Genomic DNA, 40,909 nt, shown 5'->3' on the forward strand with positions numbered 1-40,909 from the left:
CCTATCTACTGCAGATGGCTCGGCCATAGAACAAGGGCGCGATTGTCGCGCTCTGCTCCGAGTGCGCGAAGCGCGGCAGCAGCGTTGGAATCGGTGATGTCCTCGCCATTCCAGCGTTCGATTTTGATTTTGCTTAGACCATGCTGCTTCAGAATGGTGCGGAAAATTTGCTTGAGCAGCAGGGGATTGAGCGCATCATCCAATGTTGATTCCCTGTTCTTGCCAGAAGCAGATAGGCGGTTGTCGCCGAAACCATTATCGTTTTCGTTACCGTCGCCGCTGCCATTGCCGTCAAGGACTTCGACGACCTTGCGGCCATTATTCTCAAGCCAGTAGCGCCATCGGCCTTGATGCAGGACGAGGAAATTGCCGCTCTTGCGGCTGAAGGAAGCGCCTCTTACAGGCGGCCAGTCAGCGGCAAGACCGAAAGGATTCGCCGGATCGATAGCGGCTATAACTGTAATAGCGTCGGAATCTTGTCCCGGGAATGGCTGTCTCACAGCGGCCAGCAGCTCGCGCTTGGCGAATTGCAGCGTATTCACGCCTTGAATGAGCAAGCCCCGTGTCAGGATGCCCCAGCGCTCATATTGCCGCAGTACGGGAAGCAGCTCATCCCAGCCGAAGGGTGATAGCTGGGCGACGAGATCCTTGGTCACGATGCCGCAGCTCTCCAATAGATGCTGCGTCCAGTGCAGGGCGGATTGATGGAGCCCCTCGGAAGGCGGTACGCCAGTCTCGCTGCTGTGGTCCGATTCGGCAAGGGAGCCAGTCCAATACCACCGTCCCAAGCCGGATCCGGTCTTGGCCAGCGCCTTGCCCTTCGTGAGCAGCTGCAGACGAAGCGGGGCGAACTGGTCGTTGGATACGCGGCCCTCCCATACGAGATCAATCAGGTCAGTCAGCAGCTCGGACGGTATTTTGCCGCAATCACGGCTTAGCTTGGTCAGGAAGCTTGCCCCGCCGTCTTTGAGCATGGCCAGCAGGCCTGGATGCTTCGTTGCTGCCTCTGATTTCGGCGGCTGCACGTAAGGGGAGTACAGAGCTTTGGACTCTGCAAGGAAGAAGGCGATCTTGCCCTCCTTCTCTTGCTCCTCCTTGCGTCCAATCCAGACAACCTCGCCGGAGGAACAGAGAAGATCGAGGTCCTCCTTGCGATAACCGAGCAATCTTGCCGGGAATAGGATGGATTCCCAGTGTGAAGCAGGAAGGAAGAAGCCCTGCAGCCTGGTGATGACCGTTCGCAGGCCATCAATGCCGCTCAGCTGCGAACCGGACAACGCATGCTGAAGCAGCGACATATGCGCACACCATCTTACCGGATCAACAGGCTCTGCTTGCTTTCGAGCCTGCTCCATTGTCAGCCGAATCAACCGTTTGGCGACCTTGCAGCTTGACCAGATGCGCTCCTGCTCATTCTCCGCGAACGGCGCTTGCTCGATGGCTTCCATTGCAAGCAGCACATCGACAATATGAGCGGCCTGCTCGGGGTCCAGCACAGGGTATCGCTCAAGAAGCTCAAGCTCGGTAAATGACAGCCGGTGCTCGGCATAACGTCCTGCGACGAAGGCAATCGCGCTGTCTGTGAGCGGGAACGCCGCATACATATCGCTCTCATCCGAGCATATCCAGCGGTCCTCTGAGCCAGCGGAAGCCAGCGGGACAACTCGCCCGGAGGCTTGCAGCTCAGCCAGCCACAAGCGCGCCTCCTCTCCGGCAATGGCGCTCAGCTCCGAGATGCTCTTGTCTCCTTGGAGCTTCAGCAGTCTGTACAGCTCATCCGCTGAAGTTGGCAGTATTGGTCCTGATTGGAGGCGTGCTGCTTCCTCGGCGGCGATTAGAGGATCGACCTGTTGGATCGCGTGCTCACCGAACAGCTCTCCGGCCATAGCTCTGCTTACGCTCATAAGCTGAAGCTGCGTTGTCTCGCTTAGGCCATCCCCTTCATAGATTTGATTGTTCACATAATCAGCGATAAATTGCACCGCAAAGGGGGAGGGCGCATTCGTCTCATGGACGGCAATTTCGATATGGCCATCCGCGATGTTCCCCAGCAGCCGCTTGAGGCTGCCGGTATCCAGGAAGAGATGCAGAGATTCCCTCATGGCCTCCTGCAAATAAGGAAACTGCTCCGCATAAGGAAGCGATTGCTTTAGCAGCTCCTCGCTGCGCAGCCGCTTCTGCCACATTGGTGTTCTCGTGAAGCTGCGAGAGAGCAGGAGCGAGGTTTCCGCTATTCGGCGAAAGGCGATAGCGAGCAGCGGAGAGCCTGCGATGGCTTCTGTGAGAAGCGGCTCAAGACTGTCGGGCGTTATATGCCAGAGTGTCTGCAGCCATGAGGCATCCCATTCCGGAAGCACAAGCTCAATCCCGTTATCCTTGGCATTGCCGTATAGCTTATAGGGAAGCAGCCGATCGAATTGGCGCTCAATGGCAAGCAGCCACGTCCGGTTGATTCGCTTGCCAAAGGAGTTGTGGATAATGACCCTGGTCTGATTCATGAGATCGCGATAATGCTCAATCACGATGCGCCGATCAGTCGGCAGCGCAAGCGCCCTGTGCTGCGATCGAATGAGCTCAATCAGCTGCTCCGAGGCGATTCTGTCAAAGCCGTAATCCATATCGAGCCAGGCAATGGCAGCCTCGTCACGTTCCCGGACTGCCGCAGTCTCGTCTGAAGCGGCGGCGGGGTGGTCGGTTTTGGGTGAAAAGGGTTTAGCTTCCGCCAGATGGAGCCTGTCCGACAATTCGCCTATGAAGGCGCCAAGTTGAATGCCCAGCTCGTAGCTACGCCCGCCGGGCTCGTTGCGCCAGAAGGGGATCTCGCTGAAGCGGTTCGGCGCCTCCTTCACATATACCCGGTCATTATCGATGCTGCTGATCATCCAGGAGGAAGTGCCAAGCTGGAACACATCGCCGACGCGGCTCTCTTGAATGTACTCCTCGTCAAGCTCGCCCAGATGAATGCGGCTCTCCGCATGATGAACGGGATAGGCCGAGCTCTGCGGAATCGTGCCCGCGCCCGTTATCGCAGCCATCGCGGTATTGGACCGCTTGCGCAGCAGATTGCGGCTGCTCTCTCCTTCAGAGCTGCCGGTGCCGTCATTCTGACCGTTGCCGACGCTGCTGCGATCCCAATCGATAAGCGGTCTGGCGAAGGGGTAGAAGCCTGCGAGCACCTTAAGCGCCGCCTCTAGTCTCGCCCTTGTTAAGAGGCGGTAGCATTCACTGCGCGTCAGCAGCGCATGAAGCGCATAAACCTCAATCTCCTCGCTTGCGATAATAGCTGTCGCTTGCTGGGACAATACGTCAAGCGGCTCCAGCGGCAGCTTGATGGCCTCAATATCCCGCAGCATAATATTGCGGCATAGAACAGCCGATTCCGGCAGCTCGCTTCGATTGCGTGCAAGAATAAAGCCGTTGCTGTCATCGCCTACCGCATGACCCGCACGGCCGATCCGCTGAATGCCTGATGCGGCCTCCTTGGGCGAGTCGATCTGTATGACAAGATCGATATGTCCGATATCGATGCCCAGCTCAAGAGAAGAGGTTGCGACGATGCAGCGCAGCTCGCCGGATTTAAGCAGCTGCTCTACTTCCAGGCGGCGTTCGCGGGACAAGCTGCCATGATGCGCGCGGGCCATCTCATACCCGACATGATCGTTCAGCCTAAGAACAAGCCGCTCGCACAGACGGCGGCTAACGACGAATATAATAACGGATCGGCTGTCGCTCATCAGCTGCATGATCCGGTCCAGGATAGGAATCCAGACCGCTTCGCGCGTTCCGGCAAGCTTGCTCATATCCGGCATTGTGACCCTTGCTGAAATGGTTTTCTCCATGTGGCTCTCCACAATGCTGACCGGTCGGGGGGAGAAGCCAAGCGGATGAATATCCGAATGCTGGCTGTCCACGGCAGCAATGCCGGCAGCTATCTGGGGCTCCCAGCCGCCGAGAAACCGGGCTACTAGCTGAAGCGGCTTCTGGGTCGCGGATACGCCGATTCGCTGAACGGGCTGCTGGCATAGTGCTGACAGACGCTCCAGTGTAATCGATAGATGGGCGCCGCGTTTGTCAGAGGCCAGACTATGAATCTCGTCTACGATGACCGCTTGGACGGTTCGCAGCATGCTTCGCCCTTTGTCTGAGGTGAGCAGCAAATAGAGCGACTCCGGCGTTGTGATCAATACGTCTGGCGGCCGCCGCAGCATTCTCGCACGTTCATTCGAAGGGGTATCCCCCGTGCGCACCGCCGTTCGGATGCCTGGCCATGCACAATCTGCAGCGGACTCGTCCGAGGGCTGCAAGCGTTCAACGTCTTCCATGAATGCGGTCAAATGATGCTGGATATCATTGTTGAGCGCCTTGAGCGGAGTGATGTACAGAATGCGTACGCCGGGCGTCCAGCCTGCTCCCGCCTGCAATTTGCTCGTGGCGACCTTATTCAGACAGGGGAGCAGGGCGGCGAGCGTTTTGCCCGACCCAGTCGGGGCTGCAATCAATGTATGCTGATTGGCCTGAATTGCGCGCCACGCTTGAAGCTGTACATCAGTAGGATCGCCGAAGGTGCGAGTGAACCACTCCGCTAATGTAGGGTGAAAATCCGATAGAGCCGATGAAGGTGTCGGCATATTGCAGCAGCTCCTTCCTGTTTGCAAAGCTGCAAAGCAGGGTATAAGTAAATAAACCGGTTATTATTCCCATTATTTGATTCTAAATCTGACTTTAGACAACGGCCTGGGCGCGAAGTTAAGTGTTGTCGATGCAACCGTCATTAGTGGTTACATTATACCTTTTTTTCAATCTGCGGTGAGGAGGATTCGTACTGTCCCGCAATCTCCGTAATATCGAGGCTCCTCGATCATGGTGCGGATTGTTTTGTTCGATGCGGTGATTGCGCTATTTTCATAAATAGCGATTGCTGCACTTATTGGTCAGATTACAGATCTCTCCACATATACATGGTAACAATATGGCCTGTATTGCGGGGAGGCAGAGGTATGGAGATGCTGGGATGGCGTGATGGTCTGGAAGGCAGATGGAGAGAGTGGAAGCAGCTTGAGGATGCTTTGGGGCGAACGCTGGCTGGAAGAACGGTGCTGCGAGTCGCGGGCAAGCGTCCGCCAAGAGGCATGACGACGGGTGCGGGCGCGCATTCCATGCGGCTGTCAGAAGGGCAGGAGGCAGCCGGAGCATATAATGCAGGCTTGGCTTGCTTCTGTCTGGGGGAGCTGGACACCGAGGGACGGGCAGCGTTTCTGGAGAATTGGCATAAGCGGCTTCAGTCTGGTGCTACTGCGATTGTTGCCGATAGGCGAGGGAAAGGCTGTGAGACAGCATTCGAGCTGCATGAGCTGTTCGCAGCAGGTGGGACAGGAATTGATGTGCAGGTTGGGCGGACGTACTGGTGGGTTAGATACGAGGTTCGATAAGCTTGGATAGCAGAAAGACCGCAGCACGCTTGTCGGCTAGGACAAACGAACTGCGGCCTTCATGCACATCGTTATGATGCAGAGCTTGATTTAATCGACGTCTCCGCCACCGTCTTGCTCTTCAGACGGCTCATCGGCATATTTCTCGAACGTTTCAGGGCTCATTACACGGCGTGCAGTCACATAGCGCTTCTGGTAGTAGGAATCACTGAGGCCGCTGATTGTAACGCCTTTGCTGGAGGAAGAGTGTGCGAACTTTCCATCTCCAACATAGATGCCAACGTGCGAAATGCCTTTACCGCTCGTATTGAAGAATACGAGATCGCCTGGGATCAAGTCAGCCTTTGCGACCTTCTTGCCCAGCTTGGCTTGCGCCGAGGATGAGTGCGGGATTTCGAGGTTGAGTTTCTTGAACACATACATCGTAAATCCGGAGCAATCGAATCCTTTAGTCGTAGTTCCACCGTAATGGTACGGTGTGCCGATTAGGTCTTTGATGTACCCGTCCATCTTGGAGTCAGCGAAAACGCTACCAACCTGGAATGCGAGCAATAAAGCAAGACCTAACAGCAAAGCAGAAACCTTTTTCAAAAGATAGAACCCCTTCCAATGCCTACGAGGTTAGCTGTGGGGTTCGGTTGAAGGCTCCCTATGATCGCCTCTGGCTTCCGATTCATGCAATGAGTTCGGACGTCGGCATCAATTCACCCAAGATGGTTCCCCCGTTTCCCTTGCGGGAATTCGGCAAATTTTTCATGCTGGAGTTAAGTATTCTGTTTTCCTGTCAGTTCTCCTTCTATGTTCACGATTTGTTCACAAATTAGAATTATTAGAGTGAAACCTTTTGACAAGTTATATCGTTATAGTTTAATGCGAGTTATGCTCGGCTCCCTAAAGCCAGGAATACCAAGGGTTTTCCATCTACAGCTGCTTTAACGCACACACAGCAAGACCTCCGAAGACCACGTGAAAAGTGGTTTTCGGAGGTCTTTACTCATTTTCGAGCGGCTATACGGCATAGGCTGGAAGTTGCATAGATAGATATGGGAAAAGAGGCTAACGATGCATTTTGGATGCTGTGAGAGAGGCCTGCCTGTGCTGTGCTGTGTCCCAGGAAAGCAATCAGCTGGGGCGGGGACGGCTAGGTTTGCTTTGACTGCCATACATCGTATTGAGACGCGACCGTCCAAACCTTCATTATGGTGCGAATGAGCTGATAGCTTTGGTGAAGGATTAGCGCGAGAAGCCCTGCCCAGAGCATGGAGGCCGAAGCGAAGCTGACGCTGACCAATATGCCGATTCCCCACATCAGGAGCGAGATGCCCGCCAGAGGAATCAAGTGGCGCAGGCCGCTCCACATCGAGCGCAGTGCGCCGTTGCCGGCTATGATGCCAAATTGTACGGCCAGGAAGAGCAGGTGGAGCAGCAGTGCCAGCACCACCCAGCCGCAAACCCAAGGTCCCAGCTGCTGGGCAAGCCCGTTTAAGCCGCTGCCGGTGAGCAGAAGATCAAGGGCACGCGGCAGCAGCCAGACGCCCGGAGCCAGCGCGAGTATTGTTTTGATGCAATAGAGCAGTGCGAAGGGCTTCCATGCGATGCGTATTCCTTGCAGGAATCGCGTTCCTCCATCATCTCTCGCATGGTGAAGAGAATGGAGCAATCCCGCATTGAGCAGAGGTGTCAGCAGCATGCGCGCGGCGAGAATACTGGCGAACAGCCATATATAAGGTTGTATGAGGTCTGTTTTCATGAGCTGGAATTGAGCCTCAGCCAGAAACAGCTGCACCGCATTCTCGGCGGGATTGCTGTCGGGATACCGCTTCAGGAGCGGGACAATAATGCCTTCGATGATCCGGTACAAGAAGAAGCCCCAGAGCAGCTCATAGAGAAATAAGAAGATTACAATGTAGAAATGCTTCATCGTTAGACGCCAGCCCTGCTTCAAATGGTTATTCAACCGCCGTTCCCCCTTTAACCCTGCAACCAGTGGCCGTACGATCCGCGTAACGGCTGGATTGGTTATTTTCAACATATACATGCTGCCTGATGCTCCCCTCTGACACTCACTACCAGGCCAGAGAAGAGAACAGGACTTCAATCAGCTTGGCGACACCGATATTCCAGCGGGTGCGTGTCTTCTCGGGAAGCTCGGCCTTCATAAAATTATTAATCCGCTTATTGTCGAGCACATTGTTCATCTGCGGGTCTATGGCTGCCCATATCAATGGGGAGGAGTGGACGATTTTATACTGGATGTGCGCCTCTTGGCCTTGCCATATCTTCGGCATTGTCGTACCGTCGGCGAATTGAAAGATGATCGGAACCGGTCCGAGACTGCCGCCCAGCTTGCGAATGAGGATGACGGATTCATATTGCGGCGCTCCATTCTCGGTAACAGGCTGAACGTGAATGGACTCCACTGCGTAATCGGCCATTTGCTCGCCATAGACATATTGGCTGAAATAATCCGTCCATTTGGACTTGGTCACTTGCTCCACGATGCGCTGGAAGTCAGCGGTGGAGGGGTGCTTGAACTTATACTTCTGGAAGTAGGTTCGCATGATTTTGCGCATCGTCTGGGCGCCTACCTGCTTCTCGATCCCGAACAGCACGAGCTTGGCGCGCATATAGACATTCTCTGCATAGTGATCGTGGCTGTTGTACGACCAGGACAGCTGCTTGAGCGGCGCAGGATCGGTCATATAGCTGGCTTCAATAGGCAGGTTGGGCTGTATGCCATATTCGCTTTCCATTACCTTGTCCTCGGCATAGGACGTAAACCCTTCATCAAGCCAAGCCTCTTCGAATTCATTGGAGGCGACCATTCCGTACCAATACTGATGGCCGATCTCATGCACGACAGTGCGCTCAAGCTCATAGCCGGGGTTGTCGTTCTCTGCTGCGAATGAAGTGATCAGCGTTGGATATTCCATTCCGCCTGCTCCGTTGCCGCCTTTGGGAGGCACGACGATGGAGAGAGTGGAATAGGGGTAGGAGCCGTACCATTGCGCATACTTGGCCAGTGCTGACTTGGCTGCGTGCATGTAGCGATCCTTGAATTTGGCGTGCAGAGGGTCCATATACAGCTTAATCCGCACGCCTGGGATGCCGTCTGATGAGAATGGCTCCTCTGCATACACAAAGTCCGGCGAAGCGGCAAAGCCAAAATCATGGACATCATCCGCATAGAATTGATAAATTTTGCGCCCTTCCTTGACGACCGTCTGCTTCGTCGGAAATCCGGTTGCTGCAACCTTGTATGCCTGCGGCACATTGATCTTCACGCTATAGATGCCAAAGTCGCTGTAAAATTCCGAGTTGCCGTGATATTGATGGACATTCCAGCCTTCCGCCGTTCTGCCGCGCGTTCCCGCCGTTTCATAGACGCATAGCTTAGGGAACCATTGTCCTGCCATGACGAAATTTCCCGAATAGCCCATGCGAGCAAACACCTCGGGCAGCTTGACCTCGAACTGCAGCTTCAGCGTTACGCTCTTCCCGGGAGCTACCGGGTCTGGCAAGCGCAGCTTGGCAAGTGTTGTATCCTTCGTGTTGCCGTCATCCGGCTGGACATAGTGCAGACGAGGGAGAAGGCTCTCGCCCTCTGTCGTTGTCAGCGACCGCAGATGCATGTAGCCATTGCTGGCAGTGGTTGCCTTATCGCTGCGAAGCTGGCCTTTGGATTCGCGCATGAATGTCGAGTCCTTCGATTGAAACGCATTCGGATACATGTGAAAATAAAGCTCGGACACCGGATTTTTACCGGGGTTAATCCATGTGACGGACTGCTCGCCGTGCAGCAGCTTGGTATCCTCATGCAGATGAACGTCGATATGGTACTCCACGACTCGTTTGCTGAGTGCCACCGGCTTCGGCTGCATGATGGAATCCGGCTCCTGAACAACCTGAGGCGGACTAGGCTTTGGAGCGGTATTCGGTTTATCGGGGGCGAAAGCGTATGTATATTGCGAAACCCAGGCATCCCCGAACCCTTGCTGGGCCGTCACTCCAAGCAGAGCGACGATAAGCGCAAAGAACAACAAACGTTTGGTGTGACGTGGCTTCATGGAACGATTCCCTCCCGTTGACAAGCATCTACAGCATGTATATGTTTGCTTTTCACGGATTATTAGCTAAAATGGAATTAATGTGTGGACATGCGGGAAATCCGCGCCAGATATGGGTTTGAGCCAGTTGGTGATCCTTCACTTGCGAAATCGTGGAAAGCATATAATAGATGGGAGCGAAGCTTGGATGACAGAGCAAGGACAAGGACAGGAGCAGCCTGCGGGCAGCGCGGCAGGGACACCGGAGAAGAAAGAGAAGCGGTCGCTTGCGCTCAATGTAGTGAGCAACAAGGAGCACAAGGGCTTTGGAGCAGGAACGATTGATCTGAGCAATGTAGCTTGTGTCATTATTGACAATGGCGAGGCTTACATTGATGTAGGCGCCATGCACGCCAAGAGCAAAGTGGAGAAGGGTATCAAATTCAGCACGAACAAAGAGGATGTGCCTAACGGACGGCTCTGCTGGATCGTATGGGTAGCAGTCGATCGGAATGAGGAAGGCTCGTATTATGCCGGGGCAACAGCATGTCCAATGCTGGTGGACACCGAGGCGCGGCGCGGATGGAAGATTCTTGCCCAGCATGTGAACAACCTGGATTATGCGATCAAGCGCAAATACGTGCTGAACGAGCTTGGCGAGGAAGAGAAGGCTGCGCTGCAGCGCCTGCTTATTGCGCACAATGAAGAATGGTGGAATCGTTCACCAGAGGAACTGAAGCAAGGACTTTCCGTTTAAATGCTTTTTAATGAAGGAAGATAGCGAGGGCTGTTCGGCAGCGGGTTAATAGGCCTGCTTGCCGGACAGCTCTATTTTGCATGTGTGATGTTAATTGTATGTCAGATAAATTTTGGTTAAGCGGTTAAAATAAGTTGAAACTGCTACATGAGCGGGATAAAATGTTAGATAAACTAACACGAAAAAAGGGAGAGAACAGCATGATCATCCTTGCACCATTCCTGTTTCTAATGAACCGTCTTGCCTATTGGAAGAAATTCGTACTCATCGGCTTGCTGTTCGTCATCCCGATCACGCTGCTCACAGTAGATGCCTTTCGTTCGATGCAGACCTCGATCGGGCTTACAATGAAGGAGCGCGAGGGGGTAGCCTATCTGAAGCCGCTCAAGGAAATGCTGATGGCGCTTCAGCGGCATCGCGGCGTAGCCAATGGCTTCCTTAATGGCGAGAGGGAATCAAAGACACAGCTGGACGAGATTGAGATTGATATTCAGAACGGGCTGGCCTTTGTGGATGCTGTTCATGCGTCTCATGAGGATACCTTCGGCGCTCCGAAGCGCTGGGATGAAATAAAAGCGGAGTGGACACTATTGGTTGACCAATACAGCGGAATGGCTGCGGCAGAGAGCTTCAAGCGCCATAGCGAGCTTATTGATGGTCTGCTTGACTACATGGTCGTGATCTCTGATGCGTCGAATTTGACATTGGACAATGAAATTGAAACTTATTATTTGATGGATATGGCTGTGAACCGGATTCCTCTATTGATGGAGAAGGTTGGCAAGTCGCGTGGTCAAGGAAGAGGGATACTGGCCGCAGGGACGATTAGTGCAGAGCAGAAAATAGAGATGATGCTGGATATGGACCGTGTGGAGAGCTCGCTAGATGGATTGGACAAGGATTGGATCAATGCTCGGAGCTCGCAGTTGAACGTCTCTTCTCTTGAGGGATTGTATAATACGAATGCGACCGCTGCGAGACAGTATGCTGCAATTGTAGAGAGGGAGATTATTGACGAAGCCTTCTTGATTAAGCCAGCCCACTATTTTGACGAAGGAACCAAGGTTATCGATGCAAGCTCGGCGCTCTATAACGAGACGTCCAAACTGCTGGATGAGCGGCTGGCGGAGCGGATAGAGGGAATGAAATTCAAGCGAGGTACTCTTATCCTGACGCTTGGCATAAGTATTGTGCTGGTTGCTATGTTTTTTGCCGCATTCTATATCAATGTCCAGCGTGCAGTAAGGAGATTGGAGCAGGATTCTGCGAGAATGGCTGATGGCGATCTAAGCATCCGCATCGAGCTTGCAACGAAGGATGAGCTAATGCGGGTCGGAGAAGCGTTCAATCGGATGGCCGCGAGCTTCGGTGAAGTTCTGCGGGGCAATCAGGCGGTAGCGGAGCAGGTAGCTGCATCCTCGGAGGAGCTGGAGGCAACGGCGGGCCAATCTGTTGATGCCGTTCATTATATTGCGGAGATTATGCGGGAAATTGCAAACGAGGCTGACAATCAAGCCCATAGCGCAGACCAGAATGCTACGGCGATGTCAGAGATGGCAGGTGGCATTGGGCGGATTGCCGAGACAACCTCTACTGTTAACGAGGTGGCGTCGGCGGTGGCGACGGAAGCTAAAAATGGCAGGAATACTGTGAAGCAGGCGGCAGAACAGATGACAGTCATTCGCAATAATACGGGGGAGACTGCCGAGGCCGTCGAGAAGCTGCGCGTACAATCGGAACAGATAGGCTCAATCGTTACACTCATCACCAATCTGGCTCGCCAGACCAATCTGCTTGCGCTGAATGCGAATATTGAAGCGGCTCGTGCCGGAGAGCAGGGCAAAGGGTTCGCTGTTGTTGCCCAGGAGGTGCGCAAGCTGGCGGAGCAATCCCGTGAAGCTGCCGAGAATATCGGCGGTCTTGTAAGTGAGATGCAAGCTTATGCGGACGGGGCATCCAAGCGGATGGTGGACGGAGTTGCGGAGGCTGCCAAAGGAATTGTCGCTATGAACGAGGTGAGCGGCATGTTCGGCACAATTCTGGCTGCAGTCGAGCAGGTTGCCCGTCAGGTGGAAGAAATATCGGCGGCGACCGAGCAGATGTCAGCCGGTACGCAGCAGATAACGGCCTCCATCCACGAGTCGCTTGGCTATGCCAGTCAAGGAGCGAGCAAGGCGCAGCAGGTAACCGCATCGACACAGGAGCAGCTGGCATCCATGGAGGAAGTTTTGGCGGCATCGGGATCGCTCAGCGCGATGGCGGGGAGGCTGCAGGATTCCTTGCAGAGATTTCGAGTGGAGAGTCATTAGACGGGAGGGACGGCTTGCTTGCCGCAAAGCTTATTGATAAGTGCCTGAACAATGCCTATTATTAGAGGTAATCTGCGATTGTATCAGGAGGGATTTCTTTGTTGTATAGAAAATCGATAGAAACGCTCTCGCCTTATATACCGGGCTTTCAGCCGGCTATGGACGGTACTGTTATCAAGATCAACTCTAACGAGAATCCGTATCCGCCTTCACCTAAGGTCAAGGAGCTGCTTGGCGGCTTTGACTTTAGACAGCTGCGTTATTATCCTGATGCGACAAGCCAGCCTCTCAGGGAGCTGATCGGCGCTCAGCATGGGCTGTCGAGCAAGCAAGTACTGTGCGGCAACGGCTCTGATGAAGTAATTTCACTCATCTTCAAAGTCTTTTTCGAGGAGGGCGATACGATTGCCACGCCTTATCCGACCTATACATTTTACAAGTCGGTAGCGGACATCATTAATGTTGGGGTCGCCTTTGTGGACACAGCGGAGGATTTCGCAATCGACTTGCAGGGATTAGTGAATACCGGCGCCAAAGGCATCTTTATCGCTAATCCGAATGCGCAGACTGGCCGGCTGCTGCCGCTGCAACGTATTGAGGAGCTGCTGAACAATTATAGCGGACTTGTAGTTATAGATGAGGCTTATATCGATTTTGCCGGACAAGAGTCATCGGCCTGTCATCTGCTTGGGACCTATTCGAATCTTATCGTGCTGCGCACCTTCTCCAAATCCTATTCCCTATGCGGTATCCGCGTTGGGTTCTGCTTGGCTGACGAGTCGTTGATCCAAGCGATGGACAAATGCCGGGACTCCTATAATGTGAACCATCTGAGCCAGGTGATTGCTGCCGCAGCCTTCCGGGATCGGGAATATTTGGAGGCAACGGTGAAGCGGGTTGTGGACACGCGGGACATGCTGGCGGATGAACTCCGCAATCTCGGCTTTACAGTCTACCCATCCGAAGCGAATTTCCTGCTATGCCAGCCGCATGGGCGCAGCGCGTCCGATATTTATGATTACTTAAAGGCGCAGCAGATTTATGTCAGACATTTCGATTCGCCGCGTCTGTCAGACAAGCTGCGAATCGCGATTGGAACGGAGCAGGAAGTAGAGATCCTGCTGCGGCATTTGCGTGAATATGCAGGAAGCGACCCGATTTAATTAAGCACAGCAATGCTAGGGTGTACTTCAGGTCATGAGTGTGAGAATAAACAAGCTGCTCGGCGAGTCACCTGCACAGGACTTGAGGGCAGCTTGTTTTGATGTTCATGCCACCCTGTCTATTTGAATAATGGCAACATACTGTAACTCGGAAAAGGGATCCAGCTCGTCGATAATGATTGGCTGCGATCATAAGGGGAATACAAATGAAGCTTCCACTGATAATAAGTGGGTGATCCGTAATGCTAGCGGATGATACTGCTAAGTTGGATCAAACAGGCGGGCTGCGCAGGGGGATGTTCTAGCGAACGCCGTTATTCGCGGCTCTATTAGCAGTAAGTAACTACACAACCGCAAAATTCACATCAAACCCTGCCGCATCTCGCCGAAGTTACTGCACAAATAGATCGACTATCATTCGCAGACAGAGTAATCAGTGTTTTCAGGTTTGTTTACTGTTGTACAGCGGTGGCCAGAGTGTTTTCGGCAGCTCATTGTCAGCTGTAAGACGGAAATTCATGCTTATAGCGCAACTCGCCTCGCTTTTTCGTTCTGTAAGACGGAATTTCATTCTTACAGCGGTGGCCAGAGTGTTTTCGGCAGCTCATTGTTAGCTGTAAGACGGAAATTCATGCTTATAGCGAAGCTCGCTCCGTTTTTTCGTTCTGTAAGCAGGAATTTCATTCTTACAGAGATCGTAGGGGGATTAGGCGGCTCATTGCTATCAGAAAGATGGTACATGCTTGCGGCGGATGTAGTTTCTGTGAATCTCAGTCAGCTGTTAGTTGGTTTTCAAGACGAGGTGGGAGCAACGGTTGAAGCAGCGAGCATACCTTCCTTCGGGGATGTCCGTTTACTGTTGAGCGATGAGGAGGCTGACCCATTAGCAGCGAATCTGCGTACGGGACAGCCTTAGCATTTTCAATAGTCTATTCTCAGAGCATCCTCAGAGCATTCTCAGAGCATCTTTAGTTCATCCGCATTGCATTCATTGCATCCTCATTCCATCCTCATTCCATCCTCAGTGCATCCTCAGTGCATCTTCAGTGCATCTCAAGTCCCCTATCCTCTGTGCCACCTTAGCATTCAGTCCATCCTCAGCATCCTCAGTCCATCCCTAGTCCGTCCACCAACGCTTGAGCTGCTTCCACCATGACTGGGACTTCTCGGCGGTTGCTCCATCCTTCTCTTCTATAGAAGCCGCAGGTTCGCCATCTCCGCATGTCTCTGTAGGCTGTGTGCCGGCAACGAAGGTTTCGAGCCTTTTGTCCGCGCAGGAGGAGGAGGCGAGCTTGCCGCTCTTCGGATCGATATAGACGGACACGATACCGTCAGGTATGGCGAAGATCTTGGGCGGCACGGCCTTGAGCGCGTTCTCCGTATAAGCCGCGAAGATTGGCGCAGCGCGATGAGCCTCGGCCTTCGTTAAATTGCGGCCCTTGTCATAGCCGACCCAGACTGCAGTTGAGAGCTCGGGCGTGTACCCTACGAGCCAGGCGTCATTCGCAGTAGTGCCTGTCTTTCCGGCGACAGGCCGTTTCAATGCAGCGGACACCCGACTGCCTGTGCCGCCAATGTCGAATACGCTCTCCATAAGGCTGGTCAGCACATAAGCATGAGCGGCATCTACAACCTGCTGCGGGGACTGGCTTGCTTGATACAGCACTTCGCCCTTGCTGTCTTCAATGCGCAGAATGGCAGTTGGTTCTGCGCGGACTCCGCCAGCGGCTATCGTGCCGAAAGCGGAAGCCATCTCGAATGGGCTGACGGGAAATGTGCCGAGCGCCATGGATGGGACAGGCTTCATGGGGCTGTCGATGCCAAGCTTCCTCGCCATCTCAATGACCTTGTCGGGTCCAACGGTCATCATCGTATTCACCGCATAAATATTATCCGAGCTTGCAATGGCCTGCCGCATGTCAATGTAATCATTCGCGTACTTGTCGTTATAGTTTTTCGGGGCGTAGGTTTTGCGTCCTTCGTCGTAGGTGAAGATGGTCGGCTCGCTTTTGTATCTGGATACAGGAGTCATCGCTCCTTCCTGTAGCGCAGTCAAATATAGAATGGGCTTGAAGGAAGAGCCGGGCTGGCGTGTCTTGGCGAAAACACGGTTGAATTGATTGGATTTGTAGTCGCGTCCACCGACCATCGCTTTAATATAACCGTTGCGAGGATCGATGGAGATGAGCGCAGCCTGCTGCTCTGAGTTGGCTGGAATACCCTTGGCGACAGCTTCCTCTGCTGCGCGCTGGGCGTCAGGATCAAGAGTCGTATAGATCCGGATGCCGCCCTCGCTGAGCAACTGCTCGTCGATGCCAAGCTTATCCACAGCAATATAACGGATATAATCGCGAAAATAGGGCGCTGCCCCATCCAGCGTGCTGGAGCCGAGAGGCTGCAGCTTCAAAATTTCTGCTGCCGCCCCATCCGCCTCCGCTTGTGTAATCATTCCCTGCTCAGCCATCGTCTGCAGAATAACCTTCTGCCGGTCCTTGGCATTTTTCATATCCAGATAAGGCGAGTAATATTTGGGACCCTTGGGTATGCCGGCAAGCATAGCGCTCTCTGCTAATGAGAGCTCCTTCGCATGCTTGCCGAAATAGAGCTGGGATGCGGCTTCAGCGCCGTATGCGCCATGCCCGTAATAGATTTGGTTCAAATACAGCGCAAGAATCTCATCCTTGGAGTAATGCATCTCCAACTGAATCGTATACATGGCTTCCTTGAACTTGCGTTTCCAGGTTCGCTCATGCGTCAAATACAGATTGCGCGCGAGCTGCTGCGTCAACGTACTGGCGCCCTGCTTGGCCTTCAGGTGCTCGACATTGACCAATACAGCACGAGCCATTCCTTTCATATCGAAGCCAAGATGATCATAGAAGCGCTGATCCTCAATCGCCAGTGTTGCCTCCAGCAGGTGAGAAGAGATCGCCTGAAGTGGCACGGATTGCCGATTCTCTCCTGCGTGGAACGTGTCCAGCACATTGCCCTGCAGATCAAGCATTTGGGACGTCTGGCTGATGGATGACGCGGGAAGGGCCTGATTATGCAGGTAGAAAAGAAAGCCGAAGGCAGCGATGCATGCAATTGCAGCCGCCCAGCCGGCAAAGACGAATAGCCGTTTTACTCGCCGCAGCAGCGGCATCCATCGTTCGGCGCGAATACGAAAAGGCAGTCGGCCCTTAACACCTTGCTGCCGTGATCCCTGTTTATTCATGATGAAGTCCCCTCACACTTATGCCTTGTTATTCCCTTAGTATGGAAAATAGGAGGGGGAGCTATTCACAAGCACGCTAATTTATTCGGAGAATGATCATGTGCTGATGAGTGAGCCGGCCTGACGAGATAATAAAGGCCGCGAAGGCTGTCTCAGGTTATGTTTGTATTGCGGAAATTATTGCACTATAATACAGGGTGAACCATTGACCTGACTGATATAAGCAACCCATATACATACGAAGAAAGAAGGGATACGCGATGGAGTTATGGTATACCGAGAAACAAACCGATAGTTACGGGATTACAGCGAAGATTACAGAAACCTATGTCAGCGAGCAAACCGATTTTCAGAAGCTCGATATGATCGAGACCGAAGAATTCGGCACGATGCTCGTCCTGGACGGCATGGTTATGACAACCGATAAAGATGAGTTCGTCTATCACGAAATGGTCGCCCATCCGGCGCTTTATACGCATCCTAATCCGAAGCATGTTCTTGTTGTCGGTGGCGGCGACGGCGGCGTTATCCGTGAAATTCTGAAGCATCCTGAGGTGGAAAAGGCAGTTCTTGTTGATATCGACGGCAAGGTCATCGAATATTCCAAGAAGTATCTGCCCAATATTGCTAGCGGACTCGATGACCCTCGTGTTGAGGTGATCGTTAACGACGGCTTCATGCATATTCATGATCATAAGAATGCCTATGATGTTATCATGGTTGATTCCACCGAGCCTGTAGGTCCTGCGGTAAACCTGTTTACACGCGGCTTCTATCAAGGCATCTACGATGCGCTTAAGGAAGATGGAATCTTCGTCGCTCAGACGGACAACCCTTGGTTCAAGGCAGATTTGATTGAGAGCGTGAATCGCGATGTGAAGGAAGTATTCCCGATTGTCCGCGTCTACTGGGCGAATGTGCCGACGTACCCGAGCGGCCTATGGACGTTCACATTGGGCAGCAAGAAGCATGATCCGCTTGCAGTCAACGAATCGTCCATTCCTGAGATCGACACCAAATATTACTCCCCTCGTCTGCACAAAGCGGCGTTTGCTCTGCCGAAATTTGTGGAAGACCTGGTCAAATAGGAGAGAAGCTACCCATGAAACTCGATCAAAAATATTCCGGCAATGTCTTCATCCTCAGCTCGGATGACTATGCCGCATCCAAAGCCGTTATTTACGGTATGCCGATGGACTTTACCGTATCCTTCCGCCCGGGCTCGCGCTTCGGCCCTCCCCGCATTCGGGAGGTATCCATCGGGCTGGAGGAATACAGCCCGTATCTGGATAGAAGTCTCGAAGATATCGAATACTTCGATGCTGGAGACCTGCTGCTGCCGTTCGGCAATGCAGCGCGTTCGCTCGACATCATCGGTGAGTTTGTGCGCGGCGTATTAGCTGACGGCAAGATGCCGATCGGACTGGGCGGCGAGCATCTCGTATCGTGGCCGATCTTCCGCGAGGTGTACGCGAAGCACCCGGATCTGGCGATCATTCATTTCGACGCACATGCGGATCTTCGAGAGGAATACGAAGGCGAACCGTTGTCGCACTCCACGCCGCTGCGCAAGGCGGCAGGTCTGATGGGCGGCCAGAATATTTACCAGTTCGGTATTCGTTCCGGCTCGCGCGAGGAGTGGCAGTTTGCACGCGAGAACATTAATTTCTATCCGTTCGAGGTGCTGGAGCCGCTCAAGAAGGTGCTGCCAGAGCTGGCAGGACGTCCTGTCTATCTGACGATTGACATTGACGTGCTTGATCCATCCTGTGCGCCGGGTACGGGAACAGCAGAAGCGGGCGGCATCACATCCAAGGAGCTTATCGAAGCGGTGCATGCTATCGCGCGCTCCGGTGTGAACATTGTTGGCTGCGACCTTGTTGAGGTTGCGCCTGCTTATGACCCGACGGAGCAGACGCAGATCGTCGCGGCGAAGGTCATTCGCGAGATGCTGCTTGGATTCTTGAAATAGGCATTATTAATAAGGCGGCTCACCGCAAAGGGGGAATGTACTCCTGCGATGGGCCGCTCTTTTATATGACAGACAGGACGATGGATTGGAGATGAGACGATGCAGGTGAAGTCATTCCCGCCAGTCATCGATGAGCGGGCGAAGGTGCTTGTGCTTGGCAGCATGCCCGGGACGGCGTCCCTTGATAAAGGCCAGTATTACGGGCATCCCCGCAATCATTTCTGGCCAGTTATTTATGGGCTGTTCGGGCAGCAGCCGTCTCCTGATTACGATGAACGAATTGCTTATGCGCAGGAGCGCGGGTTCGCGCTGTGGGATACCATTGCTGCATGCCGCAGGGAGGGGAGTCTCGATGTCAATATTCAAGACGAGCTCCCTAATGATATCCCCGGGCTCCTGGCGCGCTATTCTGGTGTCGTTTGTGTTGCCTGCAACGGCAGCAAGTCCCATGATACGTTCAAAAAATATTATGGCAGCGACCCCATATGCCATCGTATCGCGCTGCTGAAGCTGCCTTCGACTAGCCCGATACCGACGCAGCGGATGCGGACGACCGCAGACCGGATTGAGGCGTGGCGCGCGCTGCTCCCGTATCTGGCATAAGGTACGCTTGGAATGTTGGATTGCCCTCCTTTTGGTCATAATGGCTAACAGGGGGTAGATAGACATGGGGATTATGCCGATACATGAGCGGCTTGCTGAGCTGTGGACCATAAGAACCCGGCGTGCTTTGACTTGTGAGGAGCAGGCTGATTTCGAGCATTGTCTGGCGGTCAACGCCATGCACTGCCGCATGCTCGCCAATTTACATAACTTGTCGCTGCTGGCATCTATGACATCGGATCGGGAGTGGCAGCACGATATTTGCCGCAGAATCGAGAAGCTGGGCGGATCGCCGCCTGCGCCTCGTATTTGAGCGTCCTCCGCGCCCGCCGATTATGTTCGGTCTCCGTCCAAGCCGCACCGCATTGTGAGCTGCGCGCGGTGCGGCTTGATTATGTGCTGATTATGCGGAGATACGCTTGCAATTTTGGGGCGATGGCCTATAATTAGACAAATAACAGCTACAAACGATGAACGGGACAGTATCTTGCAGATCGGTGCTAGCAGCGAGCCGGGTTGGTGGAAGCCGGTGCAGCGATGCAGGGGAAGCGGGCCCGGGAGTTGATTGTCCGAGGGGTAGCAGCGCTAACCGTCGTAGGACAGTCCGGTCACCCCGTTATCGTGCCCTGAGAGGCATCTACTTTGCAGATGAATCCGTACAGCTTACCAGCGTGCAGGTTCAATAACGGAAGACGCCAGAAGAGTGGTACCGCGGATTAAACCTCCGTCTCTTTATTGAGACGGGGGTTTTCTATTTTTTAGGCATTATACAAAGCTGACGAGGGAGGCTGAAAATGATGACAATCTTATTGCAATGGTCCGTTGAACAATTGCAGCCGTATGTAACTCAGACAAGGGAAGAGATTCTTGCTGTGCTGGAAGTGCCGCCGCGACCGGGGCTTGGAGATGTCGCATTTCCATGTTATGCGCTGGCCCGTGAGTGGAGGAAGCCGCCTGACGCTATCGCTGAGGAGCTGGCAGCTCGTTTCAATGAAGGAGCATCAGGGGTGAGCGCGCAAGCGGCGGGACCCTATTTGAATCTATCATTTGATCCGCAGCAATGGGCGCCTAAGCTGCTTGCTGCCGCTTTGGCTCATGATTACGGACACTCCGCAGTTGGTCAAGGACAGCGGGTTATTATCGATATGTCCTCGCCAAACATTGCGAAGCCTTTCGGTGTGGGCCATCTGCGTTCAACGATGATCGGCAATGCGCTCGCTAATTTGTACCGGATATCGGGCTATGAAGTGGTGACCGTGAATCATATCGGAGATTGGGGAACCCAGTTCGGGAAGCTGATGGAAGCTTACAAGCGTTGGGGCAATGAAGAGGTGCTCAAGGAAGCGCCTATACGTGAGAGTTTGCGGCTCTATGTGAAATTTCATGAGGAGACAGAGGAGGACGATACGCTGGAGGCGGAGGCGCGCCGCTGGTTCTGGAGGCTTGAGAATGGCGATGCAGAGGCGCTTCGGCTCTGGCAGTATTTCGTTTCGGTCAGCTTGGAGGAGTTCGAGCGTGTCTATGCGCGTCTAGGCGTGAAGTTTGATCATACGCTTGGCGAAAGCTTCTATAATGACAAGATGGAGGCGGTCGTTAGTCAGCTGAGAGAGCTGGAGCTATTGGAAGAGAGCGACGGGGCTCAGGTGGTGCGCCTTGACGATGAAGGGGTGCCGCCCTGCCTCATTCTGAAATCTGACGGGACGACAATTTATCCAACGAGGGACTTGGCTACCGCGCTGTACCGCAAAACGGAGATGAATGGCGATCTTCTGCTGTATGTCGTCGGTGGGGAGCAGAAGCTTCATTTTCAGCAGGTGTTCCATGTTTTGAAGCGGATGGGTGTGGGCTGGTCACATCAATGCCGACATATTCCTTTCGGATTGATGAAGATCGATGGACGAAAAATGTCTACGCGCAAAGGCCAAGTGGTTTATCTGGATGAAGTGCTGGATGAAGCGGTGCGCAAAGCGGAGGAGATCATTGAGGAAAAGAATGCCGCGCTGGACAATCGCAGGGAAGTAGCAGAAGCAGTCGGGATAGGCGCGATCGTATTCGGTGATTTGAAGCACAACCGTATGCTGGAGGTGGATTTCTCGCTGGATGAAGCGATCAAGTTTGAAGGCGAAACAGGTCCTTATGTGCAGTATACGGCAGCGAGAGGCTATAAGCTGCTCAAGACAGGTATGGACAAAGGGCTGGCGGTCGATGAAATCTTGCAGGATGGCGTTTATTTATACAGCGCAGCTGCGTGGGAATGTTTGAAGATGGTTGCCGCTTATCCGGCTGCTATCGAAGAAGCGCTGCGTGTTCATGAGCCGTCCGTGCTGGCCAGGCATCTGCTGGAGGTGTCCAAAAGCTTCAACCGCTTCTATAATCAGGATAGGGTGATCACGGAATCATCAGAGGAAACGCTGGCAAAGCTGGGGATTGTAGCTGCAGCAGTCCAGGTGCTGCGTTCTGGGCTTCAGTTGTTAGGCGTCAAGTCTCCACAGCAAATCTGAGCGTGTGTATGCCGAAACAAAGGCTGGAATAGAGGATGGATGGAGCATGGGTGCAGCATGGGTGCAGCATGGGTGCAGCATGGGTGCAGCATGGGTGCAGCATTCTGGGAAGTTGAATTGAAATCGTCCTATCTCCTCCATTATAGTAGGAGCATGAGAGGAATGGACAGGAGGCGTGCCAGTGGCAATGGACAGAGCGCAGGTTCGGATCACGCTGGAGAGCGAGATAGACGGCGAGAAGCAGATCATAGAGCATAGTGGCGAATGGTTCTGCAAGAATCGATCCATATTTATTCGTTATGATGAAACAGAGTCGTATGGCAAAGCGCGCGCGATCGTACGCTGGCGAGACGGGGAGCTTAGTGTGACGCGCCGCGGCGATGTTGAATCCGAGCAGATCTTCGTTGCCGGCGCTCGTCGATACGGTCAATATAAGTCATCGTTGGCGCGGTTCCGGTTAGAGACGGATACAACCTTGCTATGGATGCAATGCGGGGACATGCTCCAGAGTGGAGACATGACACATTCTGAACTTGCCATTGAAGAGCCAGAGCTAACCCTTCCGCTGCTATTGGAATGGCATTACACGATGTGGATCGAAGATGAGCTGACAGGAACCTTCAAGATTCGGCTTCGCGCGGAGAAACAGCATATGTAGCAATCCATTCAGCCGACAGCATTGTCTAATTGAGTGACGCACAGCTGATGCATGGTAACATAGCGTTTTCAGTGATCCTGCAACAACAAGCAGTATAGCGCATCCAGTTACCCTGCGGTAGTAGAGTGAGTGGCTAGCAAAATGAATGCTGCTATTTTGTTACTCATGAATTCTGCTGCAAGTGTTGCGGTGCGGTGCTGTAAGATGAGATTTCCCGCTTACAGCTGTAAAAAGGATTATTTACGTTGCTGTAAGAGGTTTTTGCCGCCTTATGGGTTCAATTTTGAGACATAAGTGGCTGCTAAGGTGAGTTTAACGCGGAAAAATCTGCTTACAGAGACTCGGTGATGGTAAGCTAAAGCTGTAAAACGGAAAAACCCGCTTACAGAAGCTGTAGCGAAACACCGCGCTGGGAGCTGCGCGCGGTGCGAGGAGTCGGTGCATGTATGGTATTGAGCCTTGCGGCGGCGACTCTTAACCATGTATATAAAAGCGGCCCTATGTTTATACAGAGGCCCGTTCTCTATGATTAGCGACAAGACATACACAGAAAACACTTTTTGGAGGAACGAATAACGATGAAAACAAATGTAATCGAACAGCTGCATGCAAAGGTGAAAGAGGCGATTGCTGATGCAGTGGTTGCCGCAGAGCTTGTCAGTCGGGAGGAGCTGCCTCTCTTCGTCCTGGAGGTTCCGAAGGATAAGGCGCATGGTGATTTGGCGACGAATGCCGCTATGCAGCTGACGAAGCTGGCTAAGAAGAACCCTCGTCAAATCGCTGAAGCTATCGTGGCGAATCTGGCCAAGGATAAAGGGCATATTCAATCGGCCGAAATCGCCGGACCTGGCTTCATCAACTTCCGATTGAACAAAAGCTATCTGTATCCAGTCGTAGCAGAGGTTATCGCTCAGGGGGCCGAGTATGGCCGAATCGACATCGGGGCAGGGCAAAGCGTGCAGATGGAGTATGTAAGCGCGAATCCGACAGGCAGTCTGCATCTTGGTCATGCGCGCGGGGCAGCGGTTGGCGATGCGCTGTGCAATGTGCTTGATTTTGCAGGGTACAAGGTTACGCGAGAGTATTATATTAATGATGCCGGCAATCAGGTTGCCAACCTTGCGAGGTCGATTGAAGCCCGCTACAAGCAGGCGCTTGGCCAAGATGCGGCAATGCCGGAGGATGGTTATCACGGCGAGGATATCGTCGGTTTCGCCAAGCTGCTTGTCGAGGCGGAGGGGGATCGGCTGCTGTCGCTGCCGGAGGAAGAGCGCTTTGTATTCTTCCGCGAATTCGGACTTCAGCGCGAGTTGGATAAGATCAAGCGAGATCTCGGGCGGTTCCGCGTCGGCTTCGACGTCTGGTTCAGCGAAACATCGCTCTATGAGACCGGACAGGTTGAAGAGGCGCTGGAAGCGCTGCGTGAGCGAGGACAGGTGTTCGAGGAAGGTGGGGCAACCTGGTTGTCCACGATGGATTACGGCGACGACAAGAACCGGGTTCTTGTGAAGAATGACGGCTCGTACACCTATCTGACGCCTGATATCGCATACCACCGTGATAAGTACGGCCGTGGCTTCGATCGGATGATCAACATCTGGGGAGCGGATCATCATGGTTATATCCCGCGTGTGAAAGCGGCGATGGAGGCACTCGGCAACGATCCCGGCAAACTGACAGTGCTGATTGCCCAGATGGTCAGCCTTTTCCAGAACGGGGAGAAGGTGAAGATGTCCAAGCGAACGGGCAAAGCGGTTACGATGGAAGATTTGATGGATGAAGTCGGAGTGGATGCCATTCGATACTTCTTTACGATGCGCAGCATGGACTCGCATTTGGATTTTGATATGGATTTGGCTATTTCGACCTCGAATGAAAATCCGGTCTTCTATGTGCAGTATGCTTATGCGCGTATTTGCAGCATTTTCCGGCAGGCAGAGGAGCAGGGGGTAGCTGTCAGCGATTCCGCTGCCGTAGATTATGCCAAGCTGACGACGGAGCATGAGTTCGACCTGCTTCGCAAAATGGGCGAGCTTCCACAAGAAATCGCGGAAGCAGCAGAGCAGTATGCGCCGCATCGGCTTATTCGCTATGTATACGAGCTGGCGGCCCAGTTCCACAGCTATTACAGGGCGGAGCGCGTCATAACGGAGGATGCGGCCCAGACAGCGGCGCGTCTGGCGCTGCTAGGAGCTGTCCGCACAGTCATCGCCAATGTGCTTCGGCTTGTGGGTGTATCCGCTCCGGATCGGATGTAGCGTGACAGCGCGAGTAGGTCCGCACATGGCCACGCGCAAACGGAACGCGGTATAAGATTAAGTGCCGTACTCGGCCGTCCGTAAAAGTGAACGCATGCATACTAACATCTGCATATACGGCTGCATATTGACGAGCCGGCAACTATAGCATGCTGCAGGCCGCGAACCTAACGGTCAGCGGCCTGCAGCATGCGCATGACATCCAGCTCCCCGGTTTGCCGGGGAGTTTTGGTCCCTCTAAGGGGTGTCATTGACCGCCTAAGAATGGACTTTATCTCTGCCGGGGATAGACCCGGACGGTGAGCCAGCAGCAGTGCGACGGCGCCGCTCACATGGGAGGTTGCCATTGAAGTGCCGCTCATTTCATTGTATTTGCCTCTCAACCAGGCTGATAGAATTTTGTCCCCGGGGGCGAATATATCGACGTAGGTTCCACGATTGCTGAACAGGGCTACACGGCGCAGCCGGTTCGTAGCAGCGACGGAGATCGTCTGCGAATAGCGTGCAGGATAATCAATCGACTTGCGTTTGCCGTCGTTGCCTGAAGAAGCAATAATAATGATGCCGGCATTGTACGCATTCGTCACGGCGCTCAACAGCGACTTGCTGCGTGTCTTCATGCCGAAGCTCATATTGATGATATCCATGCGATTGCGGACGCACCAATCAATACCGAGAATAATATCCGAGACGAACGCGCTGCCGTTCTGATCAAAGGCTTTGACAGGATAGATGGTAGAGCGTGGAGCGACTCCGATCATGCCGTGAAGCTGGTTGGCTGCTGCTATCGTGCCTGCGATGTGCGTGCCATGACCATTGTCATCATGCGGCAGCGATCCACGATTCAGCAAATTAATTCCACGCGCGAGCGACTGCTTCAGATCCGGATGGCTGAAGTCGACACCCGTATCGATGACGCCGACCTTAATGCGATGGCCTGTTGTTGTGCTCCATGCTTGCGGAGCTCTAATCTGGCCTACGCCCCAGGGAATTCCCCTCTCGCGGGCAGCCGGTTTGTGAACCGTGCCGTGAACCGTCACAAGCGGGTCATCCTCGATCCATATGCTCTCATGCAAGCGAGGGGCTAGTTCCTCATCCGACAAGAGGAGAGAGAAGGCTGCGATCGCGGGCAAATGCCGGATAGCATTCTGGGAGGCGGGAGATGTGTTCAACCCTGACCATTCATGGAGAAAGCGCTTGTAGTCGCTATGCTGCTGAAAACGGATGATTCGCCGTTTTGCACGATTGGCGGGCTTAGCAAGAGCGCTGTGTAACCAACGGAGAATTGCGGTTCTGTCCAATTTGGCGTCCCCTCCAAGTCGGATCATGCTGAAGTATTGTATGAAGGAGAGCAACAAGCTGTATGAGCAAGCTGCCTTTTTTCATATAATTAGGCGCAAAACCGTGTCATTCGCCGTCCAAGGACATAGTATGAATAAGGAGCAAGCAGCGGCTTTAGTACAATCGGGTAGGGCGCTGCTTCAGCATCCGGCAGGATACAGTCAAAGCGAGGGGGTCGCCCTTCGCTTTTTCTTTTGTTTTGATCGGCGGGGATGCTTGCTTTTTTGCAGGAAATAGGTTTTACTATAGGATGATAATGGATCGCTTGAGGAATAAGCGGATTCGCATGAGAGGAAGTGTCAAGATGAGCAGTGACTACACCTTGAAGATCGATCCTGAGCGCATTAAGGAAATGCCGATGGTCGATTTGGCTTTTGAATTGCTGAAAGCGGTCAACACGCCCTTCTACTTTCGTGATTTAATGACAGAAATCGCGAAAATCAGAAGCTTGTCTCAAGAAGAAATCAACCAGGTAATAGCGCAAGTATATACAGAAATCAATATCGACGGTCGTTTCGCCTGTGTCGGCAGCAATATGTGGGGCTTGAAACGCTGGTATCCGGTTGAGCGTTCCGAGGATCCGGTAGGCAGCGCCAAGCGTCCTCGAATCATTAACGACGAAGATGACGATGATGATCTCTACTCCGATGATGAAGAGGAAACCTTCGCGGCGGATGAAGAGGACTTCGATGCTTATGATGAGGATCAAGAATTCGAAGAAGCAGAAGAAGAAGCTGAAGTTGACGAAGAAGTTTTAATCGATGATGAAGAGCTTGGAGAAGAATCGGATGATGAGGATTCTGAAGAGCTGGACGAATCGGATGAGGAAGACGACTTCGAGGATGACGCTGACGATAGTGAAGATGACAAGTAACAAATAAAAGACGACGCTGACCGCAGATGTTCTCTTGACAGCGGGCAGTTGCGAAGAGTACACTATTGCATGGGCTTTAAGTTCGTGTGTAAGTGATATGCAATCAAAGAAAGTGCCCCGTTTATACGGGTGTCACTTTTTTCTTTTTTTTGTTCCATTTTTATACGTGAAATGGGCAACCCTATACTTTAACATAATAGCGTGGAGGGTATCATCAGTGACCAAATATATTTTTGTGACCGGCGGTGTTGTTTCGTCTCTGGGTAAAGGCATTACAGCGGCATCGCTTGGTCGATTGCTCAAAAACCGGGGCTTGAAGGTGACCATTCAGAAGTTCGATCCGTATATCAACGTGGACCCAGGCACAATGAGTCCGTATCAGCATGGAGAAGTGTTCGTTACCGATGACGGAGCGGAGACGGATCTCGATTTGGGTCATTATGAGCGGTTTATCGATATCAACCTGTCCAAGAACAGCAACGTCACGACAGGGAAAATCTATTCCACGGTTATTACCAAGGAACGTCGCGGCGAGTATCTCGGCGGAACCGTCCAGGTAATCCCCCATATTACGAACGAAATTAAGGATCGTGTATTCCGTGCGGGCAGGGAGACCGGTTCTGATGTCGTCATCACAGAAATTGGCGGTACAGTAGGCGATATTGAAAGCTTGCCGTTCCTCGAAGCGATTCGCCAGATCAAGAGCGATATCGGACGCGATAATGTGATGTATATTCATGTTACGCTCATTCCTTACATTAAAGCGGCAGGCGAAGTGAAGACGAAGCCGACCCAGCATAGTGTGAAGGAATTGCGCAGTATCGGCATCCAGCCTAATGTTGTTGTATGTCGGACAGAATATCCGCTGGCTGATGAGCTGAAACGCAAAATCGCGCTGTTCTGCGATATTGACGCCAACGCCGTCGTCGAATGCCGCGATGCGTCGACCCTGTATGAGGTTCCGCTTAATTTGCGCGAACAGGGGCTGGATGATATCGTCGTGAACCATCTGAAGCTGACGACTACTCCTCCTGATATGACAGAATGGGAAAGTCTGGTCAAGCGCGTGAAACAGCTCAGCCGCACAACAGAGATTGCAATTGTAGGCAAATATGTTGCACTGCACGACGCGTATCTTAGTATCGTTGAATCATTGAGTCATGCCGGATTTGCTGCAGATGCCGAAGTGAAGCTTCGCTGGGTCAATGCAGAGGAGCTGACAGAGAGCAACGTAGCGGATAGTCTGCAAGGCGTGCACGGCATTCTGGTGCCTGGAGGCTTCGGTGATCGCGGCATTGAGGGCAAAATCAATGCGATCCGCTATGCGCGCGAGAACAACGTGCCGTTCTTCGGCATTTGTCTCGGCATGCAGGTTGCCGTTATCGAGTATGCGCGTTCCATAACGGGCTTGCGCGATGCCAACAGCTCGGAGATCAATCCGTCAACGCCATATCCGGTTATCGACCTGCTGCCTGAGCAGAAGGACATCGAGGATCTGGGCGGCACGATGCGTCTTGGCTTATATCCGTGCAAGCTGATTCCAGGCTCGCTCGCAGAGCGTGAATATGGGGACGAGCTGGTCTACGAGCGTCATCGCCACCGGTACGAATTTAATAACGAATATCGTGAAACGATTGAAGCGGCTGGATTGCTGATCTCCGGGACTTCGCCTGATGGCCGTCTTGTTGAGATGATCGAGCTGCCAGGCCACCCTTGGTTTCTAGCGGTGCAGTTCCATCCGGAATTCACTTCAAGACCGAACCGGCCGCAGCCGTTATTCCGCGGTTTCGTACAAGCTGCGCTTAAGAATGCTGAAAACTGATTTATTTTTTTACTATTTTTCTCTTTTTTCCAATTAAGAAGCAGGAAATGGATGCTGGCGCGCGAATATGTTAACGATTGAATGTTTGTGAAGGGTTGACAATTCGTGTCGTACTTTAAGATATCGGCATTTGTAGGAGGGTTTCAAGTTGGATAAGAAGAAAGTGCTGATCGTTGATGATCAAAACGGCATTCGCGTCTTGCTGATGGAAGTCTTTAGCAGTGAGGGGTATGAGACCTTTCAAGCCTCCAACGGCAAGCTTGCGCTTGAAATCGTAAGAGATGAAGCACCCGATCTTGTCTTGTTAGATATGAAGATTCCGGGCATGGATGGTCTTGAGATTCTAAAGCATCTGAAGGCGATCAACAAGGAAATCAAAGTGATCATGATGACAGCGTATGGAGAGCTGGACATGATCAAAGAAGCGACTGACCACGGCGCGCTTATGCACTTCACGAAACCATTCGATATCGATGAAATGCGAATGGCCGTCAATATGCAATTGCGCGGCGGGGAATCGAACAACTGGTATGCGGTGGGGTCCTAATCGGGACCCTCATTTTTTTGCATTTTATCGCGGCCAGAGCGGGAATTCGATTGCGCAAAGACTTGTACCATACGATGTCCCGTTGTGGTATACTAGTTCAGTATGACAAGTTGGAATAGTCTCAGCCTGATACCCATCATCAAGTGGGTAAGAAACAATTGTGATAGCAATAATCCAGCTGTTCGGCAGCAAGCAATAGAGTGTAATTCCGGAGCAAGGAAAAACCGCAGTGTGAAGCCCAAGTAGAACGACTGGCGTCTTCTTATTCAAGCATCAGCCGAATGTAGAGCGCCTGCTGTGCGGCAGCGAATACAACCGGACCGTATGGAACCATTGGAACACCATCTTGTTCGTGGTTTGGCTGTGCGGAACGGAGTGTGTCCTTCACGCGATGTTCCTAATAGGGTTTCAGGCGGTTTTTCCTTTGTTCTCTTCCGAGTGGAGGATACTAATTCTGATGGAAAAATTAATGATACGCGGCGGACATCCGCTGCGAGGGACTGTACAGATCAGTGGAGCGAAGAATAGCGCTGTCGCTCTTCTGCCTGCCGCGATTCTTGCGGAATCTACAGTCACACTGGACAATTTGCCGCTTCTAAGCGATGTAGCGGTATACAGCGATATTTTGCAGGAACTGGGCGGCACGGTGGCCTGGAGCGGTGATACAATCGTCATTGACCCCTCGCAAATGAAATCGACCCCAATGCCTAATGGAAAAGTGAAACTGCTTCGCGCATCCTACTATTTGATGGGTGCAATGCTTGGCCGATTCGGCGAAGCGACGATTGGATTGCCTGGCGGCTGCAATTTCGAGCCCAGACCAATTGATCAGCATATTAAAGGTTTTGAAGCGCTTGGCGCGGAAGTGACTAACGATCATGGATCGGTGCGCATCGTAGCCAAGGAGCTTCGCGGAGCCAAGATTTATCTGGATGTTGTCAGTGTTGGAGCAACGATTAATATTATGCTTGCAGCCTCAAGGGCTAAAGGTTCCACAATTATCGAAAACGCGGCAAAAGAGCCTGAAATCATAGATGTAGCTACGCTTTTGAACGCCATGGGTGCCAAGATTAAGGGAGCGGGAACGGAAACGATACGGATCGAAGGCGTAGATAGCCTGCACGGCTGCCGACATTCCATTATTCCTGACCGGATTCAAGCAGGTACTTACATGATAGCTGCTGCGGCAACTCGCGGCGATGTTATTATAGATAATGTAATCCCTAAACATATGGAAGCCATGACTGCCAAGCTGCAAGAGATGGGTGTTCATGTCTATGAGATGGATGAGTCAATCCGTATTGTGGGACAGCCTCATTATGAGTCGATAGATGTTAAGGCATTAGTGTACCCCGGATTTGCCACTGATTTGCAATCCCCTATGACCAGCCTGTTGACACAGACCAAAGGTGTAAGCATCTTGAGCGATTATGTGTACAGCAACAGGTTCAAGCATGTTCCGGAGCTTTCGCGTATGGGTGCTAACATCCGCGTGGAAGGACGCTCGGCAATCGTTGAGGGTGGTCCGCTTAACGCTGCGAAGGTTAAGGCTGCGGATTTGCGGGCAGGGGCTGCGCTCGTTGTTGCGGCGCTTACTGTCACGGAGGGTGTAACCGAAATTACCGGCGTCGAATACATCGATCGGGGTTATGATAATTTAGTAGACAATCTACGAATGCTTGGCGCAGATGTGTGGCGGGAGCAAGAGTGATCATGAACGGCGGGAATAGACCGAGTGTTTTACGGCAATGATGGGATAAGTTGGATTACGGGTAATGAAAAGATTGTATATTGACAAAGAAGTGGTGAGAATATGTCCGAACTTCAGATCGCAGATCTTGAAGAAATGAAGCTGACTGAATTATATAAGCTTGCTAAACAATATCAGATTCCTTATTACGGTCAGCTTAAGAAGAAAGAATTGATCTTTGCCATTTTACGTGCTCAAGCAGAGCAAAGCGGTCTTATGTTTATGCAGGGCGTGCTTGAAATTTTATCAGAGGGCTACGGCTTTCTCAGACCGATCAACTACTTGCCGAGCACAGAAGATATTTATATCTCGGCATCGCAAATTCGCAAGTTCGATCTGCGTACAGGTGATCTTGTTTCGGGCAAATGCCGTGCTCCCAAAGAGAATGAACGGTACTTCGGACTGCTTCAGGTTAACGCGGTCAACGGAGAAAGCCCCGAACATGCTGCTGAACGCCTTCATTTTCCTGCTCTTACTCCTCTCTATCCAGAAAAGAAGCTTGTACTTGAAACCTCCCAGTCAAAATTATCAACACGTATTATGGACGTGCTCGCTCCCGTTGGTCTTGGTCAACGCGGTCTGATTGTCGCACCGCCGAAGGCGGGCAAGACGCTGCTGCTCAAAGAAATTGCCAACAGCATTTCGACGAACAATCCAGAGATCGAGCTTTTCGTGCTGCTGATTGATGAACGGCCAGAGGAAGTAACGGATATGCAGCGTTCAGTGAAGGGCGAGGTTGTGGCATCAACGTTCGATGAGCTGCCGGAGAATCATATTAAGGTAGCTGAGCTTGTGCTGGAACGCGCGCTTCGACTTGTAGAGCATAAGAAGGATGTCGTTATTCTTCTTGATAGTATTACACGTCTTGCACGTGCTTATAATCTAGTGATTCCCCCATCGGGCAGAACGCTCAGCGGCGGTATCGATCCTGCAGCATTTCATCGGCCGAAGCGTTTCTTCGGATCTGCGCGGAATGTGGAGGAAGGCGGCAGCCTGACGATACTGGCTACAGCATTGATAGAAACAGGCTCCCGTATGGATGATGTTATCTATGAGGAGTTCAAGGGAACGGGCAACATGGAGCTTCATCTCGACCGCAAGCTTGCTGAACGCCGTATCTTCCCAGCGCTGGACATCCGTCGTTCGGGTACAAGGCGTGAAGAAATGCTGTTGACAAAGGAAGAGCTTGACAAAGTATGGGCAATTCGCAAAAACATGAATGATTCACTGGAATTTGTTGATGGTTTCTTGAAAAAGCTGGCGGATACGAAGACCAATGAAGAATTTCTGATGTCTCTCGACCTATCCGCGACTCCACCACAGGCGCCTTCGCAAAGAACTGGCAGCAGGCCGCCAAGCTCGTCCGGAAGCTCTAGCGGTATGGGGGCAGGCAGGCGTCCAACTCGCTCGACACCTGCGACGTAGGGGAAAGAGCAGGAGGTGACAACATGAATCTCGTATATGCGGACGAACAAGGCAATCTGTTCGACCACCCGGATTGGATTGCGCTTGGGCGCAGCGGGGATATGATCGTTGAACTAATGGAAGATGAGCTGATCCCGCTTCCTGAGGGGGCTACTTTAGTCGGATTGCCGTACACGCGGCCGATAGGCATCCATGCCGCTTCCGGCGAGATGCGTCCGCTGCCTGGAGAGGTTCAGGCGGTTGGGGCGCTGCTTCCGCAAGGTTTTACCCGGCTCAGCATTCCAGGCTATATGAAAACAGACAAGACGCAGAAGCTGCCGCTGTTCGGCTATTCAGCCGTTGTGTGGAAGGAAGACGGCTTCTATGTCGCCGCACAGAAATGCGATGATCCTGAGCGGTGGAATCCGCTTAATTGCGATCCTCAAGAACTAAGTCTAGGTGTGGAGCGTCTGCTCGCCAAATACCCGGAGAATCGGCTGTATCAGCATTTGTCGAACTGTGCGCTTGGTTATGAATGCTTAACAGCCTCCAATACGTTCCTGCAGCGCTGGGAAGGGGCCGTGCCTGTTTCATTCTCCTGCAACGCGGGCTGCTATGGCTGCATTTCCGAACAGCCGGATGATAGCGGATTTCCTGCACCGCAGACGAGAATGAACTTTAAGCCGACGACAAGTGAAATTGTTGACATTATGATGGAGCATCTGCAAACGCCGGAATCGATTATCAGCTTCGGGCAGGGGTGTGAGGGCGAGCCTTCGACACAGGCCAAAATCATCATAGAAGCGATGCGTGAAGTGCGGAGCAGAACCTCGCTGGGACATATCAACATTAATACCAATGCGGGCTTGACCGATCATATCCGCGGTATTGTAGATGCAGGATTGAGTCTGATGAGAGTTAGCACGATAAGTGCGCTGGATGACCATTATAATGCATACTACAAGCCTCGTGGATATACGTTGGCCAATGTCGAGAAATCGCTTCGATATGCAGCGGACAAAGGGGTATATACCTCTATCAACTATCTTATTTTCCCTGGTGTGACGGATCGGGAAGAAGAGATCGATGCGATGCTGGGCTTTATTAAACGCACCGGTCTGCGACTCATTCAAATGCGGAATTTGAATATTGATCCAGAGAGCTATCTGGAGCTGATCCCGAAGCCGCAGGGCGAAATATATGGCATGAAGCAAATGCTGGAGATTTATGCGCAAGAAGTGCCTGATGTTGTTATTGGCTCCTATACGCATGTGCCGCCTGCATCGATTAAGAGGTAGGCTGGCAGCATCATGCGATCAGAACAAATACATTGCGGTGGTTAGGTCATGCATGCTATAATCGTCGCAGTGTGTATTTTAAACTCTGGATCCGCATGTTGATTCAGGGCAGAAAGAGGTGAGCGCGATGAAGGCAGCTATTCATCCGACATACCACATCACCACGGTTACTTGCGCTTGTGGCAACAGCTTTGAGTCTGGTTCTGTTAAACAGAACCTGCGCGTAGAGATCTGTTCCGCATGTCACCCGTTCTATACGGGCAAGCAAAAATTCGTGGATGTTGGTGGACGCGTCGACAAATTCAAAAAGAAATACGGCATTTAATCCTTACAAGTCGCTTCTGCCGAAAATTAGCAGAATACAAGAACCTCCCTCAGCCATCCTATGGTTAAAGGGAGGTTTTTTTAAATGGCGGGTTCCAATCGCAAACTTACACAAGCGGGCATGAAATGGATATCAGTCGCCTTGATGCTGGGACTGCTGCTGATGCTGTCCGCATGCGGCAATAATAATGGCGGCAATAACGACAATAACGACAATAACGGCAATACCAGCATGAAGACCAGGTCCTACGGCAATGACGGCTATTTGGGCCGCTCGAACAGTAATCCGCACCTGCCCAATCGGAACGGCTCCTATTTGAATTACGGCGAAGACGGTGATTTCGCCGAGAAGAAGCTGAAGGAGATTGGCGGCATAGCCAAGATGAACATTACTTTTCAAGGGACCAATTTATACGCTACCCTTCGGCCAGAGGCTGGAGTTGATGAAGCGCAGCTGCGACATAAGGCGTTGTCTGTACTTCGTTCCAATATGCCAAGATATATCGTGCATGTGAACACCAGCAAACAATAATGCTGGCAGGCATTTTATTACATCGCGAGAAGGCAACTTTTCCCGATAGGTTGCATCTTGGCCCGGAACGCGATATACTAGGTTCTGCCGTGCTAGATGGGGAGGTAGCGGTGCCCTGTAACTCGCAATCCGCTGTAGCGAGGTTGAATTCCTGTCTGAGGTTATACTGATGCGGGGCTGGTTTTTATGAACAGTGTTGACGGAATGGGTCCTCCGCAATGGGCGCTTGTGAACCCGGTCAGGTCCGGAAGGAAGCAGCCGTAAGCAGGTACGTTCATGTGCCGGGGGAGTGCCTGGCCAGAGCTGGGAGTAAAATGGCCGCCCGGGTCGTATATATCGAGGGCAGGTGCACGGTTTATCTAATCCCAAATAATAATGAGTAGCCCAAACATCCAAGCGTGTCTCATCATGAGCGCTGAGGATGTTTTTTATTTCTTATATAAAATGAGGGTGCGCAAGCTGTGAATAGCTCCGAGAACGGATCCAGTAAAGAGGGGATGCTTATGTACGATACTCCATCGGAATCCATAGTAAAGCTCAGTTTACGGTCATTCGACGACTATTCGAACCGGTTGCAGGGTACGATGGCTATTGTAGTAGATAGCGGAGCTCGTGTGGTGCGCTGCAACATGCATTTTTTGAGAGAAACGGGATATTCGGCGTCGTTCATTGAGAATAAGCCTCTTCGCATGTTCCTTCGTGACGGCTCGTCGTCAGAGTGGGTGTCTGCGGATCGTTTTCTTCGTTCTCTTACAGAGCGTGTTGTAGAGCCGATGACGGTGCTCATGAGCAGAGCGGACGGGTCTAGTCTGTGTGTGCTCGTCATTCGAATGGTCATCGAGACGGAGCTTGGCATTCTAACGATGCTATTGCTGTACAACCAGGAGCCTGCCATGAAAGGGAGTCTCATCGAGCGTTTCGGCAAGACGATGCTGACTGATGAGCATATAGGGGTCGTATTGCTGCAGCCGGATTCCAGAATACTTGATATAAGTCCGCTTGCTTGCCAGGTGCTGGGGGTGTGCAAAGCGGTCGTCGTTAACGAGCCGCTATCCCGTTTTTTCGCTAATGCGGAGAATGAATATGCTATTATTCGGTCGGCATTGGAGTATGGGGATGCTGTACGGAACTATCCGATCACATGGATTCATAAGGAACGGACAGAGCTGCTGATGGATGTCGGCTGGCTGCGCAGTCCGGATGGCAGCATGGAAGGCGCCTATATTATTTTCAAGGATATAACCAATCTGAGATCGCTTGAGGAGCAGGTGCAGCGGAGCGACCGGCTGGCGATGATCGGCCAGATCGCTGCAGGCGCAGCTCACGAAATCCGCAATCCATTAACTGCGATTAGAGGTTTCCTCCAGATGTTCCGCAAAACAATGATTGATCGCGATATGTCCAAAGAAGTGGGTTATACCGATATTATGCTGACAGAGCTGGATCGGATTAATGAGCTGGTCAGTGAATTTCTCATGCTAAGCAAGCCAAGGAACGTTGTTTATGATGAAGTCGATATTCATACGGTGCTGAATGGTATTATGCCGGTAATATCCAGCGAGGCGACGCTCCATGACATAACGGTCCATTGGGAGATGGCAGAATCGCTGCCGTCTGTAACGGCTGATCGGGAAATGCTGAAACAGGTGTTTCTGAATATTTGCAAGAACGGAATCGAAGCGATGACGGAGGGCGGTATTCTCACAATCCAAGGAAGAGCGGAGCAGGATGCAGAGGGTGAGTGGATTATCATCGACATCCAGGACAACGGACCGGGAATTCCTGTACATATGCTGGACAAAATATTTGATCCCTTCGTGACGACCAAAGCCAACGGTACTGGGCTCGGATTGTCCGTGTGCCAGCGAATTCTCCACGAATTTGACGGCACGATTCGAGCAGTCAGCAGGGAGGACGGCGCACAATTCACCATCATATTGCCTTGTTGACTGTTTTTTTGAGCGTTGTCATCGTGTATAATAGAGAGAATCGAGCAATGCCCTAATAAACGCCCCATCATGGAAATGAGCCGAAAGGAACGGTAAAGCGTGACACATATAGCCTTATATCGCTCCTGGCGTCCGCAGACGTTTCGGGATATGGTTGGTCAACAGCATATTGTACAAACATTGCAGAATGCTATTCGTGAACAACGAGTTTCGCACGCTTATTTGTTCAACGGTCCTCGGGGGACGGGGAAGACGACAGCAGCCAAAGTGCTGGCCAAGGCGATCAACTGCGAGCGGGGTCCGGCGACAGAGCCGTGCAATGAATGTGATGCTTGTCTTGGCATTACTGCCGGTACAATTATGGATGTTGTGGAGATAGATGCGGCCTCCAATCGAGGAATTGATGAAATTCGCGACATAAGGGACAAAGTGCGTTATGCGCCTTCCGATGTCCGCAATAAAGTGTATATTATAGATGAAGTCCATATGCTTACCTCCGAGGCATTCAATGCGCTGCTGAAGACGCTGGAGGAACCGCCGGCTCATGTCGTTTTTATATTGGCGACAACGGAGCCGCACAAGCTGCCCGCAACTATTATATCGCGCTGCCAGCGCTTTGATTTCAGGCAGGTGCCGCTTCCTGAGCAGACGGAACGGCTGCGGCGGATATGCAAGGATGAAGGTATTGAAGCCGAGGAGGATGCGCTGGCTTATATTGCCCGTCTATCCGATGGCGGAATGCGTGATGCCATCAGCTTACTGGAGCAAGTCTCTGCATATGACGGAGAACGTATTACACTTGCGGGAGCGGTTGATGTTACGGGAGGTTTGGCAGCCGAGCAGTTCGCCCAATTGGCGGATGCTGTTCGTGAACGGAATGCCGGCGCTGTACTGCCGCTCGTAGAAGGGCTCATGCAGGCCGGCAAAAGTGCAGACAAGTGTCTGGAGAACCTGGTCTATTATTTCCGTGATCTGCTGGTCATCAAGCTTGCGCCGCAAGGGCGGGCATCGACAGAACGTTTAGTGGATCAGGAGCGGTACCAGGCAATGGCGGAGGCTTTCAGCTCGGAGCGGCTATTCAAGATGATTGACGTGCTGAACCAATATCAGATTGAGATTCGTCATGCCTCGTTGCCTCAGACTATATTCGAAGTTGCCCTTATGAAAATTTGCACACTGCCTGAAGCCGGAGACGCATCCCGTGCTGAACGTCACATATCGGCTGCTGCGGGACAATCTGCGGAGGGCCCGTCTGCATCGGGAGGGGCACCCCCGGCAGAAGTGGCGCGTCTCCAGAAGCGGATCGACGCATTGGAGGAGAAGCTGGAGCAATTGCTCCGATCCGGTGTTCGGTCTGCGGGGGATGGGACAGGAGCCGGAGATGCGGCAGATGGCCGAGGCGGGGGCAAGACCAATCGAGCAGGGCAGTTCGGCGCTCGCAGCAGCGGGGCGACAAGCGGAATCCCTCGGTCAGGGGTGAAGCTGGCTCCCTATGTGGCGGCAGCCGGCAGTGAGGCGACGAATGGGATACGAATGAAGTGGAGTGAAATTCTGCAGCGGGTCAAGGAAGCGCGAATTACAGTGCATGCCTGGCTCGTGGATGGCGAGCCTGTAGCCGCAGATGACAAATCGGTGCTTGTAGCCTTCAAGAATACGATGCACCGTGAGACGACGGAGAAGCCTGCCAATCGGGAGCTGATTGAGCGAGTCATGCAGGAATCCTTCGGGAAACCGCTCATGCTTGCAACCGTGATGATGAAGGATTGGCAAGCAGCTGCCGATGCTGGACCAGCAGCGGCGGCAGAGCCGCTCCTCATGCATTCTGACGAGCAGGGCGCTGTATCCTCGCAGCCGGAATGGATTGAGGAAGCGGTCAAGCTATTTGGCGAAGACCTCGTAGTCGTTGAGGAAAAGTGAAACTAAATGATTGCAACTAACCAATGAGGAGAGAGATATTCCAATGAACAACATGAATCAAATGATGAAGCAAGTGAAGAAGATGCAGGAGCAAATGCTTAAAGCGCAAGAAGAGCTTGGAACAAAATCGGTTGAAGGAACTGCGGGCGGCGGTGTCGTCACCGTTACTGTGAACGGACACAAAAATGTGCAAAGCATCATCATCAAACCGGAAGCAGTAGATCCGGATGACGTTGAAATGCTTCAGGATCTAGTCTTAACGGCTGTTAATGATGCGCTTAATAAAGTTGATGAGCTCGCAAACCAAGATATGGGCAAATTTACGGGTGGCATGAAAATCCCAGGACTGTTCTAATCTTTGTTGTAGAGGAGCTTTGCCTTGTATTATCCCGAACCGATAGCCAAACTAATTGACGCTTTCAGCCGCTTGCCGGGTATCGGTCCTAAGACTGCGGCAAGACTTGCCTTTCATGTGCTGCGGATGAAGGAAGACGATGTCATTGACTTCGCGAAGGCGCTTGTAAGTGTGAAGCGGAATCTTCATTATTGCTCGGTCTGCTGCAACATTACCGATATCGATCCATGCCGTGTTTGTCAGGATAGGACCCGAGACGCCTCTGTTATATGTGTCGTGCAGGAATCAAGGGATCTCGTCGCGATGGAACGGACGAAGGAATTCCAAGGCCAGTACCACGTTCTCCAGGGTGCAATTTCCCCGATGGAGGGGATTGGACCGGATGATATCCGAATTGCGGAGCTGCTGAAGCGGCTGGGTGACGAAACGGTGCAAGAGATGATTTTGGCGACTAACCCTAATATTGAAGGTGAAGCTACCGCGATGTATCTGTCACGGCTTGTTAAGCCCTTTGGTATTAAAGTGACGCGAATTGCACATGGATTGCCTGTTGGCGGTGATCTGGAGTATGCCGATGAAGTAACGCTGTCCAGAGCGCTTGAGGGCCGAAGAGAACTGAGTTGAATATACAAGCTGTGGAAGACCTTGCGAGGGCGATGAACTTGCAGGGTCTTTTTGCATGCAAAAAAGATGACTGAATGATTTGCCCGCAGGGCAAGTGATGTCGCGGCGCAGGATATGAGCTTGCCTTCTGTTCTAATTTTTCTCTGGCCTCATAGATTGATATTACATGTGCGTCAGCGCATGCGATAGAAAGTCGGACAAGCGGAGGGGAATGCGGATGTGGAGACGGTGGCTGCGGCTGCGGAGAGAGGAAGCTGTGAACAAGGAGGATGCTTCGGTTCAATCAGAAATGTATCTCCTATATGAAGAAATCAAGACGGCCAAGCGCGAATGGGATAATGCGATGCGCCACTTCGAATATGCGTTAGGAAAAGATCAGGTGGATTACGCAATCTTTGCTATAGAAGCTGCTGAGAAGCGTTATGAGATGTTGCTGCGCAAAGCCAAAGCGCTTCCTATGAAGTGGCCAAAGTGGTTCAAGGGGGAAGCGATATGAAAATGATGTGGCTTATTGTTCTGAGCGCCTCGGCACTATTGCTCGTTGCAGTGGTGCTGAGGCAGAAGCTGTCCTGGCATTGGGTGAGCAGGTTTCTGCTCCACCTTGTCGTCGCTGCTGTTGCTCTGTACCTGCTCAACTACTCGGGCATTGTATCTGGCTTCAAGATTCCGATTAATCCAACGACAATTGGTACAGTGGTATTGTTGGGGTTACCGGGAATTATGCTGATTGCAGGATTGCAGTGGACGCTGTTCTAATGGGCATTATTGCAAAGAGCTGCTTTACATAGATGGGATTTGAATAGGATATTGAAAAGGCTTGACCACAATGGGGGAGCTATGCTAAAGTAATGTTCGCGTCACATCATGATTGTCGGGCTGCGAACATTATTTTAAAATAATGCTTGCAATCATATAGGCAAACATGATATATTAATCAAGTCGCCGCTGAGAGGTGACGACGAGATAAACAAGAATTTGTTCTTTGAAAACTGAACAATGAGCGACCTGTCAAACAGGTTTTAAATGTAAGTCAGCGATGAGCTAACAAGCCATCCTTGGAGCTTTTTCTCTAGCAGCTAACGCTGCAAAAGAAAAACTTCGTTGAAGCTTTTTTCTCAACGGCTAACGCCGGTTCGGAAAAACTTCTTTTATGGAGAGTTTGATCCTGGCTCAGGACGAACGCTGGCGGCGTGCCTAATACATGCAAGTCGAGCGGACTTGAAGAGAAGCTTGCTTCTCTGATGGTTAGCGGCGGACGG

The 40,909-nt window shown here is 52.2% G+C and carries 32 protein-coding genes, 1 rRNA gene, 1 other RNA gene, 1 riboswitch and 1 other annotated feature; of the genes, 28 read left to right on the top strand and 6 right to left on the bottom strand.

From position 1 onward, the window contains the following. Positions 1-5: 5 nt before the first annotated feature. Positions 6-4,628, bottom strand: coding sequence for a DEAD/DEAH box helicase (locus L6H65_RS06410; RefSeq protein WP_236339667.1), 4,623 nt, complete (start codon positions 4,626-4,628; stop codon positions 6-8). A 369-nt stretch (positions 4,629-4,997) separates the two neighbouring features. Here L6H65_RS06410 and L6H65_RS06415 point away from each other — a divergent pair, with 369 nt between their 5' ends. Further along, on the top strand, positions 4,998-5,429 hold the full coding sequence (locus tag L6H65_RS06415) for a hypothetical protein (protein ID WP_236339668.1): 432 nt from the start codon (positions 4,998-5,000) through the stop codon (positions 5,427-5,429). A 90-nt stretch (positions 5,430-5,519) separates the two neighbouring features. Here the strand turns inward: L6H65_RS06415 and L6H65_RS06420 are convergent, their stop codons facing one another. The 3 genes from L6H65_RS06420 to L6H65_RS06430 all read right to left on the bottom strand — a co-directional run bounded on the left by L6H65_RS06420 (position 5,520) and on the right by L6H65_RS06430 (position 9,496). After that, on the bottom strand, positions 5,520-6,020 hold the full coding sequence (locus L6H65_RS06420; RefSeq protein WP_236339669.1) for a C40 family peptidase: 501 nt from the start codon (positions 6,018-6,020) through the stop codon (positions 5,520-5,522). A gap of 4 nt (positions 6,021-6,024) precedes the next feature. After that, positions 6,025-6,186: riboswitch (cyclic di-AMP (ydaO/yuaA leader) on the bottom strand. 384 nt (positions 6,187-6,570) lie between these two features. After that, positions 6,571-7,467, bottom strand: a complete 897-nt coding sequence (locus L6H65_RS06425; RefSeq protein WP_236339670.1) for a hypothetical protein — start codon at positions 7,465-7,467, stop codon at positions 6,571-6,573. 28 nt (positions 7,468-7,495) lie between these two features. After that, the gene (locus L6H65_RS06430; RefSeq protein WP_236339671.1) at positions 7,496-9,496 is read right to left on the bottom strand and encodes a M1 family metallopeptidase; all 2,001 of its coding nucleotides are present in this window, start codon (positions 9,494-9,496) and stop codon (positions 7,496-7,498) included. Positions 9,497-9,683: 187 nt separating this feature from the next. Here L6H65_RS06430 and L6H65_RS06435 point away from each other — a divergent pair, with 187 nt between their 5' ends. The 4 genes from L6H65_RS06435 (at position 9,684) to L6H65_RS06450 (ending at position 14,620) form a co-directional block, all read left to right on the top strand. After that, positions 9,684-10,232, top strand: coding sequence for a YwhD family protein (locus L6H65_RS06435; RefSeq protein WP_236339672.1), 549 nt, complete (start codon positions 9,684-9,686; stop codon positions 10,230-10,232). Positions 10,233-10,432: 200 nt separating this feature from the next. Beyond that, positions 10,433-12,541 (top strand): methyl-accepting chemotaxis protein, encoded by a 2,109-nt coding sequence (locus L6H65_RS06440; protein ID WP_236339673.1) that lies wholly within the window; start codon positions 10,433-10,435, stop codon positions 12,539-12,541. Between the two features lie 98 nt (positions 12,542-12,639). Then, positions 12,640-13,704 carry a histidinol-phosphate transaminase gene (gene hisC, locus L6H65_RS06445; protein ID WP_236339674.1) on the top strand — a complete coding sequence of 355 codons (1,065 nt, stop codon included), beginning with the start codon at positions 12,640-12,642 and terminating at the stop codon, positions 13,702-13,704. 631 nt (positions 13,705-14,335) lie between these two features. Next, positions 14,336-14,620 carry a hypothetical protein gene (locus tag L6H65_RS06450; protein ID WP_236339675.1) on the top strand — a complete coding sequence of 95 codons (285 nt, stop codon included), beginning with the start codon at positions 14,336-14,338 and terminating at the stop codon, positions 14,618-14,620. A gap of 201 nt (positions 14,621-14,821) precedes the next feature. Here the strand turns inward: L6H65_RS06450 and L6H65_RS06455 are convergent, their stop codons facing one another. Continuing rightward, positions 14,822-16,921: a transglycosylase domain-containing protein gene (locus L6H65_RS06455; RefSeq protein WP_236339676.1), complete on the bottom strand. Its 2,100-nt coding sequence runs from the start codon at positions 16,919-16,921 to the stop codon at positions 14,822-14,824. A gap of 260 nt (positions 16,922-17,181) precedes the next feature. Here L6H65_RS06455 and speE point away from each other — a divergent pair, with 260 nt between their 5' ends. From speE to argS (L6H65_RS06490), 7 genes are all read left to right on the top strand, one after another. Continuing rightward, a complete protein-coding gene (gene speE / locus L6H65_RS06460; RefSeq protein WP_236339677.1) occupies positions 17,182-18,009 on the top strand; it encodes a polyamine aminopropyltransferase in 828 nt (275 codons plus the stop codon). Between the two features lie 14 nt (positions 18,010-18,023). Beyond that, positions 18,024-18,893: an agmatinase gene (gene speB / locus L6H65_RS06465; protein WP_236339678.1), complete on the top strand. Its 870-nt coding sequence runs from the start codon at positions 18,024-18,026 to the stop codon at positions 18,891-18,893. A 99-nt stretch (positions 18,894-18,992) separates the two neighbouring features. Continuing rightward, on the top strand, positions 18,993-19,496 hold the full coding sequence (locus tag L6H65_RS06470; RefSeq protein ID WP_236339679.1) for a DNA-deoxyinosine glycosylase: 504 nt from the start codon (positions 18,993-18,995) through the stop codon (positions 19,494-19,496). A 64-nt stretch (positions 19,497-19,560) separates the two neighbouring features. Further along, complete coding sequence (locus L6H65_RS06475; RefSeq protein WP_236339680.1) at positions 19,561-19,809, top strand: DUF7667 family protein; 249 nt, start codon at positions 19,561-19,563, stop codon at positions 19,807-19,809. A 148-nt stretch (positions 19,810-19,957) separates the two neighbouring features. Next, positions 19,958-20,231 (top strand) — a binding site (T-box leader). Positions 20,232-20,299: 68 nt separating this feature from the next. After that, a complete protein-coding gene (argS, locus tag L6H65_RS06480) occupies positions 20,300-21,997 on the top strand; it encodes an arginine--tRNA ligase (protein WP_371877671.1) in 1,698 nt (565 codons plus the stop codon). A gap of 187 nt (positions 21,998-22,184) precedes the next feature. Then, positions 22,185-22,655: a YwiB family protein gene (locus L6H65_RS06485; protein ID WP_236339708.1), complete on the top strand. Its 471-nt coding sequence runs from the start codon at positions 22,185-22,187 to the stop codon at positions 22,653-22,655. Positions 22,656-23,233: 578 nt separating this feature from the next. Continuing rightward, the gene (gene argS / locus L6H65_RS06490; RefSeq protein WP_236339681.1) at positions 23,234-24,913 is read left to right on the top strand and encodes an arginine--tRNA ligase; all 1,680 of its coding nucleotides are present in this window, start codon (positions 23,234-23,236) and stop codon (positions 24,911-24,913) included. 167 nt (positions 24,914-25,080) lie between these two features. Here the strand turns inward: argS (L6H65_RS06490) and L6H65_RS06495 are convergent, their stop codons facing one another. Further along, positions 25,081-26,214: a S8 family peptidase gene (locus L6H65_RS06495; RefSeq protein WP_236339682.1), complete on the bottom strand. Its 1,134-nt coding sequence runs from the start codon at positions 26,212-26,214 to the stop codon at positions 25,081-25,083. A 344-nt stretch (positions 26,215-26,558) separates the two neighbouring features. On the opposite strand from L6H65_RS06495, the gene rpoE reads away from it, so the two are divergent. The 16 genes from rpoE to L6H65_RS06575 form a co-directional block, all read left to right on the top strand. Beyond that, positions 26,559-27,128, top strand: a complete 570-nt coding sequence (gene rpoE, locus L6H65_RS06500; protein ID WP_236339683.1) for a DNA-directed RNA polymerase subunit delta — start codon at positions 26,559-26,561, stop codon at positions 27,126-27,128. A gap of 217 nt (positions 27,129-27,345) precedes the next feature. Continuing rightward, positions 27,346-28,950, top strand: coding sequence for a CTP synthase (pyrG, locus tag L6H65_RS06505; protein ID WP_236339684.1), 1,605 nt, complete (start codon positions 27,346-27,348; stop codon positions 28,948-28,950). Positions 28,951-29,098: 148 nt separating this feature from the next. After that, positions 29,099-29,497, top strand: coding sequence for a response regulator (locus L6H65_RS06510; protein ID WP_290370321.1), 399 nt, complete (start codon positions 29,099-29,101; stop codon positions 29,495-29,497). 457 nt (positions 29,498-29,954) lie between these two features. Beyond that, positions 29,955-31,208 carry a UDP-N-acetylglucosamine 1-carboxyvinyltransferase gene (gene murA / locus L6H65_RS06515; RefSeq protein WP_236339685.1) on the top strand — a complete coding sequence of 418 codons (1,254 nt, stop codon included), beginning with the start codon at positions 29,955-29,957 and terminating at the stop codon, positions 31,206-31,208. Between the two features lie 102 nt (positions 31,209-31,310). After that, entirely contained in the window at positions 31,311-32,672 is a 1,362-nt protein-coding gene (rho, locus tag L6H65_RS06520) for a transcription termination factor Rho (RefSeq protein ID WP_236339686.1), read from the top strand. Positions 32,673-32,695: 23 nt separating this feature from the next. Further along, on the top strand, positions 32,696-33,949 hold the full coding sequence (locus L6H65_RS06525) for a radical SAM family protein (protein ID WP_236339687.1): 1,254 nt from the start codon (positions 32,696-32,698) through the stop codon (positions 33,947-33,949). A gap of 127 nt (positions 33,950-34,076) precedes the next feature. Then, positions 34,077-34,274, top strand: a complete 198-nt coding sequence (gene rpmE, locus L6H65_RS06530) for a 50S ribosomal protein L31 (protein ID WP_236339688.1) — start codon at positions 34,077-34,079, stop codon at positions 34,272-34,274. 84 nt (positions 34,275-34,358) lie between these two features. Then, on the top strand, positions 34,359-34,805 hold the full coding sequence (locus L6H65_RS06535) for a hypothetical protein (RefSeq protein WP_236339689.1): 447 nt from the start codon (positions 34,359-34,361) through the stop codon (positions 34,803-34,805). An 87-nt stretch (positions 34,806-34,892) separates the two neighbouring features. Beyond that, positions 34,893-35,159: signal recognition particle sRNA large type (gene ffs, locus L6H65_RS06540), an RNA gene on the top strand. 149 nt (positions 35,160-35,308) lie between these two features. Beyond that, positions 35,309-36,754, top strand: coding sequence for an ATP-binding protein (locus L6H65_RS06545; protein ID WP_236339690.1), 1,446 nt, complete (start codon positions 35,309-35,311; stop codon positions 36,752-36,754). 99 nt (positions 36,755-36,853) lie between these two features. After that, positions 36,854-38,671, top strand: a complete 1,818-nt coding sequence (dnaX, locus tag L6H65_RS06550) for a DNA polymerase III subunit gamma/tau (RefSeq protein WP_236339691.1) — start codon at positions 36,854-36,856, stop codon at positions 38,669-38,671. A gap of 43 nt (positions 38,672-38,714) precedes the next feature. Continuing rightward, the gene (locus L6H65_RS06555) at positions 38,715-39,026 is read left to right on the top strand and encodes a YbaB/EbfC family nucleoid-associated protein (RefSeq protein ID WP_236339692.1); all 312 of its coding nucleotides are present in this window, start codon (positions 38,715-38,717) and stop codon (positions 39,024-39,026) included. Between the two features lie 24 nt (positions 39,027-39,050). Next, positions 39,051-39,650 carry a recombination mediator RecR gene (recR, locus tag L6H65_RS06560; RefSeq protein ID WP_236339693.1) on the top strand — a complete coding sequence of 200 codons (600 nt, stop codon included), beginning with the start codon at positions 39,051-39,053 and terminating at the stop codon, positions 39,648-39,650. 217 nt (positions 39,651-39,867) lie between these two features. Beyond that, positions 39,868-40,146 (top strand): DUF2508 family protein, encoded by a 279-nt coding sequence (locus L6H65_RS06565; RefSeq protein ID WP_236339694.1) that lies wholly within the window; start codon positions 39,868-39,870, stop codon positions 40,144-40,146. Continuing rightward, on the top strand, positions 40,143-40,406 hold the full coding sequence (locus L6H65_RS06570) for a pro-sigmaK processing inhibitor BofA family protein (RefSeq protein WP_236339695.1): 264 nt from the start codon (positions 40,143-40,145) through the stop codon (positions 40,404-40,406). Before L6H65_RS06565 ends, L6H65_RS06570 begins: the two co-directional genes overlap by 4 nt. A gap of 391 nt (positions 40,407-40,797) precedes the next feature. Beyond that, positions 40,798-40,909 (top strand): 16S ribosomal RNA (locus tag L6H65_RS06575); the annotation flags it as partial.

The organism is Paenibacillus plantiphilus (assembly GCF_927798095.1).
Lineage (GTDB): Bacteria > Bacillota > Bacilli > Paenibacillales > Paenibacillaceae > Paenibacillus_Z > Paenibacillus_Z plantiphilus.

Excerpts from the sequence above, each read along its gene's own strand:
- L6H65_RS06570 (WP_236339695.1), top strand. The coding sequence starts at position 40,143 with ATGAAAATGATGTGGCTTATTGTTCTGAGCGCCTCGGCACTATTGCTC.
- L6H65_RS06555 (WP_236339692.1), top strand. The coding sequence starts at position 38,715 with ATGAACAACATGAATCAAATGATGAAGCAAGTGAAGAAGATGCAGGAG.
- L6H65_RS06440 (WP_236339673.1), top strand. The coding sequence starts at position 10,433 with ATGATCATCCTTGCACCATTCCTGTTTCTAATGAACCGTCTTGCCTAT.
- L6H65_RS06525 (WP_236339687.1), top strand. The coding sequence starts at position 32,696 with ATGAATCTCGTATATGCGGACGAACAAGGCAATCTGTTCGACCACCCG.
- L6H65_RS06485 (WP_236339708.1), top strand. The coding sequence starts at position 22,185 with ATGGACAGAGCGCAGGTTCGGATCACGCTGGAGAGCGAGATAGACGGC.
- L6H65_RS06425 (WP_236339670.1), bottom strand. The coding sequence starts at position 7,467 with ATGTATATGTTGAAAATAACCAATCCAGCCGTTACGCGGATCGTACGG.
- L6H65_RS06535 (WP_236339689.1), top strand. The coding sequence starts at position 34,359 with ATGGCGGGTTCCAATCGCAAACTTACACAAGCGGGCATGAAATGGATA.
- L6H65_RS06455 (WP_236339676.1), bottom strand. The coding sequence starts at position 16,921 with ATGAATAAACAGGGATCACGGCAGCAAGGTGTTAAGGGCCGACTGCCT.
- L6H65_RS06410 (WP_236339667.1), bottom strand. The coding sequence starts at position 4,628 with ATGCCGACACCTTCATCGGCTCTATCGGATTTTCACCCTACATTAGCG.
- L6H65_RS06435 (WP_236339672.1), top strand. The coding sequence starts at position 9,684 with ATGACAGAGCAAGGACAAGGACAGGAGCAGCCTGCGGGCAGCGCGGCA.
- L6H65_RS06450 (WP_236339675.1), top strand. The coding sequence starts at position 14,336 with ATGCTTATAGCGAAGCTCGCTCCGTTTTTTCGTTCTGTAAGCAGGAAT.
- rpmE (WP_236339688.1), top strand. The coding sequence starts at position 34,077 with ATGAAGGCAGCTATTCATCCGACATACCACATCACCACGGTTACTTGC.
- rpoE (WP_236339683.1), top strand. The coding sequence starts at position 26,559 with ATGAGCAGTGACTACACCTTGAAGATCGATCCTGAGCGCATTAAGGAA.
- L6H65_RS06475 (WP_236339680.1), top strand. The coding sequence starts at position 19,561 with ATGGGGATTATGCCGATACATGAGCGGCTTGCTGAGCTGTGGACCATA.
- L6H65_RS06565 (WP_236339694.1), top strand. The coding sequence starts at position 39,868 with ATGTGGAGACGGTGGCTGCGGCTGCGGAGAGAGGAAGCTGTGAACAAG.
- argS (WP_236339681.1), top strand. The coding sequence starts at position 23,234 with ATGAAAACAAATGTAATCGAACAGCTGCATGCAAAGGTGAAAGAGGCG.
- speB (WP_236339678.1), top strand. The coding sequence starts at position 18,024 with ATGAAACTCGATCAAAAATATTCCGGCAATGTCTTCATCCTCAGCTCG.
- L6H65_RS06470 (WP_236339679.1), top strand. The coding sequence starts at position 18,993 with ATGCAGGTGAAGTCATTCCCGCCAGTCATCGATGAGCGGGCGAAGGTG.
- rho (WP_236339686.1), top strand. The coding sequence starts at position 31,311 with ATGTCCGAACTTCAGATCGCAGATCTTGAAGAAATGAAGCTGACTGAA.
- L6H65_RS06430 (WP_236339671.1), bottom strand. The coding sequence starts at position 9,496 with ATGAAGCCACGTCACACCAAACGTTTGTTGTTCTTTGCGCTTATCGTC.
- L6H65_RS06415 (WP_236339668.1), top strand. The coding sequence starts at position 4,998 with ATGGAGATGCTGGGATGGCGTGATGGTCTGGAAGGCAGATGGAGAGAG.
- speE (WP_236339677.1), top strand. The coding sequence starts at position 17,182 with ATGGAGTTATGGTATACCGAGAAACAAACCGATAGTTACGGGATTACA.
- L6H65_RS06545 (WP_236339690.1), top strand. The coding sequence starts at position 35,309 with ATGTACGATACTCCATCGGAATCCATAGTAAAGCTCAGTTTACGGTCA.
- murA (WP_236339685.1), top strand. The coding sequence starts at position 29,955 with ATGGAAAAATTAATGATACGCGGCGGACATCCGCTGCGAGGGACTGTA.